This window comes from Brevibacillus sp. FSL L8-0520 (assembly GCF_037963895.1).
In the GTDB taxonomy this organism is placed as follows: domain Bacteria; phylum Bacillota; class Bacilli; order Brevibacillales; family Brevibacillaceae; genus Brevibacillus; species Brevibacillus borstelensis.
This window is the reverse complement of the sequence record NZ_CP150171.1, coordinates 4,353,727-4,411,205: the sequence shown is the minus strand read 5'-3', so window position 1 is coordinate 4,411,205 and position 57,479 is coordinate 4,353,727. Positions and strand designations below refer to the sequence as shown.

Genomic DNA, 57,479 nt, shown 5'->3' with positions numbered 1-57,479 from the left:
TATATTTTGTTATGATAAAAGAAAGAAAAGCAGCATAAGACAGGCAGCGGCGGTAAGGAGGAGGCAAGTGGGAAGAGCGAAACGAGTGCTTGAGATCATCCTGCTGGTGGGCATACTTGCGGGATTGTTCATCTCATCATCGACACCGTACGGGAAGCAGGATATTCGCGGTACGATTTCAAAGTTTGTCGATGAAGGGACGGTTTCAGAAAATTGGCAGGATTTTTCCTTTCAGTATGGAAAAAAAGAGATCAGTATTGACAATAATGGAGTAGCAGGGGTTATTGAGTTCTTTCTCCGCAAGGGAACGCATTTTTCTGTATTTGCCATTTTGGCGGCGGCGTGGTATCGGGTATTGCGTCAGCGCTTGACTGCTATGGTGGCTTTGCCCTGGAGCGCTTTTTTAAGCCTGGCTGTGGCCGTGCTGGACGAATGGCATCAAACGTTTACCCCTGACAGGACCGGACAGGTCGCCGATGTAGTCCTGGATGGGATCGGCGTGAGTACGATGCTGCTGATCATTGCCGTATGGTCGCTTTGGGGAAGCCGAAAAACAAGGTGATAAAATGGCAAAGTGTTATCCATCCTAGGATGAAGGACAGACTGGAGGAAAAGATGGGAGTGGAACCAATGATTGCATCTGCTGCCAAATAAAAAAATAGCGGAGATCGGAATAGCAGGAGCATTCTACCGATCATCCCAGGAGGGGTAAGCTGGTAATAGAGCGTTCCTAGAAAGAATAGGCTTTTCAGTCATTGATTATCTCTGCTATACTAATGTAATGAGGCTTCTAGTAGAGGTTCTCACCATTTTTGGGAAATGATAAAAGGAGTGCAAACTGAATGGCAGTACAAGTGGGAAGCATCATCGAGGGAAAAGTGACAGCAATTAAACCGTTTGGGATGTTCGTAGCAGTCAGCGAAACCGAGCAGGGGCTAGTCCACATTTCCCAAGTAGCAAACGGTTTTGTCAAAGATATCAACGATCACTTTTCCGTAGGAGATCAGGTCAAAGTAAAAGTCCTCTCCATTGATGATGCAGGTAAGATCTCGCTTTCGGTTCGCGCCGCACTGCCTGCGCCGGAGCGTCCAGAGCGTGAAGAGCGTCGCGGGGGTGGATTTCGTGGAGGCGACCGCGGGGGCAATTCAAGACGCGATAGCGCAGCTTCCTTCGAGGACAAGATGAAAAAATGGTTGAAGCACAGTGAGGAGAACCTTGCTACGATCAACAAAAAGAACGCAAAACGCGGCTACTAGGGCCTAACCATATCAGAGCAGGAAAAAGACGGGAGCACCCGTCTTTTTTTCTTGTGGGGAATCTAAAGAGGTCCCCAGCAGACAGTATATAAGAAATGGTTGTCGCAGTCTTTGGCTGATTTGATCGGGGCTGACGCCAGCTTCGAGGATCAGAAAGGAGAGGGAGAGTAAAGTGGAAGCAGAAACCGCCTGCAACTATTTGGAGCCGTTTGTAGAAGCTGTCCCGGAGCTTTCTGTTGAGCCCGGTGTCCGTCTCTACACAGTCAGCTATTACAGTCAGGGACTTCTGGTCAAAGCGGCGCTCGCTGTGCCCGATGCCCAGTTGGGGGAATGCCTGCCCGCGCTGCTTTATTGCCGCGGGGGCATCAAGGGGGTGGGCAAGGTCCGGCCGGAGCGGATTAGCCAGATGGCCTCGTTTGGCTATGTCGTGCTTGCCCCTCACTATCGGGGCAATGAAGGAGGAGAGGGGCGAGACGAGTTTGGCGGTGAGGATCGGCACGATGTCTTTTCCGCTTATGAGCTGCTCTGCCGGATGCCCGGTGTAGACAGCGGGAGGATCAGCGTCTATGGCTTTTCACGAGGCGGAATTATGGGGCTTCTGGCGGCGATCGAGTGCCCAGGTCTGCGCTCTGCGGTTGTGTGGGGAGGTGTATCCGATCTGTTTTTGACGTACGAGGAGCGCATTGATTTAAGGAGAATGCTTCGCCGTGTGGTCGGCCACCCACGCAAGCAGGAAGAGGCCTACAGATGGCGCTCGCCGATTTTTCGCGCAGCGGAAATTAGCTGTCCGGTCCTGATCATCCACGGTACAGAAGACGGGAATGTCGGAGTTGAGCATGCCCGGCGCCTGGGCGATGCGCTGAAAGCAAACGGGAAGCCCCATGAAATGTGGCTGGCGGAGGGTGCCAGCCACTTGTTCAAAGGAGAAGTACTGGAGGCGTACACGAGGCGGATGTTTGACTGGCTGGCAGCTCCTCGGGCCTAAGCGCGTCCATGGCGGCAGAGCGGCAGGGAAATGACAATTTCTGTTCCCTTGCCCGGCTCGCTGAAGATCTGCATGCTCCCGCCGTGGTTTTCAACCATGCGGCGGGAGATGGGCAAGCCAAGTCCCGTTCCCTCTTCCTTGAGGGAGAAGAAAGGATCAAAGATGCGTACCAGATGCTCGGGAGGAATGCCCGAACCGGTGTCGGCCACGCGGATTTGGACAGTCGAATCAATCACCTTGCTTCCGATGCAGAGCGATCCCCCGTGCTTCATCGCCTCGATGCTGTTCTTCATCAGGTTGAGCAAAATCTGCTTGAGCTGCTCGACGTCAACCTCCAGCCGCGTATCTTTTTCCAGCAGGTCGACGATTTCAATTCCGTGCAGGGCAGCTTCGCCCTTCATCAACGGCAGGATGGAGTGCAGCACCTCTGTCAGCGACACCTCGCGATAGTTGGGCTCCGACGGCTTGGAGAGCATCAAAAGCTCTGTCACGATATGATTGACCCGTTCGATTTCCTGCAAGATCAAAGGGAGGTAGTGGCGGTCTCTTTCTTCCTCAGGCAGCCTTTGCTGGAGCAATTGAATAAACCCGTAGATCACAGTCAGCGGGTTTCGAATTTCGTGGGCAGCGCCTGCGGCCAGTTGGCCGACCATCGCCAGTTTTTCCGACTGGTGAAGGTAATCCTGGACTTGCTCTTGTTCGGTGATGTCAGAAAAAGCGACCATCCATCCAGCTTCCTGGTCGTGCTGATTCCGCAGCGGCACGTAGGAGACAAGCGCAGTAAATGGCGTTTCATTCTCGCGATAGAGCGAGATTTTCCGATTTTCAAACCAGGGTGTCTGCTCCCCCGGTCCGCCACTCCAGAGGTCGGGGTCTTTGGTCATGGGGAAATGACTGGAATCCAGGCGGACGAGTTCTTTTGCTTTTTGGTTGATGTGTACCCATTCCGAATGAAAATGGCGGGTAATGACGCCGACCGGGAGGGAGTTGAGAATCTGCTCTCTGACATTCTTTTCTTCCTCCAGCACCTGTCTGCGGGCTTCGTCCTGCTGGAACAGTCGGGCAATGCTGGTCGACATTTTGTTAAACTCCTGCGCCAGTTCATGAAATTCATCTTTGGTGTCGTAGACAATCTGCTGGCCGAATGTTCCTTTGGACACTTCCCGGACTTGTTCGATCAAAGACCGGATTGGACGCAGCAGCTCTCTTCGGAAGTAAAACGTGCAAAACAGTCCGAATAAAATAGAAGCGACCGATACGCTGTACGTCAGGATCAGGGAAACCTTCAAGGTCTCATTCGTTTTCTGAAATTCCTTGTTCGTCTGGTACTCCAGGCGGTTGAGGGAATAGGTCAGATGCCGTTCCAATTCGTTGATTTTTGGCTGCACGTCTGTCTCAAGTACATAGCTGACAGCCGTTACGTTGCCTGCTTGCAGCAGGGGATTGATTTTGTTCAAGAAGATGAAATCGAGCTGCGAGATCAAATCGATGACCGTGAGCAGCTCACCGTTTTCTTCCGTTTTGGGAACAGAGGAGAACCGGGCACTGTTGACAAGATTTGTGTAGTATTGATCAAGGAAAGATGGCTGTCGCGTCAAGGTGTACATTTTCAAGGCATATGTCTTCAGGTAGAGCTGGTTTTTCACATCCAAAAGAGCACTGGCCTGAGGAAGAACATTTTGGGTCAGATGCATCTCATCGGATGTCACCTTGGTCATCTGGTAGCTGAACAAGGTCGTTACACACCCGATCAGCAGCATCATGACCAAGTAGCTGAGCATGATTTTCTTCTGAAAACCTAAGCTGCGAAACGGAGACATCATGTCTATCCTCCAAACATCTAGCGGCGCTGAATCAACTTGTCCAGCTCCCGCTTGATTTCTTCGCGTATTTCTTTGGGAACCATGGGTCCAAACGAGCTCAGACGGTTTACTCCTTCTTTCAGCCCGTAGGTAACGCTGCCCGAAGGCAATTTTCCGGCAGTAAATTGAGACATGACCGTCCGATAGCATTGTCGAACGTCCTGAATCATCGACGCGATTACGTGATTGGGTGCGATGTAGCGTTGATCAGCGATGTAGCCGATCGCGTAGATATTGGCACGCTGCGCTTCGGTAATGACGGCCAGATTCAAGCTGTCCCCCGTGGTGTAGACCACGTCGACCCCTTTGGAGATCATCTCTTTTGCCGCCTTGGTGGCTCCTGCGATGTCATTGAAATCGCTAACCTTGCCGACGATCACTTTTGTTTTTCCGCTCGTGTCTTTGACTGCTTGTGTGAAGCCATTCAATTGATCGTATTCGGTGGGCTTGTCCGCGATGATATAGCCGACCTTTCGCGTACGGGTCATCTGCGCGGCGAGCTTTCCTACCAGGTATCCTGCGGGCCACATATCGTAGCGGATGGTGGTCTGGTTGGAGTGTGGAGCTTCTCCGTTAAAGGAAACAAAACGGGTCTCCGGATAAAACGGAGCCACTTTTGTAAAAGGTTCGGAAAAAATGACACCATGTCCGAATATGAGATCATAGCCATTGGAGGCGTACTGCTCGGCGGCCGCTGTAATCTTTTCAGGGTCCAGATTGCTTGCTACTTCCAGTGAGAACCCATATTGCTTCTGCAGCTCTGTCAAGCTTTCAAGGGCGCTGCTGTTCCACCCCTGGTCGTAGGTGGGACCTTCCAGCATCAGGGCGACGTGCAGCCGATGGCCAGGCACTCCTTTTTCCTCCATTTGCCGTATATGCTTCATACTGGTCAAAAATTGACTTGTATTCAGCAAAAGCAACCCGATCACCAGGCAGGCAAACAAAGCGGGAAACGGTTGAAGCTTGGGCATGAGTGTCTCCTCCACAAAAATGAAAACGTAATTGAACACATTTCTACAAAATGAGACAAAAATCCTCCCGCAGGAAAAAAGAGGAGGCCTGTACTCCTAGAGTACAGACCTCCTTTTGAATTACAGAAAACCGATTTAGAAACGATAGCCGCTTTGCAGAGCGCGTTGATTCTCAACCGCGTGAGCCGCATGCTGCGACAGGGCAGGGTTGGCTGGAGTGGCATACGGGTTTTGGTACTGGCTGAGCGATTGAATCGCCTCAGGAGAAATGTGACCGCGGAAAACCAGGGCGGCCGGGGAAACCTGGTCGTTGTACGCGGTGTTTTTCTCGTTGTAGGCAGGCTGATTCGGATACATCATATGGCCCTGACCTTGTTGCATCGAGTAGGCGTGGGCGTTTCGCTGGTGCATTTCGGCCTGCTGGTGATGGTACATCGCTTGCTGCTGGTGAGCCTGAGCGTGGCTCCGGTGCAGGTGGGCATATTGTTGGTGAGCTTGTCCCAGATCGTATTGATGACGATTGTTCATCTGCATACCCTCCAGTAAATGGAATAGACGTGCGCAAACAATTCGGCAGTTCGCCTTTTACATTATGTCCAACTGGCGCGTGATCATGCGAAAGGGGAATGGGGGAGTGGACGGCAGGGAATGATAACCGTGAGCAATTACGAAAGACAAAAAAGAGAGGTGCGGCAGGTGGAAAAAGATCTGATTGAAATTCCCCAAATCGACATTCCCGATGAAATCAGGCAGGTAGATCTTCCCGAGATTGGCGAGACGACCCCACATCCAAAACCAAGCAGCCCTTCCGTCCAGACAGGAGAAACCGAACGGTCCGTCGGCTTTTTAGCGGAGTAGAAGGAGAGTCAAAAAGCCCGCTGCTCCTCGTGTTTCATCTGCATTTTCCCTCAGGGAACCCAGCCGGATCGCAAACTGTACGTTCGACAAAAATAGCCATTTTCTCTCGTGGACAAGTCTCTGATTTTTTGTAAAAGTTAAAGGATAAGTGCGAGACAATTCAAGGGGGAAAACTACGTGGCCCGTTTGTTGATTGTAGACGATGCGGCGTTTATGAGGAAAATGCTGGCCGACATGGTAGCCGGGAAGCACGAGGTGTGCGGAGAGGCGGCCAACGGTGTGGAGGCCATTGAAAAGTACAAGGAACTGAAGCCTGACGTCGTCACGATGGACATTACCATGCCGGAAATGCAGGGAATCGAAGCGATGCGTGAGATTCTGGCCATCGACCAGGAAGCAAAGGTACTCATCTGCTCTGCTATCGGCCATCGGCAAAAAGTATTGGAAGCAATGAAAAATGGTGCCCGCGACTTTTTGGTCAAACCCTTTCAAAAGGAACAGATTCTGGACGCGATTTCCCGTCTGGTGTAAATGTATGAAAAGCTGCTCTCGTTTGCGGGAGCGGCTTTTTTCGTTCACTTTTGATACGAACCGGGACGTCTTTTCGTTATAATAAACAAATAGCAATACACGAGCGTTAAGAGGGTGGAGCCGTGTCAAACCAACCGAATGTTTTCCAACAATTTCAGCATGCCGATATCGACGAGCTGGCTGATGTCATCGGCGAGCTGCTGCAGAACCCGATCACAATTGAGGATGCCGACCACAAGCTGATCGCCTACAGCTCTCACAGCGAGAGCACCGATCAGGCCAGGTGGTCGACGATCATGGGCCGGCGCGTGCCTGAGAAGGTGCTGACCCGGCTGTGGAAAGACGGCGTGTTTCAGGAGCTGCTGACCAAGGATGAGCCTGTGCACATCCCGGCAAAGGACGAGGTCGGGCTGGGCAAGCGGGTAGCCATCGCCATTCGCAAAGGGAGCGAGGTCCTGGGGTATATATGGGCGATCGAGGTCAATCGGCCGATCACGGAGGAAGACGACGACATCTTGCGCCAAGCGGCACGGGCTGCCGTCTCCCGGCTTGTTCAAAGGCAGGGCAAGCGGAAGGCGGAGGAGCAACGGCGCAAAGAATTTTTGTGGGAGCTGCTGCTCGGAAACCACAGCAGCGACACGCTCATTCGCCAGAAGGCGGAAAGTTTGCAATTGCAGCTATCCACGCCGTATCTGATCTGTATCATTGAGGCGGCGGGGACGCGCCTGGAGCAGTATCTGTACCCGCTTTTGATGAGAGACAAGCTGCTCTGGGTCGTGGATGGCAACCAAATCGTCCTGTTGATCGGACAGGCCGGGGCAGGAAAACAGCAGGATGAGGCGCTGGTTCGAAAGGTGAAGCAATTCCTGGCCGATTCCTTGGGAAAACTGGAATCGCACGTAAGCGAGGGGCAGGTGACGGCAGGCTACGGCCGCAGCTACAAAGCCTACGCCGATCTCGTGAAAAGCTACCGGGAAGCCTTGCATGCGGTCAAGATCAAGCGGCTGTTTCCGCAAGAAACCGCGGGCATCCACGGCTATCGCGAGCTGGGGATCTACCGGTATCTGCTCAAGCTGAAGCAATGGGACGAGGAACAGGGGTACGAAAATGAAAGGCTCGCCAGGCTGAAGCAGTATGACGCGGAAAATCAGACCGCGATGACGGAAACGCTGGAAACGTATCTGGATGCTGCCGGAAAGGTGAACATTACCGCCAATCGGCTGCATATCCATATCAATACGCTTAGCTATCGATTGAAGAGAATCGAAGAGATCATGCAGGTCGATCTCGAAGACATGAATCAGCGGGTGGCGCTCTACCTGGAGTTGAAGCTGGACAAATTAAACAGCGAACGGTAGTTCGTTTGTGGGTTTTCACAAATAAAAGGAAGGCAAGATTAAGGGAATCCCCAAGGAAAATCGGTTTGTAAACGCTGTACAATGTAGGTAATCTCGTCATTCGGCGTTTGCAAAAGGAGGACTTATACGATGATTGTAGGGATTCCCAAAGAGATTAAAAACAATGAAAACCGCGTGGCCATTACGCCAGCAGGTGTAGCAGCACTCGTGCAAAACGGCCATTCGGTCCGGATCGAAAACAGTGCTGGACTCGGCAGCGGCTTTACCAATGAAGATTACACCGCAGTGGGCGCGGAAATCGTAGCCACGGCAGCAGAAGCTTGGGCAGCCGATATGGTGATGAAAGTAAAAGAACCGCTTCCGAGCGAATACGGCTTTTTCCGTGAAGGCCAAATCCTGTTTACTTACCTGCACCTCGCTCCAGAACCGGAACTGACGCGTGCTCTGGTAGAGAAAAAAGTGGTAGCCATCGCGTATGAGACCATTCAGTTGGACAACGGCGCTCTGCCCCTCCTGATGCCAATGTCTGAAGTGGCTGGACGCATGTCCGTGCAAATCGGCGCTCAATTCCTGGAAAAGCCATATGGCGGCAAAGGCGTGCTTTTGGGTGGCGTACCAGGCGTGCCGAAAGGTGAAGTCGTCGTAATCGGCGGCGGTATCGTAGGTACCAACGCTGCGAAGATGGCACTCGGTCTGGGTGCGAACGTAACGATCCTCGATGTGAGCGCGGACCGTCTGCGTCAGTTGGACGACTTGTTCCAAGGTCGCGTGCAAACACTGATGTCGAACTCCTTCAACATTGCGAATGCCGTGAAAAAAGCGGATCTCCTCGTAGGCGCTGTCCTGATCCCGGGTGCGCGTGCGCCTCGTCTGGTAACGGAGGAAATGGTAAAAACCATGGCTCCTGGTTCCGTGATCGTAGACGTAGCAATCGACCAAGGCGGCTCCATCGAGACCTGTGACCGCATCTCTACACATGACAATCCGACTTACGAAAAACACGGCGTCATTCACTACTCCGTTGCAAACATGCCGGGTGCTGTAGCCCGCACATCCACGCTGGCACTGACCAACGTGACCGTGCCGTATGCGGTGCAGTTGGCGAACAAAGGCTACCGTCAAGCGGTCCTGGACAATCGTCCGCTGTCGAAAGGTGTAAACGTCATCGACGGAAAAGTAACCTACAAGGCAGTTGCAGAAGCTCACAACCTGCCGTATGTAGCGCTTGAAGAAGTGCTTTTGGTGAAAAACTAAGGCTTGCCCTTTTCATACACATGCAGATCAACTGCCTGCCCTGCCGATCGGGGCGGGCAGTTATTAGTTCTGCTCGATCAACCGGGGATAGTCATACCAATCCAGCTTCATCTTGCCCGAATCCGCGAGATCGACGTTGACCTCGACTTTTGCCAGGGCGTTTGCTTGAAAGGGGAACGCTTGGGATTTGGGCATTTGCTTCCACCTTTGATAATCCTCACGGAACAAAACGTATTCCAGCCGCAGCAGATCAACCCCCGAACGCAGGCTTTTCTCAAAAGCTCCCCGTATCTGCCGCTCTATTTCCTTCTCCGATTCCTTCCGGATAAACGAAGACGGATTGTCTTCCATCAACTCCCGGATGTACCCTTTTACTCTGATGGATATATCAAAACGAACAGGACCTTTGGTCTTTTTCGGGCGAATGACGACATCCGGGCGCTGCAAGCGGACTGTCGCGACCGACTTGCCGTTTTTTCGGATGACGATTCCGGCACTCTGGGTTCTGGGAGTAAGCCAGCGCAAGCCGAGCAACTCGTCTTCGGGAAAGAAGCCGTTAAGCTTTCCGTGATGGATGGCAAATACGCCGTTGAGCGACAGGCGTGTAATAAATTGAGAGTCCATTTTCCATTTGTTCTTCACGACGGTGATCGAGGGGAGCAAGATCGTATTCGCAGGCTCCCAGTATTCGGAGATGAATTCGTGAAAGCGGATCGGCTGGATAAAAGAGCGCTGCTTGTAAACATCCACGGGCTGATGAAGCAAGGTGGATTCGGGAGAAAAGCCCAAAACAGGCTGTACACTCAGTACCTCCTCCAGCTTGTCGTGTGTTCCGAAAACCCACTTGGTATATCGGAGAAGGCCAGAGCGGTTCAAAATATCGTAGACCGGAAGAATCCCCTTTTCCAGTATTCGTTCGTGAAAGATCAGCGAAGAAACAAATCCGGTGAATGTCGGGATCTGGGCATTTTTGATCAGGTTGTCGATGGCCGATTGAGGCGTATCTCCTCTGCCTACGGCGATTACGGCAGGGGCTTCCCTTTCGTCTGCCTGGGTCTCTTGTTTTGCGACCCTGGCCAAATCCACCGTTTGCGTGTAAAAAACGTATTGGCCGTCCGTATAATCGATGCCGATGGCAGTCAAATACACCATATTCTGAATGACCTTTTGGTCCCAGCAGCCGGTCGTCAAGAACAGACACAGCAAAAGCGGGAAAAGCTTCCTCCCGGTTTTCATGAAACCTCCTCCCTCAGTCGGATCTTTTTTTGTTGGTGATCAAAGAAAGCAAGGGGCGGACAAGCACCTGCGCCAGATCGGAAAAGATCATGGGGGAGCGGCTAAGGACATACGGCTGTCCAAAAGAGGAAAGCGTGGACAGGTAGAGCACGGTACCGATGACACTGATGACAAAACCGTACATGCCAAGAATCGAACTGAGCAGGAAGACGGCAAAACGGGTGATCGTGACAGCGCCACTCAGGGATTGGTTTACCAGCGTAAAAGAGGCGACGATCGTCAGCGAGCCGATGAACAGCTGGGAGGGAGAGGTGAGCCCTGCCCGAATGGATGCGTCCCCAATAATCAACCCGCCTACCAACGCCAGCGTTTGCCCGACGTTTTTGGGCAGGCGTGCCCCGGCTTCGCGCAAGAATTCAAAAACAAAGAGAATGCCCAGCATCTCGATCGGCGAAGAAAAGGGCAGTCCCTTTCTGCCTTGACTCACGGTGGCCAGAAGCTGAAAAGGAAATTGCTCGACATTGTATGCCGACAGCGCCACCCAAAAGCCGGGAAGAAAGATCGCCAGCCAGATGCCAAACAGGCGCAAAACCCGCTCCAGCCAAATATAGGCCACGGGGTATTGGTCGTCTTCAGGGGCCTTGACCAGCTCCGGCAGGCTGCTGGGCACAAGCAGGGCGATGGGAGAGTTGTCTGCCAGGATGGCGGCTTTTCCCTGCAAAAGCAGATAGGTGACGTAATCGGGCCGTCCCGTGTAGTCGGTCAAAGGAAAAATAGAGTAGGGATTGTCGGTAATCGTTTTTTCCAGATTGGCGCTGGTTACGACCTCAAGCGATTCGTTTTTGACAAGGCGCTCTCTCAAAAGCCCGATAAGCTCTACGGGAGCCTTGTCAGTCATATAAAGCAGTGCCACCCGAGTTTTTGACTTGGTGCCCAAGGTAAAGGATTCATAGGCCAAAGAAGTGGTCCTCAACCTTTTGCGGACCAGGGCGACATTGGCCGATAGATCCTCGACGAAGCCGTCGCGGGGTCCTTTGATCGAAACCTCCGTATTGGCTTCTTCCGTCGAGCGCTGCGGGCGGTTGGAAAGACCGCAGGAATACGCACCCTTTCCACGCCAAAAAAGCAACAGCTCTCCGGCAAATAGCCGCTTTGTCCACTCCGTAAAGTCAGCAGGCAAAGGTTCTGCGAGAAAAGCGTCGAGCCCAGATCCTTCGTCCATTTCTTTTAGCTCAGGCAGGATGGTATCTTGCATCTGCTTGATATCGATCAGACCCTCGCAATAAACGAGAATGAATCCGGAGCCATCTCTTAATGAAACCGACTGGATCATGACATCCGCGCAGTGGGCAAAAGCTCGCCGCAGTTCGTCTTCGCCCGGATTTTCCAGAACTCCGAGAGCAGGCTCGCTTCTCAATTGGTAGCTCGGCAACGGCTTTTGCTCACGATTCATGATGACGTCCCTTCTGCTGTTTTCCCGCGACCAAGGCGACGATGGCAAGAACCATGGTAAGCACCAGGACGATGATCGCCGACATGGGAAAATACCATCTCGATAAAAAGGTGAGAAACTGCATGTCCGAAAAGGGCAAGCTCATCAGGGCGAGCATCGATGCGCCAAGAAACGAGAGAACCCCCAAGCGCTGTTTTGGTTTGCTGATTTGCAACAGCTCGGTCACAAGAAAGAGACAAAGAGAGAGGCGGACGAACGCCCCGGACAGCCACTGGTAAATGGAAAGAAATTCGAGATTTTCGATGTATCTGCCCATGGTCAGCAGCCGCCACTGCTCATAGGAAGGATAGCGCTGCCTGGTCGCTTCTGCCGGTCCGAATTCCGCGATAGCCCCAGTCAGCGGGCTAAGTGTGAGAATGATGATAATCCCTCCAAGCACTAAGAGGTACATGAACTTCGTTTCCGTTCTCAGATGATGCTGCAAAAACAGAATCAGGACAATTTCCAGGAAGCCTCCAGCCGCATAGAGCATGCCATTTATAACCGGAGTCATTCCGTTTTGAAACAAGGGCAAAAGCAAATGGTAATCCTTCTTGGGCATATTGCCAAAGCCGACTAAAAAGCCGAACAAGACGACGAACGGCAATAGCAGCCCGGAGGCGATAGCGATCGAATGGATTCCGGCATACGCGGCAGCTACACTAAGCAAGACGAGGACCAATCCCGTTACGATTTCCGGAGTGTTCGGCAAATAGTTGACGGTTGTCCAGGTCTGCGTGTCGGTCAAATTGACGAATGCCATCAAGTACAAAAGAAGCATGAACGGGAAAAGCAAAAGGCGGCTCCCGACGTGTCCGACGGTGGCTTCCAGCCAATCGGAGAGCGACTGCCTGTTCATCCGGCGACAGATGAGAAAAAGAAGCCAAAGCCATCCGATGAAGGGAATGGCTACCAACAGAACGCTGATCCAGGCGTCCCGGCCTGCTTTGCTTAGCAAGAGGGGAATGATCGTTACGTGAGTGGTGATCCCGACAGACAACATGATCATCATCACAGCTTGCAAAAATCCAATAGATCCTGTTTGGTTTCTCACGGACCGGTGCACTCCTTTTTCAAAGGATGTCCATACTATGTACAAAAAGGAAAGGCGTTATGTAATGTCTACCCGGCACCCGTATTTCCACTGGAAAAAAAAGAATCTTTCATTTTGTGCGCCTCATACGAAAAAATATGGTATGCTACTAGGCAGAAAAAAGCAGTGAGGAGTGCAGCGATGTATCAGCTAGTGCGGAAATTCCTGTTTCAGATGGATGCGGAAGAAGTGCATGAAAAAACCGTCCATCTCCTCAAAGTGGCAGAAAAATCAGCGGCAGGCAAAAGTCTTCTAAAGATGATGTATCAGGTGCGCGACGAGCGGCTTGAGACGAAGCTTTGGGGGATTACGTTTCCCAATCCGGTTGGGCTCGCCGCGGGCTTTGACAAAAATGCGGAGGTGTACCACGCCCTGGCAGCGCTCGGCTTTGGCTTTGTCGAGGTCGGGACGATCACGCCGCAAGGCCAGCCGGGCAATCCGAAGCCGCGGCTGTTCAGATTAGTGGAACATGGCGCCATCATCAACCGAATGGGCTTTAATAATCTGGGGGCATATTTGGCATCCCAAAATCTGATCGATTACGCTTATGCCGATATTCCGATCGGGATCAACATCGGCAAGAACAAGATTACGCCAAATGAACACGCCGCCAGCGATTACAGCAAGTGTTTGGACATGCTGTACAGCTACGGCCATTACTTTGTCATCAATGTCAGTTCGCCAAACACACCGAATTTGCGCGATTTGCAGGAGACCGAGAGCTTGCGCAGCTTGATTCGCGCAGTCAAGGACAAGGCTTCCGAGCTGGAATCGCGGGGAGCCAAGGCGAAGCCGATCCTGTTGAAGGTGGCTCCCGATATGGCAGACGAGCAGATGCGCGACGTCGTGCAGGCTGCCGTGGCAGAAGGAATCTCCGGTATCATTGCGACGAATACGACATTGTCCCGCGAGCCTGTGCAAGACCATCCGAGAGCGAATGAGGCAGGCGGCTTGAGCGGAAAACCGCTCGAAGCGAGAGCGACCGCCTGGGTCAAGGAGATTTATCAGGAAGTCGGGGACAAGGTGCCGGTCATCGGAGTGGGCGGCATCTTTACCGGAGAGGATGCGTACCGCAAGATTCGCGCCGGCGCCAGCCTCGTCCAGGTCTATTCAGGCATGGCGTATCAGGGGCCGGGGATTGTCAAAATGATCAACAAGCAGCTGCTCCAATTCCTGAAGCGCGACGGCTTTTCGCACATTAGCGAAGCAGTCGGCGTAGATGCACGGTAATTTTGTGATAAAAGCTTGGGAGGCGAGCCAGTCTGCAGCTTTCAGAGTAGCAGCTTCGGCATCTGGCGGTTTGCAGCTTTCAACTGCCAAAGAGAAAAGGGAGAACTGGCACGTTCTCCTTTTTCTTTTGCAACCCATCGTATATAATAGACAATCATCTGCGAATTTTTGGAAAAGAATAAAATGCAGCAAGGTGCCCTTATGAATAGTAAGGGGTAACAGGGAATCGGGTGAAACTCCCGAGCGGTCCCGCCACTGTAACCAGGGGAATGCTCTTTTTTCGAAAGCCACTTGTCGATTTGACGGGGAAGGCAAAAGAGCGTATTGATCCGGAAGCCAGGAGACCTACCTTGCTGCCACACCCATGAGCCTTCGAGGAAAGGAGAGGTGAGCCCAAACGAAACGACTGTTCGCAGTATCGTTAGTTGCCGTGTGCCAAGCTCATCCAAATCGGGTGAGCTTTTTTGCGTGTGTTCTTTAGAGAATCAGAGTAAGGAGTGTTGCTGAATGAGGGGTAGACGCACCGTTGCCAGTGGTCTTCTGATAACCGGATTTCTTGTTTACTTGCTGTTCAATACGCCACAAACCGGACATGCCATGCATATTATGGAAGGGTATTTGCCGGCAGGGTGGTCGCTGTTTTGGTGGGCTGTTTTTCTGCCCTTCTTTTTCCTCGGCTTGCGTCAGGTTCAACGCATTGTCAAAGAGAAGCCCGAATTCAAGCTGCTTTTAGGGGTAGCGGGAGCCTTTGCATTTGTCCTGTCCGCGCTGAAAATTCCGTCCGTGACAGGCAGCAGCTCCCATCCCACAGGAACAGGGCTGGGCGCGATCTTGTTTGGTCCGCTGGTCATGTCTGTACTGGGCAGTCTGGTGCTCTTGTTTCAGGCGCTGCTGCTCGCGCATGGGGGCTTGACGACACTCGGCGCCAATGCGTTTTCCATGGCGGTTGTTGGCCCGTTCGTCGCATATGGCGTGTATCGGCTGGTGGCCAGAAAGAAAGGTGGCCAGAAGCTCGGCATTTTTCTCGCGGCAGCGCTGGCTGACCTCAGCACCTATCTGGTCACTTCCGTTCAACTGGCGCTGGCATTCCCGGCTGCTTCTGGCGGGATTATGGCTTCCTTTGTCAAGTTTGCGGGGATATTTGCCTTGACGCAGGTGCCGCTGGCGATCAGCGAGGGACTGCTGACGGTGCTCGTGTGGAATTGGCTTCAAGCCTACAACGCGCAAGAATTGTCGCAGCTGAAGCTGCTGAAAAGGGAGGGGTAAGAGATGAAGCGTTGGACGAACTGGCTGCTCATTTTGGCGGCAGCGGTACTGGCGGTGGTGCCATTGCTGGTCGTAAAAGATTCGGAATTCGGCGGAGCCGATGGAGCGGCAGAGGAAGCGATCATGGAGGTGGCTCCTGACTACGAGCCGTGGTTTCAGCCTTTGCTCGAACCTCCCGGCGGTGAGACAGAAAGCCTCTTGTTCGCCCTGCAGGCTGCTCTGGGAGCAGGCGTGATCGGGTATGCCATCGGCTTGTACCGGGGCCGCCTGAAAAACAGGCAAGAATGATTGGACGGATCGACTCCCTCGCTTACGAAAACAGGCTGAAGAGGCTGCCGCCCGAACAGAAGCTGCTCTTTTCGCTGGCCATGCTGCTGTTGGCACTGATCAGCCACCCGCTTGTCCAGGGCATTCTGTTCGTCTGGATGAGCGTCTGGATCGTCGTCTATGCCCGCACTCCATGGCGGATCTATTTTGTCGTGGTGGCTGCCTCCGTCGCCTTCCTGCTCGCCGGAAGCCCGGCGCTGCTCCTGGAGGCATCCAGACTGGCGGAATGGACACGGGATGACAATGCAATCGCATCCTGGCAGTTGGGAAGCTGGGTTGTCTATGTGACGGCAGAGGGGCTGTCCAGGGCCATGAGCCTGGCCGCCCGCTCGCTGGCGGCGCTCTCCTGCTTTTCCTTTATTCTTTTTACAGTTCCCTTTGCCGAGGTTTTGCAAGTGTTCCGCCGGATCGGCATCCCCTCCATTCTGACTGATCTGATGATGATCATGTACCGTTTTGTCTTCGTTCTTCTGGAGACAGCCGAGCAAATCTGGACGGCGCAAAAGGCCAGAGGAGGGCACCGCGGCACGGCGGGAACACTCAAGGATGCGGGCAGGCTGATCGTTCAATTATTTATCCGCACGATGGCACGCTACCGCCAGATGTACATCAGCATGACGGCAAGAGGGTTTACGGACGATTTCCGCGTCCTGGTCCATGCCTCCCATATGCGTTCCAAAAGGTACGAATGGGAAGCGGTAGCCGGATGTCTCCTGCTGGCGATGCTGGAATGGTGGATGGGAGGATGAGGCGCGAGTGGCATTCGAAGTGACGACAGATGCAGCAGAACAGACAGATGCAGCGGAACAGACAGCTAGAGCTGCCTTGGACATATTGCGATTTTCATTCGTTCACTACACGTATCCGGGAGCTTCCCAACCGGCGCTCAACGGACTTTCTCTCGGTGTCCCTGCCGGAAAAAAGTGTGTGCTATTGGGCCACAATGGCTGCGGAAAGTCCACCATGTTTCTGCATGCGAACGGAATTTTTCGGCCGAATCTGGGCCAAGTCCTGTGGAAAGGGATGGCCGTTTCCTACGACCGGGCTCATTTGCTCAAGCTGAAACAAAAAATCGGTCTGGTGTTTCAGGACCCGGAGCAGCAACTGATCGCCGCGACGGTTGCCGAGGATATCTCCTACGGACTATGCAATCAAAAGCTGCCGGAAGCCGTTGTCAGGGAAAAGGTGTATCGCACGATGGAAACATTCGGGATGACCGAATGGGCAGAAACGCCGATTCACCGGCTCAGCCTAGGGCAGAAACGGCGTGTGGCATTGGCCGGAGTCATGGTGCTGGAGCCGGAGCTGCTGCTGCTGGACGAGCCGACAGCCTATCTGGATCAAGAGCAGACGAGAAATTTTGTGCAGGAGCTGGACCGCATCCATGCGGCCGGAACGACAATCCTGATGGCTACGCATGACATTGACCTCGCATTTGCCTGGGCCGACTGGGTGCTGGTCATGGAAAAAGGGAAGCTGGTCCTGGAAGGAGAGCCGGAGGCGGTTTTCTCCCGGCGGGATACTCTGGAGAGGCTGCAGCTTCGTACGCCTGCTGTCTTCGATGTGTGGGAAGCGTTGCCTGCCGCCCTGCGGGAAGAGATCGGTTCTTCCCGGGTGCCGAGGTCCGTGGAGGAGCTGACTGCGGGATTGCGGCGAATAGCTGCAAGCTGCATTACATAAGCCGGTCGCTTGTGCTGGAGGAGCAGCAGTACAGACAGCATCCATGCAGGTGCAATATCGGAACAAAAACAGACTCCAGGTGGTTGAAATATTGGGACAGAACGGATTTCATGTCGTTGAAATATTGGAGTAGAACAGATTTTCATGGTGCTGTACTATTGGAGAAGTGCAGGCCTGCGTTCGCATGGCTTTTAGCAAATCAGGCTGCGAAAAAGGCAGCTTTTTTTGTACGCATGGTGACGCTTCTCACACCTGTCAGTCGGCCGTTTCGTTACGATAAGAGCAGCTGAAGCTGATTGGCAGGACAGGAGGGCGAGCGATGAGCTTGTTGAAAGAACGTGATTACGCTGTAAGTCCGTTTATCGTGGTCTGGGAGCTGACGAGAGCGTGTGCTTTGCAATGCCTGCACTGCCGGGCTGAGGCGCAGTACGCATCGGATCCGGCGCAATTGACGTTTGAGGAAGGAAAAAGACTGATTGACGATATCGCGGAGATGGATCGTCCGCTGCTCGTTTTTACGGGAGGGGATCCATTGATGCGCCGAGATTTGTTTGAGCTGGCCGAGTACGCTGTTCAGGAAAAGGGTCTGTCCGTATCCATGACCCCCAGCGCTACGCCGAAGGTCACTTTTCAGGCAGTGCGCCGCGCCAAGGAAGCGGGGCTGGCGCGGTGGGCATTCAGCCTGGATGGATCGACTGCCGAGGTCCATGATCACTTTCGCGGGACGGCAGGCTCGTACGAAATGACACAGAGAGGCATCGGCTATTTGCAGGAGCTGGGGATACCGATCCAGATCAATACGACAGTCTCGCGCTACAACCTTCATGACTTGCCATTGATTGCAGAGGTCGTCCGGGAGATGGGAGCTGTATTGTGGAGTCTGTTTTTTCTCGTCCCGGTCGGCAGAGGGATGAAAGCAGACATGATCACCCCGGAGCAGCACGAAGAAGTGATGACCTGGCTGTACCAGGTGAACAAACAAATGCCGTACGATGTAAAAGTGACGGAAGCCCCTCATTTTCGCCGTGTCTGGAACCAGCTCAGGCAGCGCGAGACAATGCCTCGGGATGCGCGGACGAAGAAGCGTCCGGATTGGCTGGGCAGAGCCCCAAAAGGAGTCAATGACGGGGATGGCTTTGTCTTTGTCAGCCACATCGGCGATGTCTACCCGAGCGGTTTTCTTCCTGTAAAGGCGGGAAATGTTCGCGAGGGCTCTCTCAGGCAGATCTATCGGGAAGCGCCCGTAATGAAGCAGTTGCGGGACAAGTCTCTCCTCAAGGGAAAGTGCGGTCGTTGTCCATACAAGGAAATCTGCGGAGGCTCAAGAGCCCGGGCCTACGGCGTAACGGGCGATTACCTGGAAAGCGACCCTTACTGTGCTTATGATGAGGGCATTAGCGCTAATGCCGGAGAAACTTGCCAAGCGACGTAAGCAATTTTTTGTGCAATCGGAAAAGAAAGGAGAGCGTCGGAAATGAGAGCGTTCATCCCCAACCAGCACGGCGCCTGGGCGATGCTGATCGTGCCGTTTCTGTTCGGCGTGTTTGCGTCCGCTCCCGTGATTTTTCACCTCCCTTTGTTTTTGGGCTGGCTGCTGCTGTATCTGTTTACCTTTCCGCTGCTGCAGTTGATTCGCACCGGCAAGAAAGACCGTTACAAAAAGCCGCTCATGCTCTATGGTGTGCTGCTCGCTCCGCTCGCCGGAGCGTTGCTGCTGGCAAAGCCGGGACTGAGCTGGTACGCGCTGTCGCTGCTGCCGTTCTTCTTGATCAACTGCTACTACGCGCGAAAAAATCAAGAGCGGGCGATTGCGAACGATTTTGCGGCGGTGCTTCTGTTCAGCTCTATCGTCTTTGTCACCTATAAAATCGGCGGGGGCAACGACTGGGGAGTCGCTTTGTCGCTGTTCTCTCTGAGTGTTCTTTACTTTGCGGGAACGGTCTTTTACGTCAAAACGATGATCCGCGAGAAGCGGAACAAAGTGTTTTACTGGCTGTCAGTTTGCTATCATATCATTCAAATTGCCGTGATGGCTTGGCTGTTCTCGCCCTGGCTGCTATTGCCGGCCGGCGCGCTTTTGATCCGGGCGATCGTTTCGCCCCGGCTGCAGCCGTCCATAAAAGTCGTCGGAATCTCGGAGATCGGCTATGCCGTGATGATGACGGCCACCGTTCTGTGCTTGTATCTGTGAGGGATCGCGTTGCTTTTCTGTCTGCGTTCCCATCGCTTGGCTGGACGCAAGGACAGGGCAAATTGGATTAGCTCAACCGGCAAAGGAGCACACTAAACTCCAATCGGGCATGCAGCTAATAAGAGCGGAAAGCTTGCCGATGGGAGGGAATGGCGATGAAGAATATTGCTGTTTGGAGAGCCCTCGCCGGAGGTCTCGCAGCAGCGGCCTTTGCACTCATTCAGTGGATGATGTCGTAGGACCAACTTGCACCACATCAACGAGCCTGTGGGCGTGATTGCCAAGGCTCGTTTTTCATTGGAAATACCTAGAATTCGGACTATTCCTTTTGTATAATGGTTTCTACATAATCCATAGGAGGCGTTCTTATGAAGTACACGATGATGGTTAGGGCTCAAATTCAAGGGGAAGACGCATAACTTGCCCTGTAAACTGCGAGCTTCCCCTGAAATGGGGAAGGGGTTTTCATTTTGGTGGACAAGGAACGGAACGAGCAGGATCGTTTGCAAACAGAGGGCGCGGAAGCTGCCGGTCCCGCCAGAGCTATCGGCCATTTGCCAGCGGTGTTGGCGTGGCTTGGCTTTCTAGGGTTTTTCAGCGTATTGAATGAAACGGTATTTACCGTATCCTTGCCGGACATCGCCAACCAATTTGGCATACCGCCATCCACCGCCAACTGGGTAACGATCAGCTTTGTCATTACTTTCGGGATCGGTTCGGCCATTTATGGCAGACTGGCCGATATGTACGGCGTCAAATGGCTGCTTGTCATCGGTTTGTGTATATACAGCGGAGGATCGCTGCTCGGTCTGTTCGCGCCATTTTCATTTCCGGCTGTCATTGCTGCCCGGTTTATTCAAGGCGCAGGGGCATCGGCCGTTCCCGCGATGATCATGGTCATGATCGCCCGCTATATCGGACCTGAAGATCGCGGGAAAGCATTTGGAATCGTAGGCTCCATGGTTGCTATGGGAGAGGGAATCGGCCCCGTCATCGGAGGTGTCGTGGCAGACACGATTCATTGGTCATTCCTTTTTTTGCTCCCGGTAGTAACGCTTGTCTCCATTCCTTTCTTTCTGCGGGTATTGCCGCACGAGCCTTCTCGCAAAGGGAAAGTGGATGTGAAGGGCGCTTTGCTGCTTTCGGCTGTGATGGTGATGTTTACCCTGTATACGACAGGATACCAATGGGGGTATCTGGCGGGGAGCTTTCTCCTGCTAGGGATGTTTGCCTTCTATATTCGTCGCGTGGAACAGCCGTTTATCGAACCATCCTTGTTTAGGAAACCGAGGTTTGTCAAAGGCGTTCTGCCGGGATGCATTTTGCTCGGGACTGCCGCAGGCTTCATTTCCATGGTGCCGTATATGATGAGAGACGTGCATCATTTGAGTACGGGCTTGATCGGGGGAGGAATTCTGTTCCCGGGTACCATGAGCGTAGCGTTTTTCGGTGTTGTTGGAGGGAGACTGGCCGATAGGCGAGGGCATCTGTTTGTATTGTCTCTCGGTGTGTTCCTGATCACTATGAGCTTTCTCGGCACAGCACTGTTTGCTGACCAAACACCGTGGCTTATGACTGGTGCACTGGTGCTGGCATTTGGCGGTCTGTCCTTTGTGAAAACAGCGATCTCCTCCAGTGTGGCAGAGACGCTGGAAGAACACGAAGCCGGCGCTGGCATGGGAATGCTCAACCTGGCTTGCTTCTTGTCAGAGGGGATCGGGGCAGCGATTGTCGGCGGCTTGTTATCGAATAGCCTGCTGGACTTCCCTTTGCTCCCGACAGTAGTGTCAAAATCGGTTGTAAAATCCCCAATATCAGCGGTTTAAAATTCCCCAGAAAAAGCCGACATACTCTCCGGGAGGAGAGTAAATATGGTGAAAAATGGGGAGTTTTTTGTGATCAAAGAAATGCGTCTGAAAGGTATGAGTATTACCCAAATTGCTGAAGAGATGGGACGGGATCGAAAAACGGTTCGAAAATGGCTCCTGAAAGATACGCCAGAGAGCTTTCCTACTCGCAAACCACGTCCCAGCAAGTTGGATCCTTTTAAGGATTTCATCTGTACTCGTATGGCGGAGGGCTGTCAAAATGCCCGCATCATCTTCGAAGAAATAAAAGCCCGTGGCTATACCGGAAAGGACACCATCTTACGAGACTTCATGAAGCCGCTGCGTCCCCACTTTCGTTCAAAAGTAACCGTACGATACGAAACGAAACCTGGACAACAAGCGCAAGTAGACTGGGGACATTTTCGAGCAAATGTCAACGGAAAACAAAAGCGTCTTTACGCTTTCGTCATGGTGCTGGGTTATTCACGCATGATGTATGTAGAATTTACCGAGGACGAAAAGCTGGAAACTCTCATCGGATGTCATCTTCGGGCTTGGCAGTACTTTGGGGGTGTCCCTCAAAGTTGTTTGTACGACAACATGAAAACAGTTGTTTCTGGTCGAGATGACAATGGTAGGGTGATCTGGAACGAGCGTTTCGCCCGCTTTGCCAGCCACTATGGGTGCAAGCTGCTGAGCTGCAAGCCCTATCGGGCTCGAACGAAGGGAAAAGTGGAGAATGGGGTGGGTTATCTCAGAAAGAACTTTTGGCCTCGCATCGGCACTTTTACCGGGCTACAAGATCTCAATCAACAAGTACGCTATTGGCTGGACACCGTTGCAAATTGTCGCCTTCACGGAACCACCCATCAAATGCCGAATGAACGATGGAAAGTAGAAGACCTCCAACCTTTGAACCACGTGCCTTTTGCTGTTGTGGACCGGCATTACCGGAAGGTGATGAGTGATGCTTATGTTTCTTTTGAAGCCAATCGTTACTCTGTTCCATGGGAGCACATCGGTCGAGTAGTAGAAATTCAAGATGAGAAAAATGGAGTCTTGCGATTTTATTGCAATGGCCATCTAATCGCTGAACACTCCAAACAGTGGGGGCGTCATCAGACCGTAAGCATAAAAAAACACTTCGAAGGAATTCGCACATCTACGAGCAAACCGGTTCCCCAACCTACACCTCGTTATATGGCGAATTCAACACCCGAAGTGTTGGAACGCTCTCTTACGGCGTATGAAGAACTGGCGGAAGAAGAGGTGACGCTGCAATGATCTTGCAAGAACGCCTGTTGGAAGCGTCCCGTCATTTTGGATGGATACGCATCCCCGAGATCCTCCACGATCACGCCGAAGAAGCATCCAAACACAACATATCGTATTTGGAGTTTTTGGACAAGCTTCTGCAGGAGGAATTAGCGGCTAAATACGAACGATTTTTGCATACAAGAACTCGATTAGCACGGCTTCCGTTCAAAAAAACACTAGACGAATTTGATTTCTCTTTCCAACCTTCCATTGATGAAAGACGTATCCGTGATTTGGCGACTCTAGGTTTTATTGAGCATCAGGAAAACCTCATCTTCTTGGGGCCACCCGGTGTCGGTAAAACTCATTTGGCCGTAGCGCTTGGTTTGGAAGCAATCAAGCAACGCTATACGGTTTATTTTATCACTGCCCACGATCTGGTACAGTCGCTTCAGACGGCCCATGGCAATCGCACGATTGCCCAAAAAATGCGGGCGCTCACCAAACCAGACTTGTTGATCATCGATGAAATTGGTTACCGCAAAATGGACGAAACTGCTGCTCACTTCTTTTTTCAGATTGTATCTGAACGATATGAAAAAGGTTCATTGATCTTGACTTCAAACAAATCGTACGGAGCCTGGGGAGAGATTTTCGGAGATACCATTTTGGCCACTGCGATTTTGGACCGACTGCTTCACCATTCCAGTACGATCAATATCAAAGGGGAAAGTTATCGCATTAAGGAAAAGAAAAAAGCAGGTTTCTTTCGACCGGAGCCTGCTGAAGTAAACAACCAGTAGCGACAAAAATGGGGAATTTTCAACCGATAGTTTTGGGGAAAATTAAATCGATATTGACAGTAGGCCAGCCTGCGGCATTCGTCTACAGCAATTTGCTGATCGTCTTTGCTTTGCTCGTGTTTGTTGGCCGAGTGATATACTCATCAGCATATGGCCGTAGACAAAGCTGACAAAATGATTGATTTTATACAGCGAAAACTGCTGTATGCGAAAAACAGCCGGATGCTTGTCCGGCTGTTCAGCCTGTAGACAAAGTTCCGTAAGGAACAGGGTCTGCAGGCTTTTTTGTTGAATATAGAACATGTTACGTTTTCAAAAGTTATTTTTTAGAGGTGGCATTATGCTTAATAAGCAAGAGGCCGAAGGGCGTTATCAGATATCTGCATTCTCGCTAGATGAGTTGGTGCCAGAAGATCATCTCGTAAGAAAAATTGAAAATGCAATCGACTTTTCGTTCATCTATGACTTGGTGGAAAGCCTCTACTGTCATGACAATGGCAGACCCAGTGTTGACCCTGTAGTCTTAGTTAAAATTGCTTTCATCCAATATATTTTTGGAATTCGTTCCATGCGACAAACGATTAAAGAGATCGAAACCAATGTTGCCTATCGGTGGTTTATTGGCTATGATTTCAGTCAGCCCATTCCCCATTTCACGACCCTAGGCAAGAACTATGTTCGCCGTTTTCGGGATACTCAACTCTTCGAGTCGATCTTCCTTCGAATATTGGAGGAGGCGGTTCATCATGGATTCGTGAAGCCTGATGTGCTTTTCATTGATGCTACGCATGTAAAAGCCAGTGCGAATAAGCATAAATACGTGAAAGAAATCGTTGAAGAACAAGCGAAGAAATATCAAGAGCTGCTGGACGAAGAAATCAATCAGGATCGTATTGCACATGGAAAGAAGCCCCTTGAAAAAAAGACAGAAACTTCGAAGAAGGAGGTGAAAGTCAGCACAACTGACCCGGATTGCGGATTGTTTGTAAAAGGGGAAAAGGAACGTGTATTTGCTTATAGTTTTCATACAGCATGTGATCGAAATGGATTTGTGCTTGGTGCCAAGGTAACGCCAGGCAATGTGCATGACAGTCAGGTTTTTGAGGATGTTTTGAATCAAGTGCGAAAGACGTTTGCACAGCCTCAAGCTGTGGCAGTGGACTCGGGATACAAGACGCCTTACATCAGTAAAACACTCCTTGATGACCAGATTCGCCCCGTTATGCCCTACACAAGACCACGCACCAAAGAAGGTTTTTTTAAAAAGCACGAATATGTGTATGATGAATATTTCGACTGCTACATCTGCCCGAACGAGCAAATCTTAACATATGAGACAACAAACAAGGATGGGTACCGTATCTATCGATCAAATTCTCAAGTTTGCCGAAGTTGTCCGTTCTTGAAACAATGCACGGAAAGTAAAGACTACACAAAGAGAGTGAGTCGCCACATCTGGGCTGATTACCTCGAAGAGGTAGACCACCTCCGGCATACCGAGGAAAACAAACAAATCTATAGCAAACGGAAAGAAACGATTGAACGTGTATTCGCTGATATGAAGGAAAAGCATGGCATGCGTTGGACGACCTTACGAGGACTGGAGAAGGTCACGATGCAGGCGATGCTTGTTTTCGCTGCCATGAACTTGAAAAAAATGGCGACCTGGCTATGGAAATCAGGTCGCCAAAAGGTGAACGATCAAAACACCTTCGGTATTTTCATCAAATTATTAAACAAACTCCCTCTGCTGTTCGTTCAGCGAGGGAGTTTGTCTGCAACCTGAACAGCCGGATGCTTGTCCGGCTGTTTTTGTTGTCTAGGCTCTGTTGCCGTATAGGGTTGATATTTTATTAAAATAAGAGATGCAACTAAAACGCTGCGCCTCTAACAGATATTGCCTCTGGATTATGCTAACTGCCTATATATTTGAATAGATGAATTCTGTTTTATTTGGTTAGATTGTAACTCCAATTAATTAAATCGTAGATTTCATCTTTAGGAAAAGGACTATCCAAAACAATTGTAATCCAATGCTCCTTATTCATATGGTATGCAGGCAAAATTCCTTGTTGACTCCTTAATAAACGATTTATTTCCGGGTCGCACTTCAGGTTAATTATATCGACTCTTCCTTCCCCTGATACACCTAATTTGATTCTCGGTACATTCATAATCACTCCATACCACTTGCCATCCTTGTTGTGTCGTAATACCGCATAATCTGGATACTTGAACCAAGGGTAGTCTGGCTCTGTGCCAAATTTCTCCTTTACATAAGTAAATATTTCTTCTCTATTTATCAAAAAAATACCTCCCGAAATACCTTGTCTGTCTTTCTGTTATACGAATAATTTTTGTCGCCCATAATTTTACTAATTTACAGTAAAACTTGACAGTCGCAAACTGTCATATGTCTCTGTCATTTCGTAGTTGTCGAGATACGCTGTAGTCACGCCTTTAAAGCGGTCTATCCATTGTTTCAAACGAGAATGGAGACTGTTGACATTTTAAAGGTGATACAAGCCAGAGCCTTTAACAGAGCCTTTGTCTAAAGAAATTTCGGCCCCCCTATAACTTTAGTTAGTCTACAGAGCAAGATTTTCGAACTAGACTTACATTGCCCGTTGTACAAGTTTTCTTATTCGTTGATGGAACGCCGTGTGCGCTGAAAGGCGCCCGCACGGTGTAGGCTCGTTCGAAAGCCATGCGTGGTATAAGGCGAGAATAGCGACAATCCTCCAGTGGTCGGTTGGATGCCAGAGCAAACGGCCGGTGGAGATCATTGGGTAAACAAGGAGGAATATCAGGACGGCTTCCATGTAGTAGTGAAAAGCACGAAGGCTGGCAGTGCATATCTCGTTCCCAGCGGCATACCCGGCGATGAGAACCGGATCCGACTGGCCGCAGTTGGCAGCACCGATGTGACCGCAGCCGATGCGGAAACGGTGATCACCATTGCCCCGAGGGAGACAAAGCTGACCCATGGAGGACAATACGTTCTCTATGCAATTGATCAACAGGGCATTGTTTCCCTGCCCACCCCGATTGTTTTTGCTGTTGACCTGGAAGGGCCCGTCTCGGAGGATGCCGAGACAAAAGCTGGAGGATGGGAAGAGACGGCGAAGATGATGGAGCCGAATATCGGTGGAGCAGCCGCGGTTTTGCCAGATGGTGAAATTCTGGTCGCTGGAGGCAGTATGAAAAAAACAGTGGTCATGTACGACCCGCGTCGTGAAAAGTGGACACAACTGGAAGACATGAGCGTGCCTCGGTACGGTCCGGCTGCAGCCGTACTGCCTGATGGCAAGGTACTGGTCGTTGGCGGCGACCCGGAAGGAAGGGGTACATTTTTAAAGTCGACAGAAGTGTACGATCCAAAAGCGGATAGCTGGACCGAAAGTATCCCCATGGAAATGGAACGGTTTAAGCCGGCAGCTGCAACGCTTGAGGACGGAAGAATTCTCGTAGTGGGAGGTTTTTCAAAGAAAGGCGTTCAAAAGTCAGCGGAAATATTTGATCCAGAGACCGAAGAATGGAGCAGCGCTGCAAACATGAATACAGGAAGGGAAGGTGCTGGCGCAGTTCTTCTTCCAACCGGAGAAGTATTGGTAATGGGCGGTATAGATGCGGCCGGCAACGAGCTGAAGTCCGCGGAAGTCTACGATCCCGACGCGGATTCGTGGACATATGCAAGTGATATGTATGAGAAACGATACAAGCCTTCAGCAGTCGCATTGAAAAATGGCAAAGTGCTGGTAGCAGGGGGGATTTCGGAGAGCTCGGCGGAAATATATGATCCCCGAACCGATACGTGGGAGTATACCGTTCCGCTTTCCAGCAGACGCTTGGAAGGAGTAGCTGCGCCTCTCCCGGATGGACGCGTCCTCGTAGCTGGCGGCTATGATCGGTCGGAATTGGCGACAGCCGAGACCTATGCGCCTCATCTGGAAGTAACGCTTTTGTTTGCAGAAGAAGTCACGCTTAGCAGAGATCTTGATGACGTCAAGGGTATGATCAGTTATTCGGTAGATGGAGGCCCTTACGAATCTTTGGGCCGGGACGATACGATTCAATTCTCCGCGAACAAGCTGGTGATTACCCTTGATTTGTTGCCAAACGGAAGCTATGTTCAGGTGAGGGTGGGGGAGGCGATTGTGGAGGATGAGGCCGGGAACCCAAATGAGGAGCAGTTGACAGACGAGCTGCGTTACTAAAACAGCGATTGCCTTCGCGACGAAACAATCCGCGCCATTATAAGCGAAAGCCCTCCTCGACAGAGAAGGGCTTCGCTTGTTCGCATCATGAATGTTTGTCCCGGGAAGGGTTTGTTTGCTCTTATGTTCCTTGTTTACGTGAGGATAATTGCCTTTGATTCGTAAGTCCATCATTGGGCGGCTTGGAAAAGCCGCCCGCAAGCATTGCAAATTAATCACAGTCGCAACCGACGATTACCAACAGGATGAACAGAACCAAAATCAAAGAAAAGTTGTCGCCAAAAATTCCGCAGCTGCTGGACACTCTGAATCACTCCTTAGCTAGGTTTGGAAAAAGCTTCAAAATAAGCTATGCGTGAGAAGAGTGTGGGGTAAGGGCGAATGCGGAGATTGATCAAAATTGGGTGCCGTGATGGTAGCCGCGGATTTTTCATCAAACCAATACCAGGAAGTTGATGAACACAGTGGCAGTACGCCTATTTGTACAGAATATCATCCCGTAGCGACCCGACCTTGGTCAACGCATCATCAATATCTTCTTCACTTACACCAAAATGGGCAAGGGCAGCATGCAAATGCTTCACAATGGCGTCAAAGTGAACCGGCTGCAGATTCATGCCTTCATGGGCCTTTGCCATCGATTGGCCCGAATATTGATTTGGCCCACCCAGGGCAAAGCTGATGAACTTTGTTTGATGCTTCCGCTGCTTCTCCATATCGGTGTTGGCAAAAAAATGGTTCACGGTATCATCAGCTAAAACCAACTCATAAAAGTAGTCAACGACTTTAGCAACTGTTTCTTCGCCACCGTATTTTTCGTAAAACGTTGCCATGATGAAACCTCCCTGGTAGACATAGATCAATGTAGGTATTCCGCAAATGACGAAAACTTATGATAGACTTTCGCAATAATCCTCTGCAAAACAGGACATCAAAGCGCTATCCAATCTCTTCGCCACTCTCTCTAAAGCCAAAAGGGCGCATACATGAACAAAGCCCTCCTCAAGCGAGAAGGGCTCTCTTCCTTTCATCATTATGTGTTGTTTTTTACCGTTTGTCCCCAATCTGTCCCAATTTTCAGATGAAACACAAGATCACACTTCATACAAAAGGGATTTTATACGAGCATTCCTCTTACAGATCGTAATACAACTCAAATTCCTTCGGATTCACCGTACGCTCGACCTCTTGAATTTCGCCGCGTTTCACGGCAATCCAGCTTTCGATTACCTCGCGTGTAAAGACGCCGCCTTCGAGAAGGAAGTCACAATCTCTCTCCAGAGCATCCAGAGCTTCAGCCAGCGACCCTGGCGCGCTCTTGATATCCACTTTTTCGGCATCGGACAAGTCGTAAATGTTTTTGTCGATCGGACCGTAGCCCAGCTCGCGAGGGTCCAGCTTGCGCTTGATTCCGTCCAGTCCGGCCATCAGCATGGCGGCGAACGCCAGATATGGGTTGGCTGTAGAGTCCGGGGTGCGGAATTCAATTCGGGAAGCCTTCGGTGTTACGGCCGCGACTGGAATGCGGACAGCTGCCGAGCGATTTCCTTTGGAAAACACCAGATTGACGGGTGCTTCGTAGCCGGGAACCAGCCGCTTGAACGAGTTGGTGCTCGGATTGGTCAGGGCTATCAATGCCGGCGCGTGATGCAGGATGCCTCCGATGTAGTGGAGGGCCATCTCGCTCAAGTTCGCATATCCGCCTTTTTCAAAAAACAGCGGCGTGTCGCCGTTAAAGAGGCTTTGGTGGACGTGCATGCCAGAACCGTTGTCGCCGACGATTGGCTTCGGCATAAAGGTGGCAGTTTTGCCATGCTTGGCAGCTACATTGCGCACGATGTACTTGAACAGAAGCAGGTTGTCTGCCGTCCGGGTCAGCGTGTCAAAGCGGAAGTTGATTTCGCCTTGGCCAGCCGTTGCTACCTCGTGGTGGTGGCGCTCGACTTTCAGACCCGCTTGCGACATCAGGGTGCACATTTCATTGCGGATATCCGCTTGCGAATCCGTCGGCTGAACCGGGAAGTAACCGCCTTTGTTGCGGACCTTGTAGCCAAGATTTTTTCCTTCCGCGCCAGTGTTCCAGTAAGCCTCCTCGGAATCGATGTGGTAGAAAGAGCCGGATGGACCGGAAGCATAGCGGACGTTGTCAAACAGGAAGAACTCCGATTCCGGACCAAAGTAGGCATCTGTTGCCACTCCGAGCTCCTGCAAATACGCTTCCGCCCTCAGGGCGATGCCGCGGGGATCGCGATCATAAGCGGACCCGTCGGGATTGTGAATGTTGCAGACGATATTCAATGTTTTGGCTTCGACGAACGGATCGACGAAGGCGCTGGCCGGGTCGGGAATCGCGACCATATCGCTTTCCTCGATGCCCTTGTAGCCTGTAAGGCTGGAGCCGTCAAAAGCGACGCCGTTGTGAAAAGTGTCCTCGTCGACAGCATAGGCAGGAATGGTGACATGGTGTTGGCGACCGAGCAAATCTACAATGCGGAAGTCCACATATTCAATGTTTTCCAGCTCAATGAGAGACAGAATTGTTTTAGCATCCATTCGAATCACTCCGTTCACGAATATTTATTAAGAATCCATTTTTAAACGTTCGACTTTCTTCTGTTTTCTATACTGAGGATTATAAAAGTTTACGAACGAGGCTGTCAAGAGGTTTAGTGACATTCAATGTTAGTTTTTCTAACATAATATTGCGGGGTGTTGTATCCGGTTCCTTTTTTGTAAAATATAGACGAACTATTTCGAACAAAAAGGGTGGAGGGATTTAGGTGAAGGTGCTGGTGTTGGGAGCGGGGGCAGTAGGCGGTTATTTCGGTGCCCGGCTCGCTGAAAAAGGGGTCGACGTCACGTTTCTCGTAAGGGAACGCAGACGGGAACAATTGAAGCAAAGAGGGCTGAGAGTACAAAGCGTTCACGGCGATATTCACCTGGAGCAGCCCCAATTGATTGTCTCGGGAGAAAAGGCAGGACCGTTTGATGTCATTTTGTTATCCAATAAGGCGTATCACCTGGATGACAGCATCGAGTCGATCGAGCCGTATGTAGGCGGAAATACAGTCATTCTGCCGCTTTTGAATGGAATCGCTCACATGGAGCGGTTGTGGGATACATTCGGTCGTGACCGGGTGCTGGGCGGATTGTGCTTCATCGAAACGACGCTGAACCCGGAGGGAGATGTCGTCCAGACAAGCCAGACGCACGACATGGTTTTCGGCGAGTGGGAGGGTGGAGGAAGCGAACGAGTCGAAGCGCTCAAACAGGCATTCGCCGGTACGAAAGCGAGCATTCGGGCCAGCGCCGATGTTCAGCGTGACATGTGGCAAAAATACTTGTTTATCACCACGCTGTCAGGAATCACGACATTGATGAATTCGTCAGTCGGTCCGATCCGCGATGCGGTGTACGGACTGGAGCTGACACGCCAGTTGGCCGAGGAAAGCGCAGCCGTTATGCGCAAGCTGGGAGCTCCGATCGACGAGGACGTTGAGGACAAGCAAATGGATACATTTATGAAGCAAGGCTATCGCATGAAGGCATCCATGCTGCGCGACATGGAAAAAGGCTTGCCGGTGGAAGCCGACCACTTGCAAGGATTTTTGATTCAGAAAGCAGACCAGCTCGGGATTGCCGTACCGATGCTCAAGGTTGTTTACAACAATTTGAAGGTGTACGAATTGAAGCGTGAAGCGGCCAAATAAGTTATAATGAAGGCAATACGCAAAATGGAGGAGGGGTAAACGTGGAAGTCATCAAGATTTCCCCCCGCGGCTATTGCTACGGCGTCGTTGACGCTATGGTGCTCGCGCTCAAAACGGCGCAAAACTTCGATCTGCCCCGTCCCATCCACATTCTTGGGATGATCGTGCACAACGCCCATGTGGTTGAATCGTTTGAAAAGATGGGGGTCAAAACGCTGGATGGCGAAGACCGGCTTGCCCTCTTGGATCAAATAGACGAAGGGACAGTCATTTTTACCGCGCATGGCGTTTCGCCGGAGGTGCGAAAAAAAGCTCGTGATAAAGGGCTGACCGTCGTGGATGCGACATGCCCCGATGTCACCAAAACGCATGATTTGATCCGTGAAAAGGTGGCGGAGGGATACCACGTCCTCTACATCGGCAAGAAGGGGCATCCGGAGCCTGAAGGGGCAGTAGGAATCGCTCCTGATCGGGTGCATTTGGTGCAGACCGTAGACGAAATCGAAAAACTGTCGATGCCGACCGACAGACTGATTGTCACCAATCAGACCACGATGAGCCAGTGGGATGTCAAACACCTGATGGACGCGATCATCAAGCGTTATCCGCAAGTAGAGGTCCACAATGAAATTTGCCTGGCCACGCAGGTTCGGCAGGAAGCCGTTGCCGAACAGGCAGGCGAGGCCGATCTGACCATCGTCGTCGGCGATCCCCGCAGCAACAACTCCAACCGGCTCGCTCAGGTAGCGGAAGAGATTGCCGGTGTGCCGGCATATCGGATCGCAGACTTGTCCGAGCTTGATCTGGAGTGGCTGAAAGGGAAAAAGCGGGTGGCTGTAACATCCGGGGCGTCCACCCCGACGCCGCTGACCAAAGAGGTTATCCAGTTTCTCGAGCAATACGACGAAACGAAGCCGGAGACGTGGGATAAGAAAAGAACGGTCAATATGAACAAAATCCTTCCATCGGTAAAGTAAAGCGCCGGCTTTCGTCAGGCGGCTGGCTCACTGCGGCAGGAGAGCCAGAGCCTGTCGATGGGGCGCGGATGCTGAAGACCTGCAAAAGACGAGCACTGTTGGCTCGTCTTTTCTTTGGTCGACCGCCAAACAGTTTGGCGAAAACCTGGTTTTCTTAAATCAGAAGGAGGACTCTATGGAGGGCAAGGTAGGGCGGCATATGAGCTTGTGTGCTTTGTATCTGTTCATCTATTACGGGTACGGGGCGCTTTATCCGCTGATTACTCAGTATTATCAGTCCATTCAGCTCACGGGAACCCAAATCGGCATCATCAGTGCAGTGACTCCTGTTGTTTCCATGGTCACCCAGCCGATTTGGGGAATGATCTGTGATCGTTTTCAGATACGAAAACCTGTATTGATGCTTGCGCTGGTCGCTTCGGGGTTGGTCGGTCTGCTCTTTCCGGCGGTTTCGACGTTTGCGCTCGTCTTCCTTATGTACGTCCTGCTCTCTATTTTCCAAAGTGCGCTGGTACCGATCTCGGACAGCATGGCGCTCGGCTATGCCAAACAACATCACCTCCAGTTTGGAGACATTCGCCTATGGGGTGCCGTCGGCTTTGCCGTGGCAGCGCTGTTGACAGGACTCGCTCTGGAGCAATGGGGTACGGGAAGCATTTTCGTTTCCTACTGTGCGGCGTCGCTGATCGCTGTTTGGTTTTTGCGAAATATTCCGGATAATACCGAATCGGCTCCGCGGATTGGCGGGAGCCTCCTTCAGGGCGTGATGGAGCTGATGAAGCTCCCTCGCTATGTCCTTTTTCTCATTGCTTCTTTCTTTATCTACGGAGCCATTAATGCGCACAACATCTGGTTTTCGCTGTACTACCAGCATATTGGCGGCTCTGTCGCCGGCATCGGGCTTGCCTTTATGCTCTTTGCCGGCAGTGAGGCGCCGTTCATGAAGCTGGCCAGTTTCTTTGTCCGCCGCTTCGGCCTGGAGCTGACGATTCTTTTGGCGGGGACTGTTTCTGCCATGCGCTGGCTATGGTACAGCTCGGCGCCGGGGACGACATTTGTGATCGCCTTCTTTTTCCTGCAAGGACTTTCCGTCGGCTTTTATTTGGCCACAGCTTCCCAATTTGTCAGGGACAACACACCGGCTTCTTTGCAAGTGACGGCGCTGTCTTTATTTGTGTCTATCGGGAATGGACTCGGGTCGATGACCTGCAATCTGGTCGGCGGCTGGATCAAGGACCTCTCGTCGATTTTGGAAACGTATTTGTTCTTTGGGATTGCGACTGCTCTAGGCTTGATTCCCTTGCTAGTAATCCGCTATGGGCCGTGGAAGCAGCCCCGGTTTGCCCAAAGCAGCCACCTCTAGCAAAGCTCTTCCGTTGCTAGAGCCATCCAGCGTGAAGGCTAATTGACGATCAAAGTCCCCTGGTAACCGATTTCCGGATAGCCGGGGGTATTGGAGATGAATGGAAATTGGCCTTCCTGCTCAGCCAAAAATTGCAGCGTTGCCGACTGGTTTGGCTTCAGATCGGAGGATTGCACGTTCAATTCGCGGATCACGAGATTGTGCGGGCGAATATCCGTATTGACGATCATCAGGGAGACGGTCTCTCCTTTGTTGACGGATAGCTTGTTGGGCAAGAAACCTGCATTGGAGATGGTTACAGTCTGCACGCGTTGGGCAGTCACTGGAGAGGCATACAGGCGGTACTGATGAATAGCCAGTAACCCCAGTATCAACGCCAACGCGATTAACGGATAGCGAAGCTGCCTGTACCGTTGACGAGTCATATCCCTTCAGCTCCTTTGCGTGTGCGGAATTCTTGGAGGTGTTACTATTATCCTGCCCTGGACCTCTTTGGGATAAACAAGAGAAGTGTTTGCGGCCGAAAAGCGCAGAGGAACGTAGAGAAGCAAAAAAGGAGAGCGGGGAGGCTCTCTTTTTTTGGTCAGGAAAGAGACTGAAAATCGCGGATCAAGGAAATGGCCATATACAATGCGATAGCCCAGATAATCAGCGCGGAGACGATGTTTAGCCCGCGGAGCAGTCTGCCGGAGGTGTCGAGCTTTCCAGCGGTTCTTCCGGCGATGGCAAGCGCCAGAAACCAGAGCCAGGAGACCAGGATGCAGGAGAGGGAAAAGGCCCATTTCAGCGTACCCGTATACTGAAGCGAGCTCGTTCCGATGACCCCGATCGTGTCCAGGATGGCATGCGGATTCAACAGGGAAACGGACGCGGCGAACATGATCTGCCGCTTGGGCGTGAAGCGCTCCGCTGCCTCTTTGTCCACAGCCGGGCGGCTGCGCCAGGTCATGAAGCCCATATATGCGAGGAAACAGACACCGATTGCAAACAGGATCATTTTCAGCCAGGCAAAGGTAAGGACGACCAGTGAAACACCGAGCACAGCCAGCAAAATAAGGGCGGTATCACAAAGAGCAGCCGTGATGACGACTGGCAGTGCACGCCAGAGAGTAGGCTGCAGTGCTCCCTGGTTAAAGACAAATACGTTTTGCACACCTAGCGGCAGTATTAAGCCAAGTGCGAGTGCGAAACCGTGCGCGATTGCTTCCCACATGCGGGAGCCTCCTTTGTATCCTTTTCATAGGTTTTAGCGTACGTGAAAAAACGGAGAATGTCTCCAGCCAATTGGTTTGCTTTGAGACCAACCAATTCGTAAAATAGCAACAAAACGAACTGTCGGAAAAGGAGGGGAATGCTGTGATGCTGAAGCTGGACTGGAAGCCGGACAAACATGCTGACCTGCCTGTTTATTTGCAAATCATCCAGTATATAAAGGAAAAGATCGCAAGCGGCGAATGGCCGGTTCATACCCGACTTCCCACGCAAAGGGCGATGGCGGAGGCTTGGGGGGTAAATCGCAGTACAGTGGTCACGGCCTTGGACGAGCTAAAAGCGGAAGGACTGATCGAGTCTGTAGTGGGAAGCGGAACGGTCGTAAGCAACAATACATGGTCCGTTCTCGCATCCGCAGCGCCTCCCGATTGGATGAGCTATGTACAGACAGGAGATCATCCGTCCAATATGCAGACGATACAGGACATCAACAAATACGAGAGTGATCCTTCCATGATCCGTCTGGGAACGGGAGAGCTGTCCCCCGACCTGTTGCCGCTCAGGGAAACGGAAGAGATCCTCGGTTCGCTGCGGGGACGCCTTACCCACCTGGGCTACTCGGAGCCAAAGGGCTGGCTGCCGCTGCGCAAGGCCGTCAGCGGCTATCTGCGGACAAGAGGGATTGAGGCGTCGCCCGCATCGATACTGATCGTGTCGGGAGCCTTGCAAGCCCTGCAATTGATCTCGCAAGGTATCCTGCGACAGGGCTCCGGTATTCTCCTGGAGCGACCTTCCTACCTTTACTCGCTATCGGTTTTCCAAGCTTCCCGGATGCGCCTGCTGGGGATTCCGATGGATGACGAAGGAATACGGCCGGAGTCTTTGGCCAGGCAAAAGCAGCTCCGGGATGCGGCTCTTTTGTATACGATTCCTTCTTTTCACAATCCGACCGGCACGCTCATGTCTGAAGACAGAAGACGTCAGGTCATGGCTATTTGCGAACGGGAGCGGCTTCCGATCCTGGAGGACGATGTGTACGGCGAGCTGTGGCTGGACGAGCCGGGACCGCTGCCGCTGAAAGCGCTGGACCAGAACGGGCTTGTCCTGTACACCGGGAGCCTGTCCAAGACGCTCAGCCCCGGGCTGCGTATCGGATGGATCGTCGGGCCGGAGCCGGTGATCGAGCGGCTGGCCGATGTCAAAATGCAGACAGATTACGGTGCAAGCGCTCTGTCCCAGTTGGCTGCGGCAGAGTGGCTGCGGGGAAATCGCTACGAGCAACACTTGAAGCGGGTAAGAGCGTCGCTGAAAGAGCGGAGGAACCTGACATGCAGTGCTCTTTCTCGCTGGTTTTCCGGCATTGCCGAATGGCAGGAGCCGCGTGGCGGGTTTTACATCTGGCTGCGCCTAGAGCAGGCGAGATCCATGCGGACGCTCTTTTTACGGGCGCTCTCCGAGGGAATCCTGCTGAACCCCGGATATGTGTATGACCAAACAGACAGTCAGCATATGCGTCTTTCCTACGCTTACGCAAGCGAGGAGGACCTGGAGCATGCGCTGTACCGGCTCTCGCAGTTATTGCGGAAGTAGCGGGTTTATCGCGGCGGGAAAAAGGGTAGGGAAATCCATACAAAAACATGTCGGGAAAGCCATTGCTGGGGGGATTCCATGAAAACAAAAAAACAGACAAGCATCGTGACAAATATCGTGATCATCATCGGAGTGGTGATGCTTTTATTGGCGGCTGTCAATGCGCTTAGTCTTTATTTGCACAACAGCAATGCCGTAGAAAAGTCGATCTCCGCTTTCGGGATGGATTTGGCCCGGAATGCGGCAGCACAGGTGGACATCGGGACGTATCAACGCTTCCTGGAAAACCCTGTGGAGGGCGAGGACTATTGGAGCATCCGGAATCAATTGGACGACATTCGCAAGAAAATGGGGGCAAAGTACATTTATACGATTCAGGTAGATGAGGCAGAAAACGTGAAGCTGATGATCGATGGCTTGCCCAAAGGGGAGCCGAATGCAGCCGAGATCGGCGATGAGGCTTCCACCTTGACGTACAAGGAGCTGGTTCCTGTTCTCAACGGGGGAACAGCCAGTCAGCCGATCGTCCATGATGCCAAATACAATGAGGACTACCTTTCTGCATTTGCCCCATTGGTCCAGTCTGGCAAGGTGGTAGGCATTCTCGGCGTCGATATTGATGCTTCGGCTGTCCAAGGCATCATCTCGAAGGTCCAATGGGAAAGCCTGCCCGCTACGCTTTCACTCAATTTGATTGTCTCCTTCCTCGCCGCGATCTGTCTGGCGCTGTTCATTCGCAGGAGGCTGCGTCCTCTGCGCCAAATCAGCGAAAAGGCCGGGGAAGTCTCAGCCGGAAAACTCGCGGAAGCGGATTTTGCCTATTCGAGAAAAGACGAGATCGGCCTGATTATGGATTCTTTTTCCCAGATGATTGCGCACCTCAGAGAGCTGATTGGCGATGTGAAAACAGCGGCTGGACAAATGGATCAAATGACCGACGAAATGGCCCGCAGCATGCAAAACGTAGAGGAACAGGCACTTGCAATCGGCACGGCGAGCAGCGAGATCGCGCGGGGGAACGAGCAGACGGCCCGGTCTGTCGAAGCCATCTCCGGGCTCAATGGCGAGTTGACGGATAAGATTCAAAACGTGAATCAACAGGTGCAAGACATGCAGCGCCTGGGCAGAGACGTTTTGCGGACAGGAGAAGAAAGCCGGCTGCAGCTAGAGTCCTTCCTGTCGCATTCCAGAGAAACGTCAGCCCAGCTCAGACAAGTCAATTCCGGTATGGAACGGCTGGTGCAAAAGTCGGCTGACATCGGCAGCGTCGTGACCACGATTCAGGAAATTGCCGGGCAGACGAATCTGCTCGCACTAAATGCGGCCATCGAGAGCGCCAGGGCGGGGGAAGCGGGGAAAGGCTTCGCTGTCGTCGCCCAAGAGGTGCGAAAGCTGGCCGAGAAAACCTCCGAAGCGACCCTGGTGATCCAAAGAAATGTGCAGGATGTCATCGGAGAAGTAAACCGGGTGACAAGTGAATTGGAATTGACGATGTCGAAGTACGAAGAGGAGTCCGAAAAGATCAAGGGCGTTTCTGACGGAGTATCCCGTCTGGCAGCCATCACGGACGCTTTGCAGATGGCTCTGGAGCAAGTCGTAGTCATTACGGATGAGATGAGCCGATTCCAGCAGTCGATTCGGCAGGACGTCCTTTCCGTGACCGCGGTTTCCGAGCAGACCGCTGCTTCGGCCGAGGAGGTCACCGCTACGATCCAGGAGGTTGGGGAACATATCCGGCAGGTTGCGAGGGAAGCAGAAGAGGTAGCAGTCCACATCAGGCAGCTGCGGCAAAAGACTGATATTTTTGTGCTGTAGTCATTAACGCCAAGCGGTATTGCATTGCGTACATCGATTTCAAAGCAAAGGGACATCCGGTCGTGGATGTCCCTTCTTTCGTGTTTCTCCCATCAATGATAAGGAAATTGGCTGGAGTACCCGCTGAACTGCTGATATGCCTGCTGCAGCTTTTGCTGCTCTTCTGCCTCCAGCTTGTACCAGCCCTTTTGGAACATCAGATTGTACATTTCCCGAGCGCTCTGGTGCGTCTCGTTCAAGATTTGCAAGAGGTCGTCGTACAACTGCTGATGGCTGGCTTCCCGTACGGCAACATTGAGGCTGTCAGTCAGGTATTTGCACGTGGCAAGGCCATCGTTGATAAAGTCCCGATCGTTCATCTGCGGTCCTTTTACCTGGGGGAGCTGTCCGCTTTGTGGATTGGCAATCTGATTTTGATTGGGCATCAGGTTTCCCCTCCCTTTACTGGGCCTGGTTTTGCTGTTGCTGCGCTTGGGCTTGTATCTGAGGGATGGAAGCCATCACCGCGGCGTTGTTGACCTGCAAATGGGTCAACAGCTTCTGGTAGTGCCGCTGGTGCATTTGGCCTGCTTTTTCCAAAGCCTGCTTCACTTCCGGATCGGTCGCTTGCTGGGCAAAAAAGTGAAGCTTTTTAAAGGCCAAAAGCTGCCATGACAGGGCATCCTTCAGGTAGCTGCAGTCCTTTGTGGTGATTGCGCGGGGAGGCTGGGGAATCGGCACTTGTGTTTGCTGCGGAGCAGTCATCATTGCAGGCATCGGTGTTCTCCTTTCATTAACCATGATGGGATACACACGTATTAGCATGGGGCAAGCCAAAGGGGAATATCCTTGCAGGAAGGAAGCAAAAAAAGGCTGGAAGCAGAGAACTGCCCCAGCCCTTTATTTTTCCAATTCGAGTTGAACCACTTTCAGATCGATGCTTGCGGGTGCGATGTTCAGACAATACGTCGCTTCCTCGTGAAGCGCTTGCTGAATCCGGTGAGCAAGCGGCTGCAGGGGAGTGCCGAAGGGCAGACGCAGCGTCAGGGAAACCTCCAGACGCGGCAAATCCTCAAACGTATAGACTGTTTTTTGCAGCTGCGTGACCTCGGGAAATCGGGCGCATGTAACCTGAACGATTTTTCGCAAAACCTGGGGATGAATCATGATTCGTCCGCCAGTAAAAGAAGGGTGGACGACGGTCGTTTCGCCGATCACTTCTTTTTTCGGGGAAAAAATTTGTTGGGCGGAGGCGATCAGGCGCTGCAGCAAATCCTTTTCCACCTCGACCCGCGGAATCGGGATCACATGCTTTCCCTGCGTCTCCCGGATGTAGCGGGCTGCTTCAATCTCCTGCTGGGGCTTGATCGATTCGATCGGGATGTAGCGGACAGGGTCCGGCAGTCCGAGCGCTTCGACGATTCGGGAGATCATCCGGCGGGAGGTGCCAAGGATCAGCAAGCGCTCCGGATTGGTCAGCGCGAGCGTCCGGCGCACTTCATCGGCGTGGTCCTGGTAGTGAAAAATGGCCCGTTTTACCGCCTGTATTTTTGTTTTTTCATATTTGGCGGAAGTCCCGGCCAGCTTGCGTCCCTGATGGATCAGAATGCCGTCGTCAATGATGGCGTCAATCCCCAGCTGATGGGCAAGCTGGAGGGCGCTCGTGCTTTTTCCGGTTCCGCTTGTTCCAAAAAGGGCGTAGATCTCCATGCATGTTCTCCTCGTTCGGTTCATTTCTACCAGTATACACGAAAGCGGGCCCCAGCGGAAAAGCCCGAGGGCTTATTGGTACTGGGCACCGAGTTCACGGGCCCGCTCGGCTGCGCGAAGAACAGCTGAAGTGATCGCTTGTTGAAAGCGGAACGATTCCAGCACCTCCAGGCCAGCTTGAGTGGTGCCTCCCGGACTGGTCACCTTTTTCCGGAGAAGGGCAGGTTCGTCCGTAGTGTGCAGCAGCATCTGGGCTGCCCCGAGCAGAGTCTGGACCGTCAGCTTCCGGGCCATCTCCCTGGAAAGGCCGGCTTTCTCGCCTGCACCTTCCATCGCTTCCACCAGATAGTAAATGTATGCAGGGCCGCTGCCGGACAGACCTGTGATGATGTCCAGCTCTTCCTCGGCAACGGTGTAGACGGAACCGATTGCTTCAAACAGCAGGGTGGCGAGCTGGAGCTGTTCCTTTGTGACAAAGCGGTTGGCTGCCATGCCGGTCGCCGACAAGCCGATGGCGGACGAAGTGTTGGGCATCGTTCTGACGATCGGGCAGTCGATATCGAGCCATTCGCCGAGGCAATCGGTAGAGACACCGGCGATGACGGAGATGATCAGCTGCTCCTTGCGTACCAATCCTCTCAGGCTTTGGCAGGCCTCGGCAGCGTCCTTCGGCTTCATCGCCAGGATCAGGATGTCCGATTGGGAAATCAATGTATGTTTATTGGAGCACGCGGATACGCCAAATTGTTCTGACAGCCATTGAAGACGATCCTGGTTGCAGCGATTGGTGATCAGCACCTGCTCCGGCAAAAGCAATCGGTTTTTGACGATACCGGCCAGCATGGCTTCTACGATGGAGCCTGCGCCGAGAAAGCCGATGCGCACGGTTTGAAGGTTGATGCTACTCATGCTGAATCCTCCTCTGTCTGCGCGGGGACCTGCCTGCCAGTCGCCTTCCCAGGCGGGCAGCGGTGCAGGCGAGCCCACTTGCAGCTGATTTGTTTGTATTAGCGGATCTGGCCAGAGCCGCGGACGACGTACTTGCTGGTCGTCAGGGCGGTCAAACCCATCGGGCCGCGTGCATGCAGTTTTTGAGTACTGATGCCGATCTCCGCGCCGAAGCCGAATTCTCCTCCGTCTGTAAAGCGGGTCGACGCATTGTGATAAACCGCAGCGGCATCTACACGGGACAGAAACAACTCGGCTCTCTCGTTGTCCGAAGCGACGATGGCTTCCGAATGCCCCGTTCCGTGGCTTTCGATATGCCCGATGGCGTCATCAAGACTGTCAACAGTGGCGACTGCCAGGGTCAGACTCAAGTATTCGGTATCCCAATCCGCTGACGAAGCTGCTGCCAATCGGTTCGCAAGAGCGGGGTGGAGCAACCGTGTCTTTTCGCAGGCGCGAAGCTCGATTCCGACTGAAAGCAGCTTGGCAAGCAGTCTGTTTTGCAAATCTTGCGGCCAGCTGCGGTGGACGAGCAGAGTTTCGGCGGCGTTGCACACAGCCGGGCGGCTTGACTTCGCGTTCAGGATGATCGCTTCGGCCATGTCGTAGTCGGCCGTTTTGTCGATGTAGACGTGGCAGTTTCCGACCCCTGTTTCCAGAACGGCCACAGTCGACTTTTGCAGTACGCGCTGGATCAGCGAAGCGCCTCCGCGAGGAATGATGACGTCGATCAAGCCGTTTGCGGTGCACAATAGATCTACAGCTTCATGATCCGGATAAGGCAGGTACTGAACGGCTTCTTCGGGGAGGCCGGATTGGACCAGCGCTTTGCGGATGCATTCAGTGAGCGCGAGGTTGCTGGAAAGTGCGCTTCGGCTGCCACGCAGGACGATCGCGTTTCCTGTCTTCAGGGCGATTGCCGCCGCATCGACAGTGACGTTGGGACGTGCCTCGTAGACGATGCCGACCACGCCGAGCGGGACGCGGATTTGCTCGATAACCAGACCGTTTGGACGAGTCCAGCGCTCCATGATTTCACCGACCGGATCGGTTTGCTTTGCGAGCTGATGCAGGCTGTCCACCAAATCCTGCAGCCGCTCAGGCGTCAGTCGCAGCCGATCCAGGTAGGCGGCGGGCTGACCATCCTGCTGGGCCTTGATCAGGTCTTGCTCGTTTGCCGCCAGGATCGCCGTCTGGTTTTGCAGCAGCTGTCTGCCTGCTTCGCAAAGGGCGGCGTCTTTGGCTTCCTGCTTGAAGCGGGCCAACTGGCGGGACGCTTCCTTTGCCAGCTTCATTTGCCCATACAATTTCTCTTTCAGGGCGCTCTCCATGGTTCTCATCTCCCTTTCCAATACGTCAGCGGCTACTGCCGTTTATTTGTCTTTCTAGGTTAAAAAGGCGGCTTCCGTCCATTGATCGCGGTGGATTACCGTACCGCTTGGCTTCGCCGGGTGATGCGCTGACAACAGGTCTTGCAATTCGCTCGCGTCATAACGGCTTACGCCTCTGCCGATCAGGCGGCCGTCGCAGTACACGTCGATCACCTCGCCCTGCAGGAAACTTCCGCTGACCTCCAGAACGCCTGCTATCAGCAAGCTTCTCCGCTTTTCCAGGACAGCCTCTGCCGCCCCGGAGTCAATCGTGATCCGGCCGCTGACAGGGGAGTGCAGGGCAATCCATTGCTTGCGGGTCGGAAGAGCGTGCAGCGGCGGTTCTTCCGGCTTGTGGCCGACGTACGTGCCCTTCCCTTGGCCGCGCAACACGGCAATCAGGTCGTCCGGCTCTCCCAAGCGCCCGATGAAGGTAGAGATGCCCAGATGATGGGCTGTTTTGGCAGCGATGAGCTTGGAACGCATTCCGCCTGTACCGAGCCGGGAAGCGCCACCGGCAAGCGCCTCCACGTCTTCTGTGATCGCAGGCAGGTGAGGAATGCGAACGGCGTCGTCATGGCTGCGCGGATCTTTGTCGTACAGACCATCCGTATCCGTCAAAATAAGATAGAGATCGGCGTGAACGAGACCGGCAACGAGCGCGCCCAGCATGTCGTTGTCGCCGAAGGTAAGCTCTTCCACAGAGACTGTGTCGTTTTCGTTGATGATCGGCAGCACGCCTTTCTCCAAAAGGAGCGACAGCGTCTGGAAAGCGTGTTGATACCGTCCCCGGTGAGAAAAGTCGCTGCGTGTAAGCAATATTTGCGCAATTGTGATCCCGTAGGACCCGAATAGCTGGGTATAGGTCTGCATCAGCAGGCTCTGGCCGATCGCGGCTGCTGCTTGTTTGGCTGCCAGCGTTCGCGGTCGCTGCTGATACCCCAGTCCCCGAAAGCCGCTCGCCACCGCGCCCGAGGAAACCAAAACGACCTGGTGTCCTGCCTCTCGCAGCTTGCTTACCGCGGAGACGAGCAGAGACATCTTGTACGGGTCGCAGCCTCCACCCGCAGCGGCAAGCGAGCTGCTGCCCACCTTTACAACCAGCCGCAATTTTCCCTTTTTCATCTCAGAGCCTCCTTGTCTAGAAAAATAAAAAACCCTTTCGTTCCTCGACATAAGGACGAAAGGGTTCATTTACCTTCGCGGTACCACCTTACTTGACGATAGGAGCACGTTGGATGCTCGGATATCGTCCAGCTCTCTTTCTTTGATAACAGGTGAAAGAAACCTGTCCAGGTCATCCCTGGCAGCTCTGGGGGTGGGTTCAAACCGTATCGCGGGCGAAATCTCTCAGCCGCTGAATTTCGCTCTCTGGTCCGGACATGCGATTTTACTAGTCCCCGTCATTGCAATCCGTATGCGCTTATTAATTCATAATTATTCGCATGGAGGGATAAAAATGTCAAGAGGGTTATTCAAATTGTTCGCTGCCGTACGCACCCGTTCTCGATTTGATTTCATACCGCTTTGTTTTTTTGTCGCGAACGAGCAAATACGTAATCGTCCTTTCCGACGCAAAAGAAGGGGAGGTGGCCTCGTTCACCGTGACGAGCAGCCCGTCTGCCGTTTTTTCCAAGCTCGTGTTGCCGGTCGAAATCAATACCGGATACAGGGCGGAGGGCCCTGCCAGATAGACCTTTCCCTTGACTATCTTAGTAGTCAGATTGTCGTACATCCGCTCAGCCAAGGGGCGAGTCCAGTAGCGGGAAAAATAGGAGACGATTTTCTCCCGGCTGTCAAAGCGGGAGGGAAGGGCACGATAGGTCAAGCCGTCTTCGCGGATCGGCTTTCTTTTGCTTTCCATCGCCGCAAAGTAAAGCTCCTCCCAGACGTGTTCAGCCCTGTTGAGGAAAATAACCGTATCGGCCTTGCTCTCCCCCAGTTTTTGTACAGCGATTTGTCTTTCTTGTCTTTGCGTCGTTTTGGCTTTTCCCTTCTCGTCCTGCGGTCCCGCATTGCAGCCAGCGAAGAGAGCAGCCGCCACAAACAGAATCAACCATCGTTTCATGCCAGCACCTCACTTCTCCTCACATGATTCTCTTTATCTAGCATGCCTGCGGGAGAGAACAGCCAATCGCGTTAACTTTTTCCTGACAGGGCAAGAAAGACCAGGTGAAAGAAACAGGAAACAGATAGGGGTTGTTTCCAACCAGTATTTACGGCTATCATGAAGGGAGTCATGCAGTTCGAATAGTTGAGGTGGATAATCATGTTTGGTTTTGGAAAAAAAGTGAAAAAGCTGGAAGGTACGGACGTACTGATCATTAAGACAGAAGAAGCAGCCAACCGGAATTTTTATCAGGTGGCCTTTCCCAGCATGTATGCAAACGATATTGTGAGCATGTTGAAAAAATTGGAGCGCTCTTCTTTCAACAAGCCCGAATACCTCGGTGAGATCGGCGGTTTTCGCATGGTTACCCACCTGGAAGCCATGATGGACATCACTGTCATGGACGAGGCAGACATGGAAGGGCATCCGGTGCAAATCCAGGACTTTGCCAATATTTTGCTGCGCCGTCTGGAAGCGCTGGAAGAGCGCGGCGTGCTGGGCGACAATGAAGATATTGCCTTTATCATGGGCGAATTGACCATGCTCAGAGACGGAAGCTTCATTCCGCAAGCCTAATGAACAGAATGCGGCAACAGTTGCATCCAAAAAGGAGAGTGAATTTGTTCACTGCTCCTTTTTGTTTTGTTTGATAAATTTGGGGAATTGCGCAAATTCCGATATATGCAACCAATAAGCCGGTTAAAACGTACTTAAACAGGGGACCTTCCTTCCCAGCGGCACATATGAGGAGGTACATGATGATAGAACTCCAAGGAGTTACCAAAAGCTACAACGGCTCGACAAAAGCGGTCGACAACCTTCAGTTGACCATTCCGAGAGGCGAGATATTCGGTTTTCTGGGGCCAAATGGCGCAGGGAAAACAACCACTATCAAAATGATTACGGGGATCACTCGTCCTGACCGGGGAACGGTGCTGATCAATGGAAAGGATATTTTGACCGATACAGTTGCGGCCAAGCGCCAGTTTGGCTTTGTACCCGACAGCCCGGATCTGTTTTTGCGGCTGAGAGGATTGGAATACGTCAATTTCATGGCGGATATGTACGAGGTTCCGCACAGCCTGCGCAAGGAACGGATCGAAGTTCTGGCGAAACGGTTCGACATGATCGATGCCCTGACCGATCCCATCCAGAGCTACTCGCACGGAATGAGGCAAAAAATCATTATCATGGGAGTGCTCATCCACGAGCCGGAAGTCTGGATTATGGACGAACCGCTGACCGGTCTCGATCCGAAATCATCCTATACCCTGAAAGAAATGATGCGGGAGCACGCCGACTCCGGAAGGACTGTGCTTTTCTCGACTCACGTACTGGAAGTGGCGGAAAAGCTGTGCGATCGGGTAGCCATTATCAACAAAGGAGTCCTGCAGTTCTGCGGTACATTCCGCGAGATGCAGGAGCACTTCCAGTCCGATGAATCACTGGAGCGCTTGTTCCTGGAGATGACCGATCATGAATAAGACCTGGCAATTGACAAAAGTGATGCTGAAAAACGGCAGCGGCTTTTTGGGAGGCAAAGCAAAGGACAGGTGGAAAAAGATTGCGCTGCTGCTGTTGGCTTGTCTCGGCCTGTTGCCGTTGATGTCGGCCTACGTCATGATTGCATCAGCGCTCTATGACGGCCTGAAGCTGGTCGGACAGGAAACGGTTCTGTTGGGGTTGGGGCTGGCTGCAGCCTGCTTGGGCATCTTTGTTCTCGGCATTTTTTACGTTCTATCCGTCTTTTTTTATTCACAGGACATTGAGCATCTGCTCCCTCTGCCGCTCAAGCCCGCTCAGATTATCGGCGCGAAGTTTCTCGTCACGCTTCTGTACGAGTATGCGACGGTGGCGATCCTTTTAGGACCTCTTTTGATTACGTACGGAGTCAAAAGCGGCGCAGGCGTCCTTTACTACCTGCACATGCTGATCACTTTTTTGGTGCTGCCGGTCATTCCTGTCGTCCTAGCCTCGCTTGTGGCGATGGTGTTCATGCGGTTTACCAACATCGGCAAGAGTAAAGACCGCTTCCGGCTGGTCGGCGGCTTGGTGGCCATCGCGATCGCGATCGGGTTTCAGGCAATCGTGCAGCGGGGGGCAAGTACGATTGAGAACGCAGAGCAGCTTCAGGAAATGATTTTGTCAGACAAAAATATGTTTTTGTCGCTCGTCACACAGATGTTTCCGACGAGCAGACTGGGCGCGATGGCTTTGGCAGAAGCAGGCACGTTAGTCGGCATCGGCTATCTTGGGGCTTTCCTGTTCATCTCCGCAGCCTTCGGAGCAGCGCTCATTATTCTCGGTGATCGGTTGTATTTGAAAGGCGTTATGGGCATTTCGGAAACGGCTGCGAAGCGCCAGCGGGCCAGTGCGGAAGAGTTTGACCGCATGACGGGAAAACGTTCCGCCTTCCTCGCCTACGCGATCAAAGAGTGGAAAACGCTGTTCCGGACACCTGCCTTTCTGCTCAACTGCGTGCTTTCCAGTCTCTTTTTGCCGTTTATTGCTTTTCTGCCCTTGGCGACACGCTCAGATGGCTTGTCCGGCCTTTCCGCATACGGGGAGATGCTTCAATCGGAGACAGCGGCAGGGATCGGCATTGCAATCGCAGTGGCCGCAGCCATGTTTATTACGACCACGGGGAGCATCTCTGTAACGGCAATTTCTCGGGAGGGACAGAACTTTTTCGTCAACAAGTTTCTGCCGGTTCCCGCTTCGGTGATCATCTTGGCAAAAATTGTACCGGGATGTATTTTAGGCGTTTTCAGCCTGCTATTGATGGAGGTTCTGGCGGGTATCGCACTGCAAGCTCCTGTCTCCTTTCTGCTCCTGTCTTTTGTGGCGGCTGTCCCGGGAATCCTGTTTATCAATCTGATTGGGATCATGATCGACCTGAACATGCCCAAGCTGGATTGGGACTCGGAGCAAAAAGCGGTGAAGCAGAACATGAACACGCTCATACCGCTCATCATCATGCTGGCTGTTTCCGGATTGATTTTCTTCTTTGTGATCCAGGGAGATGCCGCAAGCTCCATGGTTGCCGGCACTGTATGCGTCCTGTTTGTGATCGTGGACCTGATTCTGTATCGTATATTGATGAAAAAAGGACCAGGCTGGATGGAAAAAATCGACTGATCATCTGCAAGCTGTCACCGGGGGCCTCAGGGTCTCCGGTTTTTCTGTTTTCAAAACGATTCTTTGGAACTAACGATGATTGTACATAAAGCCGTTTATTTTTCCTGGTGATGGGCGAAAGGAACTATTTTTAGTTCCTGAAGACTACTTCTATCTGTTCAATTTTTCTGGCAATCTTTACAATTGTAGAAATGATTGGTATTTTTGTCTCGGGTCATATAGTGTTTTAGTAAGGGAAAATGCAACCATTCGGCTAGGTGGACCTGCCAAATGGAGAGGGAATAGTTGGCTTACATATTAGCTTAGCTTTAAAAATAATCTGAAAGGAGTATAGTATGCGCAAACGGCATTCTCTTTTCCTACTCATTGTCGCAATCCTGGTGCAGTCAGTTTTTGCTGTCCAGGCGGGGGCGGCGGAAACTTACTACGATGATATCAGAGGGCACTGGGCTGAAAAGGAGATCCTCTTTCTTGAACAGCGGGGCATATTCAAGCACGGAGGGAACCGCCACTTCAACCCGGACAAGACGGTGTCGCGCGGAGAAGCGCTGGCACTGGTCAACCGCGTTCTGGAGGATGTGTACGGAAGACTTGCAACCCCCGTCCCCCAGCCGTATCTGGATCATCGCTATCCGTTGAAAACGGAAATCGAAGGACTGGTTGCCAACATGCAGGTGTTGCTCGATGTAAACACCGGGTTTGTCAACGATTTCAGGCCGGGCGATCTGATGGTCTACAATCTGCATCTCGCATCAAATGGCATGCTGATGAAAAAACCGCAGAAAGTCAATCCCGAATGGTGGGTGCCTACGCCTTACCTGCAATATCCGATGTCGAGGGAAGAGGCGAGCATGATCCTGTTCCATGTGCTGTCGCCATACAAGCTTCGCATCGTCGAGCCCAAAATCAATGACGTAAGACTGTTTTATGACGGCTATTCCCAGTGGAAGCACAAGAGCAGCTACGTCGATACCGTTTCTCCTTATGCGGAAGCGATTCGGGAATTCCAACTGTTTGGCGGGCAGCGAAATTTTGACCCGTACTCCAACATGACCAGAGCCCAGTTTGCGGTTGTGCTCACCCGCTTGCATCATTTTTTGGAGGGGGACGCCAGCAAGCAGTTCAAGGAAAGCACGAAGCGGCAGCAGATCGCAGCCAACCTGCTGTTGACGGCGGCCAATCGGGCGTTTTTGGACAAAGATCAGCAGCGCTTGTCTTCCTATGTAAGCGAAGCTGCCATAGAGAGTCTGACCAAATTGCAAGCAGCTTTGCCGCTGCATAGTTACATGGCGGAATTGAAGCTCAAAAGGGACGAAAACAGTTCCGATAAATTATGGGTGACCGGCAAGTACGAGCATCGCCAGGTGGGACCCTATGAGCTGGAGTTCCTATTTGAAAAAGACGAATCCAATCCGTTTGGACATAAGATTACGTCGATTGCGTACAGAGAGCGGTAAGAAGAGAAGGGAAGGGAAGGGAGCAGCCGACAGAAACGTTCGGCATCCCTCCTTTTTTGATTGATTGTCCCAAAAGATGAAAAAGCGTACAGTCTTGCTGTTGCAAAAAATCGGCAAATGGAGATTGCAACGGCTTCTCTTTTCGATTACAATAAAAACTGAACGGTGATTCAGTGTCGGCTGAACTGCCAGACATCTCACGAAAGCGCAAGCAAAAAGTGGTGAGATGTTTTTTTACAAAACAAAAATGAATGAGCATTCATTCAAAGGAGACATGTAAAGCGGAATACAGGAATATTTTTGAACGAGTAGAAATCAGAAAGCAAGGATTTTTTGTTCAGACTATTTCGTATTTACCGCGAGATTCTAGTTTACATGAGGGAGGGTATTGGATGGAACGCAAAATTCGCAAAGCGGCTGTTCTCGGTTCCGGCGTGATGGGAGCAGGTATCGCCGCCCACTTGGCCAATGTGGGTATCCCTGTCTATCTGCTCGACATCGTGCCGGGTGAATTGACGGAAGAAGAGAGTAAAAAAGGGAAAACGCTGGCAGACCCTGCCGTTCGAAATCGGATTGCGCAAAGCGGCAAAGAGCGGCTGTTGAAGGAAAAACCGGCTCCGCTCTACGACAAGGCCAATCTTGAGCTGATCACCGTCGGCAACCTGGAGGATCACCTGTCCTATCTGGGTGAAGTGGATTGGATCATCGAGGTCGTCGTCGAAAACCTCGACGTCAAGAAAAAGGTGTTTGAAACGGTAGAAGCCCATAGAAAGCCTGGAACGATCGTCTCCTCCAATACATCCGGTGTCTCCATCAACGAAATGAGCGAGGGTCGCTCCGAGGAATTCCGCCGGCATTTCCTGGGCACCCACTTCTTTAATCCGCCTCGTTATCTGAAGCTTCTGGAGATTATTCCGGGGCAGGATACCGATCCGGCGATTGTCGACTACATGATGCATTTCGGAGAATTTGTCCTCGGCAAAGGGACGGTTCTTTGCAAGGATACGCCCAACTTTATCGCCAACCGGATTGGCACATACGGCCTCCAGGTCTCCATTCAGGAAATGGTTCGGCTCGGGCTTGGCGTGGACGAAGTAGACGCGTTGACGGGTCCGGCGATCGGCCGTCCGAAAAGCGCCACATTCCGCACGCTTGATGTCGTCGGTCTCGACACCTATGTGCACGTTGCAAACAACGTCAAACAAAAAAGTTCGGACGCGCAGGAGATCGCCGTGTTCGAGGTCCCGACCTTTGTCCTGGAGATGGTGGAGAAACGCTGGCTCGGCCAAAAAGCCGGACAAGGTTTTTTCAAGCAGGTGAAAACATCGGAAGGCAAGGAAATCCTTGCGCTGGACTACAATACGATGGAGTACCGCCCGCGGGCGAAGGCAAAATACGCTTCGCTGGAGGCGGCCAAGACAGCCAAAACGCTGCCGGAAAAGCTGAAGGCGCTCGTATACGGAAAAGACAAGGGAAGCGAATTTGTCTGGAGCGTCTTCAAAAAGGTCTTGCTCTACTCGGCTGAAAAAGCGCATGAAATCGCGGATGACATCGTCTCTGTCGACCAGGCGATGAAGTGGGGCTTCGGCTGGGAGCTGGGACCGTTTGAGACTTGGGACGCCATCGGGGTGGAAAAATCGGTGGCCCGGATGCGCGAAGAAGGAGAGAGCATCCCGGCACTGGTAGAGGAGCTTTTGGCAAGCGGAAAAACGTCTTTCTATCAAAAACAGGAGGGACGCCGGGCAGCATTCGCAATCGGCGGCGCCTATAAAGCCATAGAGGAGAAAAAGGAAAAGATCAACCTGGCCGCGCTCAAGGAGCAAGGCAAGCTGATCAAGAAAAACGCCGGCGCAGCTCTGGTGGATCTGGGCGATGGCGTAGCCTGCCTCGAGTTTACATCGCCGCACAACGCTTTGGGCATGGATGTCCTGCAGTTGGCCGGCTACGCCGTGGAAGAAGTGCAGCGCAATTTCCTCGGCCTGGTCATTGGCAATCAGGGGAAAAACTTCTGCGTCGGCATGAACCTCGGCTACGCCCTGATGGAAGCCCAGGATGAAAACTGGTTTGAGCTGGATATGCTGGTCAGCCGCTTCCACAAGGTAGGCAATGCGATGAAAAGCATGCACAGGCCGGTCGTTGCGGCTCCATTCGGGATGACGCTCGGCGGCGGAGTGGAGATCTGCTACCTCGCAGACCGCGTTCAGGCGTCGGCAGAAACCTATCTCGGACTCGTCGAGGTCGGCGTTGGCCTTTTGCCGGGGGGCGGCGGCACGAAGGAAATGCTGTTCCGCGCCATGGAGCACGTACCGGAGGGCGGCACTGTCCCGGTAGACCCGTTCCCGTTTGTGGCCCGGGCTTTTGAAGCGATTGCCATGGCAAAGGTATCGACCAGCGGCAAGGAAGCGATCAACCTCGGCTATTTGCGCTCCACTGACCGGATCAGCATCAATTCCGACCACCTGCTCTACGATGCCAAGCAGCTGGTGCTGGCGATGGACCGGGAAGGCTATACGCCGCCCAAGCCGCGCAAAATCCGCGTCATTGGAGAGAGCGGCTACGCCAATCTGCGCCAGAATATTTACTCGATGAAAAAGAGCGGGTACATCAGCGACCACGATGAGCTGATCGCCAGCAAGATCGCCTATGTGATGTCGGGCGGAAGCGTTCCTGCGGGCACAGAGGTGTCCGAGGAGTACATCCTGGAGCTGGAGAAGCAGGCGTTTCTGGAGCTGATCAAAACGCCAAAAACACAGCAGCGGATGCAGCACATGCTGACAAAGAACAAGCCGCTGCGGAACTGATCATAACGAGCTTTTGCGGGAGCGCGTCTGCACCTGTAATAGTGATAGGCAAAAGGGGAAGATCCCAGGAAGATCGCCAGAAAGAGGGGAAGAGCCATGAAGGAAGCAGTAATCGTCGCAGGTGCCCGCACTGCTGTTGGCAGAGCCAAGCGGGGCAGCCTGAAGGACGTTCATCCCGTTGATATGGGCGCTGCAGTCGTCAGCAATCTGCTCGGCCGGGTGCCGCAGCTGAATCCGGCTGACATCGAGGACATCATTATCGGCAACGCTGTTCCAGAAGCGGAACAAGGAATGAACATGGCCCGTCTGATCGGTTTGCGGGCAGGGCTTCCGACGAACGTATCCGGCATTACGGTCAACCGTTTCTGTTCATCCGGTCTGCAGACGATCGCCTATGCGGCCCATCAGATCATGGTGGGCGGGGCTGACGTAATCGTCGCTGGCGGTGTAGAAAGCATGAGCCTGCTGCCGATGACCGGTCACAAGGTAGCCTTGAACCCGACGCTGGTCGAGACCATGCCGGAGGCGTACATGGGCATGGGGCATACGGCCGAAGAGGTGGCGAAGCGCTACCGGATCAGCCGCGAGGACCAGGATGCTTTCGCACTGAGGAGTCACCAGCGTGCGGCAGCCGCACTGGCAGCAGGCAAATTCAGCGGAGAAATCGTCCCGATCACTGTCAAGTCGCATTATCTCGATGAAAATCACAAGCTGCACGTGCAAGAGCGCGTTTTTGATATGGACGAAGGAGTCCGGGCAGACACTTCGCTGGAAGCGCTGGCCAAATTGAAGCCGGTCTTCCACGTCAAAGGCAGCGTCACGGCAGGCAACTCTTCGCAGACGAGCGATGGCGCCGCGGCCGTTCTGGTCATGTCGGCAGAAAAGGCGGCAGAGCTGGGTGTCCAGCCGATCGCCAAGTTCAGATCGTTTACGGTCGGCGGTGTCGATCCGGACGTGATGGGGATCGGACCGGTGGTGGCCATTCCGAAGGCGCTGAAAATGGCGGGACTGAGCATTGCCGATGTAGACCTGTTTGAGCTGAACGAAGCGTTCGCCTCCCAGTCGCTGGCAGTTATCCGAGAGCTTGGCCTTGACGAGGAAAAGGTGAATGTAAACGGCGGAGCGATCGCGCTGGGCCATCCGCTCGGCTGCACAGGCGCCAAGCTGACCGTCTCCCTCCTGAACGAACTGAAACGGCGCGGCGGCAAATACGGCGTCGTGACGATGTGCATCGGCGGCGGAATGGGAGCCGCAGGCGTATTTGAAATGGTGTAGGCAAGCGCATTGACGTTATTCAATCGAAAAGCTAAAGGAGAGAATGGCAATGGCTGATACCAAAGAATTGATCCGCGGCGGCAGCTTTCTGATTGACGCAGGCAGCGCCGACTCGATGTTTGTTCCTGAGGAATACACGGAAGAACAAAAAATGATCGCCAAAACGACAGAAGAGTTCGTCGTCGGTGAAGTTCGCCCCCATTTGGAAGAGATCGAAAACCATAACTTCGACATCTCGGTCCGCCTGCTGAAGGAAGCCGGCGAGCTGGGCCTGCTGGGCGGCGACGTGCCGGAAAAATACGACGGCCTGGGTCTGGACAAAGTGAGCACGGCTTTGGTGACAGAGAAGTTTTCGCTGGCACGCGGCTTTGCGCTCAGCTACGGAGCCCATGTGGGCATTGGTTCCCTGCCGATCGTCTACTTCGGCAATGACGATCAAAAGCGCCGCTACCTGCCCGATCTCGCCTCCGGCAAACGTCTGGCTGCGTATTGCCTGACCGAGCCAGGCTCCGGTTCAGATGCGCTGGGTGCAAAGACGACGGCCAAACTGTCCGAGGACGGCAAGCATTATATTCTGAACGGCGAGAAGCAATGGATCACCAACGCAGGCTTTGCCGATGTCTTTATCGTGTACGCAAAAATCGATGGCGAGCACTTTACCGCTTTTATCGTGGAGCGCGAATTCCCCGGAGTGTCATTTGGACCGGAGGAAAAGAAGATGGGCATCAAGGGTTCCTCTACTCGCACTGTCATTCTGGAGGATGTTCCGGTACCGGTGGAAAACCTGCTGGGCGAGCCGGGCAGAGGCCATGTCATCGCCTTCAACATCCTCAACGTAGGCCGCTACAAGCTGGCCGTAGGAGCGGTCGGCTCCGCGAAACGGGCGCTGGAGCTGGCGACCAACTACGCAAAAGAGCGGAAGCAGTTCAAGACGCCGATTGCCAACTTTACGCTGATCAAAAACAAGCTGGCCAACATGGCGCTGAAAACATACGCATCGGAAAGCTCCGTGTACCGGACCGTCGGCTTGTTCGACACCGCTCTCTCCAGCCTCGGCGACAAGCAAGATGACGGGCGCGAGGTGGCGAAGGCAATCGCCGAATACGCAATCGAATGCTCAATCAACAAGGTGTTTGCTACAGAGGTACTCGACTACTGCGTGGATGAAGGTGTGCAAATCCACGGGGGCTACGGCTTTATGTCGGAGTACGAGATCGAGAACATGTACCGCGACTCCCGGATCAACCGGATCTTTGAAGGGACAAACGAAATCAACCGCATGCTGATCCCTGACATGCTCGTCAAGAAAGCGATGAAAGGAGAGCTGCCTCTGCTGCAAGCGGCAGCCAACCTGCAGGAAGAGTTGATGAGCTACTATCCGGAGGAGATCGAAGACGCACCGCTGGCTCAGGAGAAGCACCTGATCGATATGACCCGCAAAATCATCCTGATGGTGGCCGGTTCCGCCTTGATGAAGTATCAACAGGCGATTGCGAAAGAGCAGGAGCTGCTCGCTCTCGCGGCAGACATGCTGATCGAGCTGTACGCGATGGACAGCGTCGTCAAGCGGACAGAGAAAGCCATTGCCAAAAACGGCGTTGAGAAGGAGCAGCAAAAGCTGGATCTGACGACCGTTTACGTGAGCGATGCGTTTGACAAGGTTGAAGCATGGGCGAAGGAAGCGCTGGCTGCGATGGAGGAAGGCGACGATCTCAGAATCCGCCTCTCGATTTTGAAAAAGCTGACGCGCCGCACTCCGATCAACACGGTTCAGATGAAGCGTGTCATCGCTGATCGTGTCATCGAAGCCGGCGGATATGTGCTGTAGAGTCGGGGGAAGGCCATTTCAATGTAACAACATGCGGCGCTGACCACGTCGACTATTGGCAAAACAGAAGCAGATCACGAAAGGCTGCCTGGCCTGGTGATCTGCTTTGTTATGTTCCGGCTACTTTTTCTGCGTATATATCCGCTGTCCGAAGCGAGCCGCTCCATCGGCGGCTCAGCCCTTTCATCTCCTGTCATCCGCGCCTGTTTTCCGCTGACGCACTTTCGAAATGCCTCCATCGGTTATTTTGACCTCGACCTCAATCGATTTCAAAGAGTCTGGTGTCAAAGGAAGCACGCCCTCCTGATTCAAGTGATGCCACTCGCGGGGAAATTTTCGATAAAAGGAATGTCCCAATTCAAGCGTATCGATTCCCAGCTTCAGCCCGCGGTCATAGAGCGAGCGGACCTCGGCTTCAATCTGTCTGGCTGCATCCTTTTCCAAGAGCGCTATACGGGTTGGCTGAAACAATTGAGTCACGTAGCCCGTTGTCTTGATGGATATGCGAAAGATGGGACGGCCTTTTTCCAATCCCGGTATTATTTTGGGGCGTGGGGACTCCATCACCAGCAGAGCCGATTTTTTTCCCGACTTAAGAAGAGTCCGCCGCGTCTCTTTCTCCAGCCACCGTACGCCTGCGACCTGCTCGTGGGGCAAGCACCCCTTCAGCTCTTTGTTTTGCAGGAAGCAGATTCCGTTAATCTTCAACTGCGGAAGTGGCTTTTTGTTTTCGGTCCACGGTTTTTTTTCCACTGACAGGAAGGGAAGGCGGACTACTCCATTCGGCTCGTTTCTCTCGGAAATGACTCGAAACAATAATAGGGGCCGAATGTACGAAAATTGGCCGTAAATGTCTTTGGGGTCGGCCAGTTGGGAGTAAAGGACGGATATTCCCAGTATCGGCCTGGCGTTGAAGACGTCCTCAAGCGATTCTTTCGTGGCAAAGGACCATACGGAATAACGAAATTCTTGGTACCTGTCTAGCGCATCCATGACCTGATCAAACTTTCCGTGCTTCAAGGCCCGTTCAGTGAAAACAATGGAGTGCACGTGGCTCCATATGAGCCGCTGCTGAGTGGTCGTATAAATCTGATAGATGGCTGAAACGTAGGTGTCGCCTTCGCCTTTTGCAACGGAGACTGGTTCTCTCGTCAATTGTGTATTGCTTTCTTTTTTGGCGATGTTGGAAAAGCCGAGAATTTGCAGATAGACGACTACCTTGTGATTGACGTAATCGACTCCAATCGCATCGATGTAAATAAGCTGTTCGATATCCCGGGCGTTCCAGCAGCCGCCCAGCAGGATCGAAGCAGCCAACACGACGGCTATCATCCGCTTTGTTCGTTCCATCCTAAGAATCGTTCTCCTTGCGCGAAGAGCGTTTCAAAATGCTTGCTTTTCCTTCCCATAACCGCCATGGCATGCGAATCAGGACCTTGGCCATGTCTCGCAGGACAGGGGGAGAGAGCGGTGTCAGGTAGTAGACGCCAAAGGAACGGGAGTTGGCAAAGAAGAGGAGTACGCCAATCAGCGCCATCATGAATCCGAATATCCCGAAGACCGAACAAATGATAAGAACGGCAATGCGGAGGAGACTGAGGGTCCCGACTACACTCTGATTCACCATGGTAAAGGTAGCCATAATGGAAATGGCGATAATGACCAGGCTGCCGGGAGCAGTCAAACCGGCAGAAATGGCTGCCTGTCCGACGATCAGTCCGCCGACGACAGAGAGTGTTTGTCCGATGGCCATCGGCATACGCAAACCCGCTTCGCGAAACAACTCAAAAAGCAGAAGCATGAACAATGCTTCCAAGGCGGCCGGAAGCGGCACTCCTTGACGGGAAATCACCATGGTGGCGATCATGGTGTAAGGTAGCTGGTCCTGATGGTATGTTACCAATGCCACCCAAAATCCGGGCAAAAACAAGGCCGCGAACACACTGCACAGGCGAATGATGCGGACAAACACGACCATGTAGATCGAGGTGTTGGCATCCTCCGACGTGTTGATCAAATACGTAAAGTTGGCCGGTGCGACCAATGCGGTCGGAGAACCGTCAACCAAGATGGCAAAGCGCCCGGTCAACAGGCTGTTTACCACGAAATCGGGTCTTCCCGTATGCTCATACAACGGCAGAATCGTAAACGGGGTATCCAGCAAAAGCTCTTCCAGTTGGGTGCTTGTTACGATCCCATTGCTTTTGATCGAGGAGAGCTTGAGCCGGATTTCATCGACAAGCTTTTGGTCAATCGTGTGGTGAAGGTACAACAATCCGACCTTCGTCCGTGTCTGGCTTCCCAGAATGTACGACTCGTAATGCAAGAGCGGAGTTTTCAGCCTCTTGCGGATCAGCGCGACATTCGTCGTGATATCTTCGGTAAAGCCGTCGCGAGGTCCGCGAATGGAAACTTCCGTATTCGGTTCTTCGGGGGAGCGCTGCGGACGATTATCCGCATCTATGCTGTACAGTGCTCCCCACTCGTTGAACAAGATCAG

General features: G+C 52.7%; 52 protein-coding genes, 1 pseudogene, 1 riboswitch and 1 other annotated feature (1 of these 55 running past the window's edge). Of the genes and pseudogenes, 31 read left to right on the top strand and 22 right to left on the bottom strand.

Annotated features, from left to right (window positions below; all coding sequences use genetic code 11):
* Positions 1-67 precede the first annotated feature (67 nt).
* The 3 genes from NSQ24_RS21760 to NSQ24_RS21750 all read left to right on the top strand — a co-directional run bounded on the left by NSQ24_RS21760 (position 68) and on the right by NSQ24_RS21750 (position 2,241).
* Positions 68-562, top strand: coding sequence for a VanZ family protein (locus tag NSQ24_RS21760; RefSeq protein WP_251255197.1), 495 nt, complete (start codon positions 68-70; stop codon positions 560-562).
* A 280-nt stretch (positions 563-842) separates the two neighbouring features.
* Entirely contained in the window at positions 843-1,256 is a 414-nt protein-coding gene (locus NSQ24_RS21755) for a S1 RNA-binding domain-containing protein (protein WP_003391231.1), read from the top strand.
* A 172-nt stretch (positions 1,257-1,428) separates the two neighbouring features.
* Complete coding sequence (locus NSQ24_RS21750) at positions 1,429-2,241, top strand: prolyl oligopeptidase family serine peptidase (RefSeq protein ID WP_339166564.1); 813 nt, start codon at positions 1,429-1,431, stop codon at positions 2,239-2,241.
* Here the strand turns inward: NSQ24_RS21750 and NSQ24_RS21745 are convergent.
* The 3 genes from NSQ24_RS21745 to NSQ24_RS21735 all read right to left on the bottom strand — a co-directional run bounded on the left by NSQ24_RS21745 (position 2,238) and on the right by NSQ24_RS21735 (position 5,602).
* Entirely contained in the window at positions 2,238-4,061 is a 1,824-nt protein-coding gene (locus NSQ24_RS21745; protein WP_003391236.1) for an ATP-binding protein, read from the bottom strand. The genes NSQ24_RS21750 and NSQ24_RS21745 overlap by 4 nt on opposite strands.
* A 20-nt stretch (positions 4,062-4,081) precedes the next feature.
* The gene (locus NSQ24_RS21740; protein ID WP_035980137.1) at positions 4,082-5,074 is read right to left on the bottom strand and encodes a BMP family ABC transporter substrate-binding protein; all 993 of its coding nucleotides are present in this window, start codon (positions 5,072-5,074) and stop codon (positions 4,082-4,084) included.
* A 135-nt stretch (positions 5,075-5,209) separates the two neighbouring features.
* Positions 5,210-5,602, bottom strand: a complete 393-nt coding sequence (locus tag NSQ24_RS21735) for a hypothetical protein (RefSeq protein ID WP_035980135.1) — start codon at positions 5,600-5,602, stop codon at positions 5,210-5,212.
* 129 nt (positions 5,603-5,731) lie between these two features.
* Here NSQ24_RS21735 and NSQ24_RS21730 point away from each other — a divergent pair, with 129 nt between their 5' ends.
* The 4 genes from NSQ24_RS21730 to ald all read left to right on the top strand — a co-directional run bounded on the left by NSQ24_RS21730 (position 5,732) and on the right by ald (position 9,075).
* Positions 5,732-5,932 (top strand): hypothetical protein, encoded by a 201-nt coding sequence (locus NSQ24_RS21730; protein WP_141334198.1) that lies wholly within the window; start codon positions 5,732-5,734, stop codon positions 5,930-5,932.
* A 177-nt stretch (positions 5,933-6,109) separates the two neighbouring features.
* Entirely contained in the window at positions 6,110-6,463 is a 354-nt protein-coding gene (locus tag NSQ24_RS21725; protein ID WP_003391241.1) for a response regulator, read from the top strand.
* A gap of 122 nt (positions 6,464-6,585) precedes the next feature.
* Positions 6,586-7,821, top strand: coding sequence for a helix-turn-helix domain-containing protein (locus NSQ24_RS21720; RefSeq protein WP_003391242.1), 1,236 nt, complete (start codon positions 6,586-6,588; stop codon positions 7,819-7,821).
* 129 nt (positions 7,822-7,950) lie between these two features.
* Positions 7,951-9,075, top strand: a complete 1,125-nt coding sequence (ald, locus tag NSQ24_RS21715) for an alanine dehydrogenase (protein WP_003391243.1) — start codon at positions 7,951-7,953, stop codon at positions 9,073-9,075.
* Between the two features lie 63 nt (positions 9,076-9,138).
* On the opposite strand, the gene NSQ24_RS21710 is transcribed toward ald, so the two are convergent.
* Genes NSQ24_RS21710 through NSQ24_RS21700 form a run of 3 tightly spaced genes read right to left on the bottom strand, consistent with a single transcriptional unit; the run spans position 9,139 to position 12,857 of the window.
* Positions 9,139-10,311 carry a Ger(x)C family spore germination protein gene (locus tag NSQ24_RS21710; RefSeq protein ID WP_003391245.1) on the bottom strand — a complete coding sequence of 391 codons (1,173 nt, stop codon included), beginning with the start codon at positions 10,309-10,311 and terminating at the stop codon, positions 9,139-9,141.
* A 13-nt stretch (positions 10,312-10,324) separates the two neighbouring features.
* A complete protein-coding gene (locus NSQ24_RS21705) occupies positions 10,325-11,764 on the bottom strand; it encodes a spore germination protein (RefSeq protein WP_024985366.1) in 1,440 nt (479 codons plus the stop codon).
* Positions 11,754-12,857 carry an endospore germination permease gene (locus NSQ24_RS21700; RefSeq protein ID WP_251238078.1) on the bottom strand — a complete coding sequence of 368 codons (1,104 nt, stop codon included), beginning with the start codon at positions 12,855-12,857 and terminating at the stop codon, positions 11,754-11,756. Before NSQ24_RS21700 ends, NSQ24_RS21705 begins: the two co-directional genes overlap by 11 nt.
* Positions 12,858-13,037: 180 nt before the next feature.
* Here NSQ24_RS21700 and NSQ24_RS21695 point away from each other — a divergent pair, with 180 nt between their 5' ends.
* The 11 genes from NSQ24_RS21695 (at position 13,038) to NSQ24_RS21645 (ending at position 25,265) form a co-directional block, all read left to right on the top strand.
* A complete protein-coding gene (locus NSQ24_RS21695) occupies positions 13,038-14,126 on the top strand; it encodes a quinone-dependent dihydroorotate dehydrogenase (RefSeq protein WP_024985365.1) in 1,089 nt (362 codons plus the stop codon).
* Positions 14,127-14,300: 174 nt separating this feature from the next.
* Positions 14,301-14,494: riboswitch (cobalamin riboswitch) on the top strand.
* Between the two features lie 139 nt (positions 14,495-14,633).
* The gene (locus tag NSQ24_RS21690) at positions 14,634-15,392 is read left to right on the top strand and encodes an energy-coupling factor ABC transporter permease (protein WP_024985364.1); all 759 of its coding nucleotides are present in this window, start codon (positions 14,634-14,636) and stop codon (positions 15,390-15,392) included.
* Between the two features lie 3 nt (positions 15,393-15,395).
* Entirely contained in the window at positions 15,396-15,680 is a 285-nt protein-coding gene (locus tag NSQ24_RS21685) for an energy-coupling factor ABC transporter substrate-binding protein (RefSeq protein ID WP_003391254.1), read from the top strand.
* Positions 15,677-16,468 carry a cobalt ECF transporter T component CbiQ gene (gene cbiQ / locus NSQ24_RS21680; protein WP_003391256.1) on the top strand — a complete coding sequence of 264 codons (792 nt, stop codon included), beginning with the start codon at positions 15,677-15,679 and terminating at the stop codon, positions 16,466-16,468. Before NSQ24_RS21685 ends, cbiQ begins: the two co-directional genes overlap by 4 nt.
* Positions 16,469-16,475: 7 nt before the next feature.
* Positions 16,476-17,399, top strand: a complete 924-nt coding sequence (locus NSQ24_RS21675) for an ABC transporter ATP-binding protein (RefSeq protein ID WP_311068076.1) — start codon at positions 16,476-16,478, stop codon at positions 17,397-17,399.
* Positions 17,400-17,718: 319 nt separating this feature from the next.
* Complete coding sequence (locus tag NSQ24_RS21670) at positions 17,719-18,831, top strand: TIGR04053 family radical SAM/SPASM domain-containing protein (RefSeq protein ID WP_024985362.1); 1,113 nt, start codon at positions 17,719-17,721, stop codon at positions 18,829-18,831.
* Between the two features lie 42 nt (positions 18,832-18,873).
* Entirely contained in the window at positions 18,874-19,590 is a 717-nt protein-coding gene (locus NSQ24_RS21665; RefSeq protein ID WP_003391262.1) for a YwiC-like family protein, read from the top strand.
* A 473-nt stretch (positions 19,591-20,063) separates the two neighbouring features.
* Positions 20,064-21,416 (top strand): MFS transporter, encoded by a 1,353-nt coding sequence (locus NSQ24_RS21660; RefSeq protein WP_339166559.1) that lies wholly within the window; start codon positions 20,064-20,066, stop codon positions 21,414-21,416.
* A 45-nt stretch (positions 21,417-21,461) separates the two neighbouring features.
* Positions 21,462-22,703, top strand: a complete 1,242-nt coding sequence (gene istA / locus NSQ24_RS21655; protein WP_024985197.1) for an IS21 family transposase — start codon at positions 21,462-21,464, stop codon at positions 22,701-22,703.
* Positions 22,700-23,479: an IS21-like element helper ATPase IstB gene (istB, locus tag NSQ24_RS21650; protein WP_003386482.1), complete on the top strand. Its 780-nt coding sequence runs from the start codon at positions 22,700-22,702 to the stop codon at positions 23,477-23,479. Before istA ends, istB begins: the two co-directional genes overlap by 4 nt.
* A 340-nt stretch (positions 23,480-23,819) precedes the next feature.
* On the top strand, positions 23,820-25,265 hold the full coding sequence (locus NSQ24_RS21645) for an IS1182 family transposase (RefSeq protein ID WP_024985259.1): 1,446 nt from the start codon (positions 23,820-23,822) through the stop codon (positions 25,263-25,265).
* A 163-nt stretch (positions 25,266-25,428) separates the two neighbouring features.
* Here the strand turns inward: NSQ24_RS21645 and NSQ24_RS21640 are convergent, their stop codons facing one another.
* Together NSQ24_RS21640 and NSQ24_RS21635 are read right to left on the bottom strand one after the other, a co-directional pair.
* A complete protein-coding gene (locus NSQ24_RS21640) occupies positions 25,429-25,785 on the bottom strand; it encodes an MmcQ/YjbR family DNA-binding protein (RefSeq protein ID WP_003391266.1) in 357 nt (118 codons plus the stop codon).
* A 69-nt stretch (positions 25,786-25,854) separates the two neighbouring features.
* Positions 25,855-26,007: pseudogene (locus NSQ24_RS21635) on the bottom strand (IS1595 family transposase); the annotation flags it as partial.
* Between the two features lie 228 nt (positions 26,008-26,235).
* Between NSQ24_RS21635 and NSQ24_RS21630 the strand changes: the two are divergent.
* A complete protein-coding gene (locus NSQ24_RS21630; RefSeq protein ID WP_339166556.1) occupies positions 26,236-27,696 on the top strand; it encodes a hypothetical protein in 1,461 nt (486 codons plus the stop codon).
* A 211-nt stretch (positions 27,697-27,907) separates the two neighbouring features.
* On the opposite strand, the gene NSQ24_RS21625 is transcribed toward NSQ24_RS21630, so the two are convergent.
* From NSQ24_RS21625 to glnA, 3 genes are all read right to left on the bottom strand, one after another.
* Positions 27,908-28,000: a YjcZ family sporulation protein gene (locus NSQ24_RS21625; RefSeq protein WP_024985359.1), complete on the bottom strand. Its 93-nt coding sequence runs from the start codon at positions 27,998-28,000 to the stop codon at positions 27,908-27,910.
* A gap of 172 nt (positions 28,001-28,172) precedes the next feature.
* The gene (locus NSQ24_RS21620) at positions 28,173-28,529 is read right to left on the bottom strand and encodes a group 1 truncated hemoglobin (RefSeq protein ID WP_003391270.1); all 357 of its coding nucleotides are present in this window, start codon (positions 28,527-28,529) and stop codon (positions 28,173-28,175) included.
* Positions 28,530-28,830: 301 nt separating this feature from the next.
* The gene (glnA, locus tag NSQ24_RS21615; protein WP_003391272.1) at positions 28,831-30,249 is read right to left on the bottom strand and encodes a type I glutamate--ammonia ligase; all 1,419 of its coding nucleotides are present in this window, start codon (positions 30,247-30,249) and stop codon (positions 28,831-28,833) included.
* A gap of 227 nt (positions 30,250-30,476) precedes the next feature.
* Between glnA and panE the strand changes: the two genes are divergently transcribed.
* From panE to NSQ24_RS21600, 3 genes are all read left to right on the top strand, one after another.
* A complete protein-coding gene (gene panE, locus NSQ24_RS21610; RefSeq protein WP_003391274.1) occupies positions 30,477-31,406 on the top strand; it encodes a 2-dehydropantoate 2-reductase in 930 nt (309 codons plus the stop codon).
* A 41-nt stretch (positions 31,407-31,447) separates the two neighbouring features.
* Positions 31,448-32,383, top strand: a complete 936-nt coding sequence (locus NSQ24_RS21605; protein WP_003391276.1) for a 4-hydroxy-3-methylbut-2-enyl diphosphate reductase — start codon at positions 31,448-31,450, stop codon at positions 32,381-32,383.
* A gap of 175 nt (positions 32,384-32,558) precedes the next feature.
* Positions 32,559-33,746: an MFS transporter gene (locus NSQ24_RS21600; RefSeq protein WP_024985585.1), complete on the top strand. Its 1,188-nt coding sequence runs from the start codon at positions 32,559-32,561 to the stop codon at positions 33,744-33,746.
* 38 nt (positions 33,747-33,784) lie between these two features.
* On the opposite strand, the gene NSQ24_RS21595 is transcribed toward NSQ24_RS21600, so the two are convergent.
* Both NSQ24_RS21595 and NSQ24_RS21590 read right to left on the bottom strand, forming a co-directional pair.
* A complete protein-coding gene (locus NSQ24_RS21595) occupies positions 33,785-34,171 on the bottom strand; it encodes a cupredoxin domain-containing protein (RefSeq protein WP_003391281.1) in 387 nt (128 codons plus the stop codon).
* Between the two features lie 158 nt (positions 34,172-34,329).
* Complete coding sequence (locus tag NSQ24_RS21590) at positions 34,330-34,959, bottom strand: LysE/ArgO family amino acid transporter (protein WP_003391283.1); 630 nt, start codon at positions 34,957-34,959, stop codon at positions 34,330-34,332.
* A gap of 146 nt (positions 34,960-35,105) precedes the next feature.
* Between NSQ24_RS21590 and NSQ24_RS21585 the strand changes: the two genes are divergently transcribed.
* A complete protein-coding gene (locus NSQ24_RS21585) occupies positions 35,106-36,548 on the top strand; it encodes a PLP-dependent aminotransferase family protein (protein WP_031931614.1) in 1,443 nt (480 codons plus the stop codon).
* A 78-nt stretch (positions 36,549-36,626) separates the two neighbouring features.
* Positions 36,627-38,363: a methyl-accepting chemotaxis protein gene (locus NSQ24_RS21580; RefSeq protein WP_003391288.1), complete on the top strand. Its 1,737-nt coding sequence runs from the start codon at positions 36,627-36,629 to the stop codon at positions 38,361-38,363.
* Positions 38,364-38,455: 92 nt separating this feature from the next.
* On the opposite strand, the gene NSQ24_RS21575 is transcribed toward NSQ24_RS21580, so the two are convergent.
* The 7 genes from NSQ24_RS21575 to NSQ24_RS21545 form a co-directional block, all read right to left on the bottom strand.
* A complete protein-coding gene (locus tag NSQ24_RS21575) occupies positions 38,456-38,788 on the bottom strand; it encodes a spore coat protein (RefSeq protein ID WP_003391289.1) in 333 nt (110 codons plus the stop codon).
* Positions 38,789-38,804: 16 nt separating this feature from the next.
* On the bottom strand, positions 38,805-39,119 hold the full coding sequence (locus NSQ24_RS21570; RefSeq protein ID WP_003391291.1) for a ferritin-like domain-containing protein: 315 nt from the start codon (positions 39,117-39,119) through the stop codon (positions 38,805-38,807).
* A 123-nt stretch (positions 39,120-39,242) separates the two neighbouring features.
* The gene (locus NSQ24_RS21565) at positions 39,243-40,052 is read right to left on the bottom strand and encodes a hypothetical protein (RefSeq protein ID WP_003391293.1); all 810 of its coding nucleotides are present in this window, start codon (positions 40,050-40,052) and stop codon (positions 39,243-39,245) included.
* A gap of 72 nt (positions 40,053-40,124) precedes the next feature.
* Positions 40,125-40,961: a pyrroline-5-carboxylate reductase gene (gene proC, locus NSQ24_RS21560; RefSeq protein WP_003391295.1), complete on the bottom strand. Its 837-nt coding sequence runs from the start codon at positions 40,959-40,961 to the stop codon at positions 40,125-40,127.
* Positions 40,962-41,059: 98 nt separating this feature from the next.
* Complete coding sequence (locus tag NSQ24_RS21555; protein ID WP_031931613.1) at positions 41,060-42,331, bottom strand: glutamate-5-semialdehyde dehydrogenase; 1,272 nt, start codon at positions 42,329-42,331, stop codon at positions 41,060-41,062.
* Positions 42,332-42,385: 54 nt separating this feature from the next.
* Positions 42,386-43,495, bottom strand: a complete 1,110-nt coding sequence (gene proB, locus NSQ24_RS21550; protein ID WP_024985582.1) for a glutamate 5-kinase — start codon at positions 43,493-43,495, stop codon at positions 42,386-42,388.
* A gap of 48 nt (positions 43,496-43,543) precedes the next feature.
* Positions 43,544-43,786: a binding site (T-box leader), on the bottom strand.
* Between the two features lie 55 nt (positions 43,787-43,841).
* On the bottom strand, positions 43,842-44,438 hold the full coding sequence (locus tag NSQ24_RS21545; RefSeq protein WP_122957780.1) for a DL-endopeptidase inhibitor IseA family protein: 597 nt from the start codon (positions 44,436-44,438) through the stop codon (positions 43,842-43,844).
* Between the two features lie 201 nt (positions 44,439-44,639).
* Here NSQ24_RS21545 and NSQ24_RS21540 point away from each other — a divergent pair, with 201 nt between their 5' ends.
* From NSQ24_RS21540 to NSQ24_RS21510, 7 genes are all read left to right on the top strand, one after another.
* Positions 44,640-45,056, top strand: coding sequence for a hypothetical protein (locus NSQ24_RS21540; RefSeq protein ID WP_003391307.1), 417 nt, complete (start codon positions 44,640-44,642; stop codon positions 45,054-45,056).
* 182 nt (positions 45,057-45,238) lie between these two features.
* Positions 45,239-45,964: an ABC transporter ATP-binding protein gene (locus NSQ24_RS21535; RefSeq protein ID WP_003391310.1), complete on the top strand. Its 726-nt coding sequence runs from the start codon at positions 45,239-45,241 to the stop codon at positions 45,962-45,964.
* Positions 45,957-47,618 carry a hypothetical protein gene (locus NSQ24_RS21530; protein WP_172920556.1) on the top strand — a complete coding sequence of 554 codons (1,662 nt, stop codon included), beginning with the start codon at positions 45,957-45,959 and terminating at the stop codon, positions 47,616-47,618. The genes NSQ24_RS21535 and NSQ24_RS21530 overlap by 8 nt, the downstream gene beginning before the upstream one ends.
* Before the next feature lie 335 nt (positions 47,619-47,953).
* Positions 47,954-49,075 carry an S-layer homology domain-containing protein gene (locus NSQ24_RS21525; protein WP_003391313.1) on the top strand — a complete coding sequence of 374 codons (1,122 nt, stop codon included), beginning with the start codon at positions 47,954-47,956 and terminating at the stop codon, positions 49,073-49,075.
* Positions 49,076-49,467: 392 nt separating this feature from the next.
* A complete protein-coding gene (locus tag NSQ24_RS21520; RefSeq protein ID WP_339166550.1) occupies positions 49,468-51,876 on the top strand; it encodes a 3-hydroxyacyl-CoA dehydrogenase NAD-binding domain-containing protein in 2,409 nt (802 codons plus the stop codon).
* Between the two features lie 96 nt (positions 51,877-51,972).
* Positions 51,973-53,151, top strand: a complete 1,179-nt coding sequence (locus NSQ24_RS21515; RefSeq protein ID WP_339166549.1) for an acetyl-CoA C-acetyltransferase — start codon at positions 51,973-51,975, stop codon at positions 53,149-53,151.
* A 49-nt stretch (positions 53,152-53,200) separates the two neighbouring features.
* Positions 53,201-54,979 carry an acyl-CoA dehydrogenase family protein gene (locus NSQ24_RS21510; RefSeq protein ID WP_024985576.1) on the top strand — a complete coding sequence of 593 codons (1,779 nt, stop codon included), beginning with the start codon at positions 53,201-53,203 and terminating at the stop codon, positions 54,977-54,979.
* A 183-nt stretch (positions 54,980-55,162) separates the two neighbouring features.
* Here the strand turns inward: NSQ24_RS21510 and NSQ24_RS21505 are convergent, their stop codons facing one another.
* Both NSQ24_RS21505 and NSQ24_RS21500 read right to left on the bottom strand, forming a co-directional pair.
* On the bottom strand, positions 55,163-56,329 hold the full coding sequence (locus NSQ24_RS21505) for a Ger(x)C family spore germination protein (protein WP_031931610.1): 1,167 nt from the start codon (positions 56,327-56,329) through the stop codon (positions 55,163-55,165).
* A 1-nt stretch (position 56,330) separates the two neighbouring features.
* On the bottom strand, positions 56,331-57,479 hold the 3' portion of the coding sequence (locus tag NSQ24_RS21500) for a spore germination protein (protein WP_024985574.1). It continues 363 nt past the right edge of the window; only the last 1,149 of its 1,512 coding nucleotides appear in the window; the start codon falls outside the window, past its right edge — the gene reads right to left on this strand; it ends in the stop codon at positions 56,331-56,333.

Excerpts from the sequence above, each read along its gene's own strand:
- NSQ24_RS21685 (WP_003391254.1), top strand. The coding sequence starts at position 15,396 with ATGAAGCGTTGGACGAACTGGCTGCTCATTTTGGCGGCAGCGGTACTG.
- NSQ24_RS21535 (WP_003391310.1), top strand. The coding sequence starts at position 45,239 with ATGATAGAACTCCAAGGAGTTACCAAAAGCTACAACGGCTCGACAAAA.
- NSQ24_RS21630 (WP_339166556.1), top strand. The coding sequence starts at position 26,236 with ATGCCAGAGCAAACGGCCGGTGGAGATCATTGGGTAAACAAGGAGGAA.
- NSQ24_RS21670 (WP_024985362.1), top strand. The coding sequence starts at position 17,719 with ATGAGCTTGTTGAAAGAACGTGATTACGCTGTAAGTCCGTTTATCGTG.
- NSQ24_RS21545 (WP_122957780.1), bottom strand. The coding sequence starts at position 44,438 with ATGAAACGATGGTTGATTCTGTTTGTGGCGGCTGCTCTCTTCGCTGGC.
- NSQ24_RS21525 (WP_003391313.1), top strand. The coding sequence starts at position 47,954 with ATGCGCAAACGGCATTCTCTTTTCCTACTCATTGTCGCAATCCTGGTG.
- NSQ24_RS21710 (WP_003391245.1), bottom strand. The coding sequence starts at position 10,311 with ATGAAAACCGGGAGGAAGCTTTTCCCGCTTTTGCTGTGTCTGTTCTTG.
- NSQ24_RS21580 (WP_003391288.1), top strand. The coding sequence starts at position 36,627 with ATGAAAACAAAAAAACAGACAAGCATCGTGACAAATATCGTGATCATC.
- NSQ24_RS21740 (WP_035980137.1), bottom strand. The coding sequence starts at position 5,074 with ATGCCCAAGCTTCAACCGTTTCCCGCTTTGTTTGCCTGCCTGGTGATC.
- NSQ24_RS21620 (WP_003391270.1), bottom strand. The coding sequence starts at position 28,529 with ATGGCAACGTTTTACGAAAAATACGGTGGCGAAGAAACAGTTGCTAAA.
- NSQ24_RS21595 (WP_003391281.1), bottom strand. The coding sequence starts at position 34,171 with ATGACTCGTCAACGGTACAGGCAGCTTCGCTATCCGTTAATCGCGTTG.
- proC (WP_003391295.1), bottom strand. The coding sequence starts at position 40,961 with ATGAGTAGCATCAACCTTCAAACCGTGCGCATCGGCTTTCTCGGCGCA.
- NSQ24_RS21540 (WP_003391307.1), top strand. The coding sequence starts at position 44,640 with ATGTTTGGTTTTGGAAAAAAAGTGAAAAAGCTGGAAGGTACGGACGTA.
- NSQ24_RS21570 (WP_003391291.1), bottom strand. The coding sequence starts at position 39,119 with ATGCCTGCAATGATGACTGCTCCGCAGCAAACACAAGTGCCGATTCCC.
- NSQ24_RS21705 (WP_024985366.1), bottom strand. The coding sequence starts at position 11,764 with ATGAATCGTGAGCAAAAGCCGTTGCCGAGCTACCAATTGAGAAGCGAG.
- glnA (WP_003391272.1), bottom strand. The coding sequence starts at position 30,249 with ATGGATGCTAAAACAATTCTGTCTCTCATTGAGCTGGAAAACATTGAA.
- NSQ24_RS21600 (WP_024985585.1), top strand. The coding sequence starts at position 32,559 with ATGGAGGGCAAGGTAGGGCGGCATATGAGCTTGTGTGCTTTGTATCTG.
- NSQ24_RS21575 (WP_003391289.1), bottom strand. The coding sequence starts at position 38,788 with ATGCCCAATCAAAATCAGATTGCCAATCCACAAAGCGGACAGCTCCCC.
- istA (WP_024985197.1), top strand. The coding sequence starts at position 21,462 with ATGGTGAAAAATGGGGAGTTTTTTGTGATCAAAGAAATGCGTCTGAAA.
- NSQ24_RS21585 (WP_031931614.1), top strand. The coding sequence starts at position 35,106 with ATGCTGAAGCTGGACTGGAAGCCGGACAAACATGCTGACCTGCCTGTT.
- NSQ24_RS21515 (WP_339166549.1), top strand. The coding sequence starts at position 51,973 with ATGAAGGAAGCAGTAATCGTCGCAGGTGCCCGCACTGCTGTTGGCAGA.
- NSQ24_RS21520 (WP_339166550.1), top strand. The coding sequence starts at position 49,468 with ATGGAACGCAAAATTCGCAAAGCGGCTGTTCTCGGTTCCGGCGTGATG.
- NSQ24_RS21555 (WP_031931613.1), bottom strand. The coding sequence starts at position 42,331 with ATGGAGAGCGCCCTGAAAGAGAAATTGTATGGGCAAATGAAGCTGGCA.
- ald (WP_003391243.1), top strand. The coding sequence starts at position 7,951 with ATGATTGTAGGGATTCCCAAAGAGATTAAAAACAATGAAAACCGCGTG.
- proB (WP_024985582.1), bottom strand. The coding sequence starts at position 43,495 with ATGAAAAAGGGAAAATTGCGGCTGGTTGTAAAGGTGGGCAGCAGCTCG.
- NSQ24_RS21510 (WP_024985576.1), top strand. The coding sequence starts at position 53,201 with ATGGCTGATACCAAAGAATTGATCCGCGGCGGCAGCTTTCTGATTGAC.
- NSQ24_RS21530 (WP_172920556.1), top strand. The coding sequence starts at position 45,957 with ATGAATAAGACCTGGCAATTGACAAAAGTGATGCTGAAAAACGGCAGC.
- NSQ24_RS21755 (WP_003391231.1), top strand. The coding sequence starts at position 843 with ATGGCAGTACAAGTGGGAAGCATCATCGAGGGAAAAGTGACAGCAATT.
- NSQ24_RS21645 (WP_024985259.1), top strand. The coding sequence starts at position 23,820 with ATGCTTAATAAGCAAGAGGCCGAAGGGCGTTATCAGATATCTGCATTC.
- NSQ24_RS21745 (WP_003391236.1), bottom strand. The coding sequence starts at position 4,061 with ATGTCTCCGTTTCGCAGCTTAGGTTTTCAGAAGAAAATCATGCTCAGC.
- NSQ24_RS21565 (WP_003391293.1), bottom strand. The coding sequence starts at position 40,052 with ATGGAGATCTACGCCCTTTTTGGAACAAGCGGAACCGGAAAAAGCACG.
- NSQ24_RS21695 (WP_024985365.1), top strand. The coding sequence starts at position 13,038 with ATGTATCAGCTAGTGCGGAAATTCCTGTTTCAGATGGATGCGGAAGAA.
- istB (WP_003386482.1), top strand. The coding sequence starts at position 22,700 with ATGATCTTGCAAGAACGCCTGTTGGAAGCGTCCCGTCATTTTGGATGG.
- NSQ24_RS21735 (WP_035980135.1), bottom strand. The coding sequence starts at position 5,602 with ATGAACAATCGTCATCAATACGATCTGGGACAAGCTCACCAACAATAT.
- NSQ24_RS21505 (WP_031931610.1), bottom strand. The coding sequence starts at position 56,329 with ATGGAACGAACAAAGCGGATGATAGCCGTCGTGTTGGCTGCTTCGATC.
- NSQ24_RS21590 (WP_003391283.1), bottom strand. The coding sequence starts at position 34,959 with ATGTGGGAAGCAATCGCGCACGGTTTCGCACTCGCACTTGGCTTAATA.
- NSQ24_RS21690 (WP_024985364.1), top strand. The coding sequence starts at position 14,634 with ATGAGGGGTAGACGCACCGTTGCCAGTGGTCTTCTGATAACCGGATTT.
- cbiQ (WP_003391256.1), top strand. The coding sequence starts at position 15,677 with ATGATTGGACGGATCGACTCCCTCGCTTACGAAAACAGGCTGAAGAGG.
- NSQ24_RS21665 (WP_003391262.1), top strand. The coding sequence starts at position 18,874 with ATGAGAGCGTTCATCCCCAACCAGCACGGCGCCTGGGCGATGCTGATC.